This is a genomic window from Kutzneria sp. 744, assembly GCF_000568255.1.
Lineage (GTDB): Bacteria > Actinomycetota > Actinomycetes > Mycobacteriales > Pseudonocardiaceae > Kutzneria.
In genome coordinates this window covers 7,822,810-7,879,802 of record NZ_KK037166.1, presented here as the reverse complement: position 1 = coordinate 7,879,802, position 56,993 = coordinate 7,822,810, and the positions used below count along the sequence as shown (strand labels likewise).

At 70.4% G+C, this 56,993-nt stretch carries 51 protein-coding genes and 1 pseudogene; 25 read left to right on the top strand and 27 right to left on the bottom strand.

What is annotated here, in order from left to right:
* Window positions 1-41: 41 nt before the first annotated feature.
* Window positions 42-899 carry an aminoglycoside phosphotransferase family protein gene (locus KUTG_RS36270; protein ID WP_043723289.1) on the bottom strand — a complete coding sequence of 286 codons (858 nt, stop codon included), beginning with the start codon at window positions 897-899 and terminating at the stop codon, window positions 42-44.
* Between the two features lie 35 nt (window positions 900-934).
* Here KUTG_RS36270 and KUTG_RS36265 point away from each other — a divergent pair, with 35 nt between their 5' ends.
* Window positions 935-1,870 carry a nitrilase-related carbon-nitrogen hydrolase gene (locus KUTG_RS36265; protein ID WP_052395802.1) on the top strand — a complete coding sequence of 312 codons (936 nt, stop codon included), beginning with the start codon at window positions 935-937 and terminating at the stop codon, window positions 1,868-1,870.
* A gap of 58 nt (window positions 1,871-1,928) precedes the next feature.
* Here the strand turns inward: KUTG_RS36265 and KUTG_RS36260 are convergent.
* Window positions 1,929-3,167: pseudogene (locus tag KUTG_RS36260) on the bottom strand (class I SAM-dependent methyltransferase).
* 31 nt (window positions 3,168-3,198) lie between these two features.
* Complete coding sequence (locus KUTG_RS36255; protein WP_043723286.1) at window positions 3,199-4,584, bottom strand: FAD-binding oxidoreductase; 1,386 nt, start codon at window positions 4,582-4,584, stop codon at window positions 3,199-3,201.
* Window positions 4,585-4,711: 127 nt separating this feature from the next.
* Between KUTG_RS36255 and KUTG_RS36250 the strand changes: the two genes are divergently transcribed.
* The 5 genes from KUTG_RS36250 to KUTG_RS36230 all read left to right on the top strand — a co-directional run bounded on the left by KUTG_RS36250 (window position 4,712) and on the right by KUTG_RS36230 (window position 10,196).
* Window positions 4,712-5,194: a pyridoxamine 5'-phosphate oxidase family protein gene (locus tag KUTG_RS36250; protein WP_043723284.1), complete on the top strand. Its 483-nt coding sequence runs from the start codon at window positions 4,712-4,714 to the stop codon at window positions 5,192-5,194.
* A complete protein-coding gene (locus KUTG_RS36245) occupies window positions 5,191-5,640 on the top strand; it encodes a DUF3558 family protein (RefSeq protein WP_198047420.1) in 450 nt (149 codons plus the stop codon). Before KUTG_RS36250 ends, KUTG_RS36245 begins: the two co-directional genes overlap by 4 nt.
* A 247-nt stretch (window positions 5,641-5,887) precedes the next feature.
* Window positions 5,888-6,451 carry a hypothetical protein gene (locus tag KUTG_RS36240; RefSeq protein ID WP_157494998.1) on the top strand — a complete coding sequence of 188 codons (564 nt, stop codon included), beginning with the start codon at window positions 5,888-5,890 and terminating at the stop codon, window positions 6,449-6,451.
* A 681-nt stretch (window positions 6,452-7,132) separates the two neighbouring features.
* Window positions 7,133-7,720: a thiopeptide-type bacteriocin biosynthesis protein gene (locus KUTG_RS36235; RefSeq protein WP_052395801.1), complete on the top strand. Its 588-nt coding sequence runs from the start codon at window positions 7,133-7,135 to the stop codon at window positions 7,718-7,720.
* Window positions 7,721-7,724: 4 nt separating this feature from the next.
* A complete protein-coding gene (locus tag KUTG_RS36230) occupies window positions 7,725-10,196 on the top strand; it encodes a hypothetical protein (protein ID WP_043731842.1) in 2,472 nt (823 codons plus the stop codon).
* Window positions 10,197-10,527: 331 nt separating this feature from the next.
* Here the strand turns inward: KUTG_RS36230 and KUTG_RS36225 are convergent, their stop codons facing one another.
* A complete protein-coding gene (locus KUTG_RS36225; protein ID WP_052395799.1) occupies window positions 10,528-11,811 on the bottom strand; it encodes a GGDEF domain-containing protein in 1,284 nt (427 codons plus the stop codon).
* Between the two features lie 227 nt (window positions 11,812-12,038).
* On the opposite strand from KUTG_RS36225, the gene KUTG_RS36220 reads away from it, so the two are divergent.
* Window positions 12,039-12,491, top strand: a complete 453-nt coding sequence (locus KUTG_RS36220) for a winged helix-turn-helix transcriptional regulator (RefSeq protein ID WP_043723277.1) — start codon at window positions 12,039-12,041, stop codon at window positions 12,489-12,491.
* Complete coding sequence (locus tag KUTG_RS36215; protein WP_232241159.1) at window positions 12,484-13,398, top strand: LLM class flavin-dependent oxidoreductase; 915 nt, start codon at window positions 12,484-12,486, stop codon at window positions 13,396-13,398. The genes KUTG_RS36220 and KUTG_RS36215 overlap by 8 nt, the downstream gene beginning before the upstream one ends.
* 202 nt (window positions 13,399-13,600) lie before the next feature.
* Here the strand turns inward: KUTG_RS36215 and KUTG_RS36210 are convergent, their stop codons facing one another.
* Both KUTG_RS36210 and KUTG_RS36205 read right to left on the bottom strand, forming a co-directional pair.
* Complete coding sequence (locus tag KUTG_RS36210) at window positions 13,601-14,716, bottom strand: CaiB/BaiF CoA transferase family protein (protein ID WP_043723273.1); 1,116 nt, start codon at window positions 14,714-14,716, stop codon at window positions 13,601-13,603.
* Complete coding sequence (locus tag KUTG_RS36205; protein ID WP_043731839.1) at window positions 14,713-15,837, bottom strand: acyl-CoA dehydrogenase family protein; 1,125 nt, start codon at window positions 15,835-15,837, stop codon at window positions 14,713-14,715. The genes KUTG_RS36210 and KUTG_RS36205 overlap by 4 nt, the downstream gene beginning before the upstream one ends.
* A 105-nt stretch (window positions 15,838-15,942) precedes the next feature.
* Here KUTG_RS36205 and KUTG_RS36200 point away from each other — a divergent pair, with 105 nt between their 5' ends.
* A complete protein-coding gene (locus tag KUTG_RS36200; protein WP_369794666.1) occupies window positions 15,943-16,566 on the top strand; it encodes a TetR/AcrR family transcriptional regulator in 624 nt (207 codons plus the stop codon).
* Here KUTG_RS36200 and KUTG_RS36195 read toward each other — a convergent pair.
* The 3 genes from KUTG_RS36195 to KUTG_RS36185 all read right to left on the bottom strand — a co-directional run bounded on the left by KUTG_RS36195 (window position 16,563) and on the right by KUTG_RS36185 (window position 20,134).
* Window positions 16,563-17,801, bottom strand: coding sequence for a lipase/acyltransferase domain-containing protein (locus KUTG_RS36195; protein WP_043723269.1), 1,239 nt, complete (start codon window positions 17,799-17,801; stop codon window positions 16,563-16,565). The two genes, KUTG_RS36200 and KUTG_RS36195, sit on opposite strands and share 4 nt — an antisense overlap.
* Before the next feature lie 72 nt (window positions 17,802-17,873).
* On the bottom strand, window positions 17,874-18,581 hold the full coding sequence (locus tag KUTG_RS36190) for a hypothetical protein (protein WP_043723267.1): 708 nt from the start codon (window positions 18,579-18,581) through the stop codon (window positions 17,874-17,876).
* Window positions 18,582-18,709: 128 nt separating this feature from the next.
* On the bottom strand, window positions 18,710-20,134 hold the full coding sequence (locus tag KUTG_RS36185) for an aminotransferase-like domain-containing protein (RefSeq protein ID WP_043723266.1): 1,425 nt from the start codon (window positions 20,132-20,134) through the stop codon (window positions 18,710-18,712).
* A 128-nt stretch (window positions 20,135-20,262) separates the two neighbouring features.
* Here KUTG_RS36185 and KUTG_RS36180 point away from each other — a divergent pair, with 128 nt between their 5' ends.
* From KUTG_RS36180 to KUTG_RS54290, 3 genes are all read left to right on the top strand, one after another.
* The gene (locus tag KUTG_RS36180) at window positions 20,263-20,844 is read left to right on the top strand and encodes a bifunctional DNA primase/polymerase (protein WP_043723261.1); all 582 of its coding nucleotides are present in this window, start codon (window positions 20,263-20,265) and stop codon (window positions 20,842-20,844) included.
* 304 nt (window positions 20,845-21,148) lie between these two features.
* A complete protein-coding gene (locus tag KUTG_RS36175; RefSeq protein WP_063753611.1) occupies window positions 21,149-22,405 on the top strand; it encodes a nitric oxide synthase oxygenase in 1,257 nt (418 codons plus the stop codon).
* Between the two features lie 191 nt (window positions 22,406-22,596).
* Entirely contained in the window at window positions 22,597-22,992 is a 396-nt protein-coding gene (locus KUTG_RS54290; protein WP_052395798.1) for an ANTAR domain-containing protein, read from the top strand.
* A 46-nt stretch (window positions 22,993-23,038) separates the two neighbouring features.
* Here KUTG_RS54290 and KUTG_RS36165 read toward each other — a convergent pair whose 3' ends face one another.
* Both KUTG_RS36165 and KUTG_RS36160 read right to left on the bottom strand, forming a co-directional pair.
* Window positions 23,039-23,854 (bottom strand): S1 family peptidase, encoded by an 816-nt coding sequence (locus KUTG_RS36165; protein WP_052395797.1) that lies wholly within the window; start codon window positions 23,852-23,854, stop codon window positions 23,039-23,041.
* 54 nt (window positions 23,855-23,908) lie between these two features.
* Window positions 23,909-24,730 (bottom strand): serine hydrolase domain-containing protein, encoded by an 822-nt coding sequence (locus KUTG_RS36160; RefSeq protein ID WP_043723259.1) that lies wholly within the window; start codon window positions 24,728-24,730, stop codon window positions 23,909-23,911.
* Between the two features lie 33 nt (window positions 24,731-24,763).
* Here KUTG_RS36160 and KUTG_RS36155 point away from each other — a divergent pair, with 33 nt between their 5' ends.
* Entirely contained in the window at window positions 24,764-25,231 is a 468-nt protein-coding gene (locus KUTG_RS36155; RefSeq protein WP_052395796.1) for an SMI1/KNR4 family protein, read from the top strand.
* Here the strand turns inward: KUTG_RS36155 and KUTG_RS36150 are convergent.
* Together KUTG_RS36150 and KUTG_RS36145 are read right to left on the bottom strand one after the other, a co-directional pair.
* Window positions 25,228-25,887 (bottom strand): response regulator, encoded by a 660-nt coding sequence (locus tag KUTG_RS36150; RefSeq protein WP_043723258.1) that lies wholly within the window; start codon window positions 25,885-25,887, stop codon window positions 25,228-25,230. The genes KUTG_RS36155 and KUTG_RS36150 overlap by 4 nt on opposite strands.
* Window positions 25,888-25,909: 22 nt before the next feature.
* The gene (locus KUTG_RS36145) at window positions 25,910-27,487 is read right to left on the bottom strand and encodes a sensor histidine kinase (RefSeq protein WP_232241158.1); all 1,578 of its coding nucleotides are present in this window, start codon (window positions 27,485-27,487) and stop codon (window positions 25,910-25,912) included.
* A 143-nt stretch (window positions 27,488-27,630) separates the two neighbouring features.
* On the opposite strand from KUTG_RS36145, the gene KUTG_RS36140 reads away from it, so the two are divergent.
* Genes KUTG_RS36140 through KUTG_RS36130 form a run of 3 tightly spaced genes read left to right on the top strand, consistent with a single transcriptional unit; the run spans window position 27,631 to window position 30,321 of the window.
* Entirely contained in the window at window positions 27,631-28,437 is an 807-nt protein-coding gene (locus tag KUTG_RS36140) for an ABC transporter ATP-binding protein (RefSeq protein WP_043723255.1), read from the top strand.
* Window positions 28,421-29,281 carry an ABC transporter permease gene (locus KUTG_RS36135; protein WP_369794665.1) on the top strand — a complete coding sequence of 287 codons (861 nt, stop codon included), beginning with the start codon at window positions 28,421-28,423 and terminating at the stop codon, window positions 29,279-29,281. The genes KUTG_RS36140 and KUTG_RS36135 overlap by 17 nt, the downstream gene beginning before the upstream one ends.
* Window positions 29,278-30,321 carry an ABC transporter substrate-binding protein gene (locus tag KUTG_RS36130; RefSeq protein WP_369794556.1) on the top strand — a complete coding sequence of 348 codons (1,044 nt, stop codon included), beginning with the start codon at window positions 29,278-29,280 and terminating at the stop codon, window positions 30,319-30,321. The genes KUTG_RS36135 and KUTG_RS36130 overlap by 4 nt, the downstream gene beginning before the upstream one ends.
* A 194-nt stretch (window positions 30,322-30,515) precedes the next feature.
* On the opposite strand, the gene KUTG_RS36125 is transcribed toward KUTG_RS36130, so the two are convergent.
* On the bottom strand, window positions 30,516-30,761 hold the full coding sequence (locus tag KUTG_RS36125) for a hypothetical protein (protein ID WP_157494996.1): 246 nt from the start codon (window positions 30,759-30,761) through the stop codon (window positions 30,516-30,518).
* A gap of 94 nt (window positions 30,762-30,855) precedes the next feature.
* On the opposite strand from KUTG_RS36125, the gene KUTG_RS36120 reads away from it, so the two are divergent.
* Both KUTG_RS36120 and KUTG_RS36115 read left to right on the top strand, forming a co-directional pair.
* Entirely contained in the window at window positions 30,856-31,941 is a 1,086-nt protein-coding gene (locus KUTG_RS36120; protein WP_052395795.1) for a GNAT family N-acetyltransferase, read from the top strand.
* Window positions 31,942-31,991: 50 nt separating this feature from the next.
* Window positions 31,992-33,020: a LacI family DNA-binding transcriptional regulator gene (locus KUTG_RS36115; protein ID WP_369794555.1), complete on the top strand. Its 1,029-nt coding sequence runs from the start codon at window positions 31,992-31,994 to the stop codon at window positions 33,018-33,020.
* An 85-nt stretch (window positions 33,021-33,105) separates the two neighbouring features.
* Here the strand turns inward: KUTG_RS36115 and KUTG_RS36110 are convergent, their stop codons facing one another.
* The 5 genes from KUTG_RS36110 to KUTG_RS36090 all read right to left on the bottom strand — a co-directional run bounded on the left by KUTG_RS36110 (window position 33,106) and on the right by KUTG_RS36090 (window position 36,983).
* Entirely contained in the window at window positions 33,106-34,311 is a 1,206-nt protein-coding gene (locus KUTG_RS36110; protein WP_043723248.1) for a cytochrome P450, read from the bottom strand.
* 72 nt (window positions 34,312-34,383) lie between these two features.
* A complete protein-coding gene (locus tag KUTG_RS36105; RefSeq protein WP_043723247.1) occupies window positions 34,384-35,148 on the bottom strand; it encodes a MerR family transcriptional regulator in 765 nt (254 codons plus the stop codon).
* Window positions 35,149-35,386: 238 nt separating this feature from the next.
* Window positions 35,387-36,235 carry a helix-turn-helix domain-containing protein gene (locus tag KUTG_RS36100; RefSeq protein ID WP_043731826.1) on the bottom strand — a complete coding sequence of 283 codons (849 nt, stop codon included), beginning with the start codon at window positions 36,233-36,235 and terminating at the stop codon, window positions 35,387-35,389.
* 11 nt (window positions 36,236-36,246) lie between these two features.
* Window positions 36,247-36,777 (bottom strand): DUF6879 family protein, encoded by a 531-nt coding sequence (locus KUTG_RS36095; RefSeq protein WP_052395793.1) that lies wholly within the window; start codon window positions 36,775-36,777, stop codon window positions 36,247-36,249.
* Window positions 36,777-36,983, bottom strand: a complete 207-nt coding sequence (locus KUTG_RS36090; protein ID WP_043723244.1) for a hypothetical protein — start codon at window positions 36,981-36,983, stop codon at window positions 36,777-36,779. The genes KUTG_RS36095 and KUTG_RS36090 overlap by 1 nt, the downstream gene beginning before the upstream one ends.
* A gap of 582 nt (window positions 36,984-37,565) precedes the next feature.
* On the opposite strand from KUTG_RS36090, the gene KUTG_RS36085 reads away from it, so the two are divergent.
* The 3 genes from KUTG_RS36085 to KUTG_RS36075 all read left to right on the top strand — a co-directional run bounded on the left by KUTG_RS36085 (window position 37,566) and on the right by KUTG_RS36075 (window position 38,732).
* Window positions 37,566-37,889, top strand: coding sequence for a hypothetical protein (locus KUTG_RS36085; protein WP_043723242.1), 324 nt, complete (start codon window positions 37,566-37,568; stop codon window positions 37,887-37,889).
* Window positions 37,890-38,038: 149 nt separating this feature from the next.
* Window positions 38,039-38,287: a hypothetical protein gene (locus KUTG_RS36080; protein ID WP_043723240.1), complete on the top strand. Its 249-nt coding sequence runs from the start codon at window positions 38,039-38,041 to the stop codon at window positions 38,285-38,287.
* Window positions 38,288-38,312: 25 nt separating this feature from the next.
* Window positions 38,313-38,732: a hypothetical protein gene (locus KUTG_RS36075; RefSeq protein ID WP_043723239.1), complete on the top strand. Its 420-nt coding sequence runs from the start codon at window positions 38,313-38,315 to the stop codon at window positions 38,730-38,732.
* A 300-nt stretch (window positions 38,733-39,032) separates the two neighbouring features.
* Here KUTG_RS36075 and KUTG_RS36070 read toward each other — a convergent pair whose 3' ends face one another.
* Complete coding sequence (locus tag KUTG_RS36070; RefSeq protein WP_052395792.1) at window positions 39,033-39,959, bottom strand: family 1 glycosylhydrolase; 927 nt, start codon at window positions 39,957-39,959, stop codon at window positions 39,033-39,035.
* A 244-nt stretch (window positions 39,960-40,203) separates the two neighbouring features.
* Between KUTG_RS36070 and KUTG_RS36065 the strand changes: the two genes are divergently transcribed.
* The 4 genes from KUTG_RS36065 to KUTG_RS36050 all read left to right on the top strand — a co-directional run bounded on the left by KUTG_RS36065 (window position 40,204) and on the right by KUTG_RS36050 (window position 45,704).
* On the top strand, window positions 40,204-42,594 hold the full coding sequence (locus KUTG_RS36065; RefSeq protein WP_043723237.1) for an HAD-IC family P-type ATPase: 2,391 nt from the start codon (window positions 40,204-40,206) through the stop codon (window positions 42,592-42,594).
* Window positions 42,595-42,603: 9 nt separating this feature from the next.
* Window positions 42,604-43,338 carry an MgtC/SapB family protein gene (locus KUTG_RS36060; protein WP_043723234.1) on the top strand — a complete coding sequence of 245 codons (735 nt, stop codon included), beginning with the start codon at window positions 42,604-42,606 and terminating at the stop codon, window positions 43,336-43,338.
* A 64-nt stretch (window positions 43,339-43,402) separates the two neighbouring features.
* The gene (locus KUTG_RS36055) at window positions 43,403-44,557 is read left to right on the top strand and encodes an SPFH domain-containing protein (protein WP_232241157.1); all 1,155 of its coding nucleotides are present in this window, start codon (window positions 43,403-43,405) and stop codon (window positions 44,555-44,557) included.
* 4 nt (window positions 44,558-44,561) lie between these two features.
* Complete coding sequence (locus tag KUTG_RS36050) at window positions 44,562-45,704, top strand: TFIIB-type zinc ribbon-containing protein (RefSeq protein WP_043723229.1); 1,143 nt, start codon at window positions 44,562-44,564, stop codon at window positions 45,702-45,704.
* 62 nt (window positions 45,705-45,766) lie between these two features.
* On the opposite strand, the gene KUTG_RS54285 is transcribed toward KUTG_RS36050, so the two are convergent.
* From KUTG_RS54285 to KUTG_RS36025, 7 genes are all read right to left on the bottom strand, one after another.
* A complete protein-coding gene (locus KUTG_RS54285; RefSeq protein WP_052395790.1) occupies window positions 45,767-48,175 on the bottom strand; it encodes an ATP-binding protein in 2,409 nt (802 codons plus the stop codon).
* A gap of 29 nt (window positions 48,176-48,204) precedes the next feature.
* Complete coding sequence (locus tag KUTG_RS36045; protein ID WP_052395789.1) at window positions 48,205-48,942, bottom strand: AfsR/SARP family transcriptional regulator; 738 nt, start codon at window positions 48,940-48,942, stop codon at window positions 48,205-48,207.
* Window positions 48,943-49,051: 109 nt separating this feature from the next.
* On the bottom strand, window positions 49,052-51,418 hold the full coding sequence (locus tag KUTG_RS36040) for an ABC transporter permease (RefSeq protein WP_232241156.1): 2,367 nt from the start codon (window positions 51,416-51,418) through the stop codon (window positions 49,052-49,054).
* A 162-nt stretch (window positions 51,419-51,580) separates the two neighbouring features.
* Window positions 51,581-52,333 (bottom strand): ABC transporter ATP-binding protein, encoded by a 753-nt coding sequence (locus KUTG_RS36035; protein WP_052395787.1) that lies wholly within the window; start codon window positions 52,331-52,333, stop codon window positions 51,581-51,583.
* A 210-nt stretch (window positions 52,334-52,543) separates the two neighbouring features.
* A complete protein-coding gene (locus tag KUTG_RS36030) occupies window positions 52,544-55,468 on the bottom strand; it encodes a helix-turn-helix transcriptional regulator (RefSeq protein ID WP_043723226.1) in 2,925 nt (974 codons plus the stop codon).
* An 11-nt stretch (window positions 55,469-55,479) separates the two neighbouring features.
* Entirely contained in the window at window positions 55,480-55,656 is a 177-nt protein-coding gene (locus tag KUTG_RS59330) for a hypothetical protein (RefSeq protein WP_157494992.1), read from the bottom strand.
* A gap of 253 nt (window positions 55,657-55,909) precedes the next feature.
* On the bottom strand, window positions 55,910-56,993 hold a 1,084-nt coding region (locus KUTG_RS36025), incomplete at its 5' end, for a tetratricopeptide repeat protein (RefSeq protein WP_043723224.1).

Genomic DNA, 56,993 nt, shown 5'->3' with positions numbered 1-56,993 from the left:
CGCGAGAACTGCTCACCAGTAGTAGGGTGCGCGCCGCGTGCTCAGTCGAGCAGTGTTGCGATGAGACGGTGACCGGCCTCGACCAGCCAGGATGGTCCGTGCCGCCGATCCCACAGCACCGATCGGACAGTGCGGACCAGCGCCCAGCGCCGCGCCCGCTCCCGATCGATCCCGGCGGCCTCGCAGAAGATGTCCAACGCGCGCAGGTGGCCGGATGTGAGCAGTAGGCGCGGGCTGTGGATCACCGTGAAGGCGTCGTAGGCGGGATCGCCGACCAGGCCCTTGGGATCGATGGCCAGCCACGGTTCACGCTCGGCGGCCAGCACGTTGGTATCGTGCAGATCCCCGTGCACAACGGTTTCGGGGTGGTCGAGTTCACGCAGGGCGGCGACGGCGGCGTCCACGACGCGTGGCGGCAGCGACCCGGCCGCGAGTATCTCCGCCTCCCAGCCGGCGACCTCGTCCCGGATCCGCGGCAGCCCGGGCGGCGCGGGGACGGCCAATCGCCGGGACAATTCGCCCAGAATGCCGACGGCCCGGTCGTCGTCGGCCACCTCGGCCAGGGTGCCGGGCCCGGCCCGCTCCAGCAGCATCGCGAACCGCGCGTCGTCACGCTCGTGCAGGCGGACGGCGCCACGGCCGCGCCAGGCGGCGAACGCGGCGGGCTGGTCGACGTTGCCGGGATGCGGAAAGGACACCTTGATCACGGCGGCCAGGTCGCCGCGGCGCACCGGCAGCACGATCCCGACGGCGCCGTGCTTGATCGATCCGGCCGGCACGCATGACCAGCGTTGCAGCAGCTCGTCGACGATGGCCGGCAGCGAACGCAGCCACGACCGGCCGGCCTCGCCCTCACGCAGCGCCGTGGCCTGGGCGAAAGCGTCCGGCACATCGATCATGGCCTCGACTGTAGATCGACGGGTAGCGTCGCGTCATGGCCAAGCTGACCGCCGCCGTCGTGCAGTCCGCCGCACCGCTGTTCGACACGCCGGCGGCGTTATCCCGCGCCGAGGGGCTCATCCGGGAGGCCCGCGCCGACGTCGTGGTGCTGCCGGAGGCGTTCCTCGGCGGCTACCCGAAGGGCCTCGACTTCGACATCACGGTCGGCCGCCGCACCGACGCCGGCCGCGAGCTGTTCCGCCGCTACCACGCCGCGGCGATCGAGATCCCCGGTCCCGAGGTCGACGCCCTGGCCGCTCTCACCCGCGACCTGCGCTGCCACGCCGTGGTCGGGGCGGTCGAGCGCCGGGGCGCGACGCTGTACTGCGTGGCCCTGTTCTTCGGGCCGACCGGCTACCTCGGCCTGCACCGCAAGCTGCTGCCGACGGCCGCCGAGCGCTACCTGTGGGGCCAGGGCGACGGCTCCACCCTCCCGGTGATCGACACCGGCGCCGCGCGCCTGGGGTCGGCGATCTGCTGGGAGAACTACATGCCGCTGTTCCGCACCACCATGTACGCCAAGGGCGTCGACCTGTGGTGCGCGCCCACCGTGGACGATCGCGACCAGTGGCAGGCCAGCATGCGGCACATCGCGCTGGAGGGGCGGTGCTTCGTGTTGAGCGCCAACCAGTTCCTGCGCCGGGACGGGGTGCCGGCCGAGCTGCACACCGAGGCCATGGGGCCGGTGCTGATCAACGGCGGCTCCGTGATCGTGTCCCCGCTGGGCGAGGTGCTGGCCGGCCCGCTGCGGGACTGCGAGGGCATCCTCACCGCCGAGCTCGACCTCGACGACCTGCCCCGCGCCCGCTTCGACTTCGACGCCGTCGGCCACTACGCCCGCCCGGACGTCTTCAGCCTCCACGTCGACCAGTCGGAGCGGCAGGCGGTGACGGGCCTGGACATGCAGGGAAGGACGCCTTACCCGCGTTGAACGAGGGTAAGGCGTCCTTCCCTGCATAACGGCGGCCTCAGTCCTCAGGCCTCAGGCCTCAGGACTGGGGCGGTTCCCAGTTGGGGCGGAGGGGCATGTGCGAGGCGGTGCCGTCCAGCTTCACGCCGAGGATCTGGTGCAGCTGGATGTTGTTGATGTCGAAGCCCCACTGGCAGGCGGCCAGGTAGAGGCGCCAGATGCGGGCCTTGGGCAGCCCGACCTCCTCGACGGCCTCGTCCCAGTGCTCGGTGAGGTTGTCGCACCAGCCGCCGAGGGTCTTGGCGTAGTGCTCGCGGATGTTCTCGGAGTGCCGCACCTCGAAGCCGGCGTCGTTCATCCGCGACATCAGGTAGCCGGGGCCTTCGAGCTCGCCGTCCGGGAAGATGTAGCGGGTGATGAAACCGCCGGCCTTGAACGGGAAGTCGTCGCTGGGCCGGGTGATGCAGTGGTTGAGCAGGCGGCCGCCCGGGCGGAGCTTCTCGTACAGGCTGGTGAAGTACGAGGGCAGGTTGGCCGCGCCGATGTGCTCGGTCAGGCCGATGGAGCTGATCGCGTCGAAGCCGCTCTCGGGCACGTCGCGGTAGTCCATGAACCGGACCTCGGCCAGGTCCTGCAGGCCCCGCTCGACGATGGCCTTCTGCGCCCACTCGGCCTGCGACCGGGACAGGGTGACGCCCAGGGCCTTGACACCGTAGTGCTCGGCGGCGTGCATGACCATGCCGCCCCAGCCGCAGCCGACGTCGAGCAGCCGCATGCCCTCGGTCAGGCCGAGCTTGCGGGCGACCAGGTCGTGCTTGGTGAACTGGGCGGTCTCCAGCGAGGCGTCGTCGGTCGGGTAGACGGCGCAGGTGTAGGCCATGGACGGCCCGAGCACCCACTCGTAGAACCGGTTGGACACGTCGTAGTGGTGGGAGATGGCCTGCGCGTCGCGGCTCTTGGAGTGCCGCCAGCCCTTGGGCCGCGCCTCGTGCGGCGGCGGGCTGACCGGCCACCAGAACCGGTGCTTGGCCAGCAGCGCGACCAGTTCCACGGTGGTCTTGGGGTCCAGCTTGCCCAGCTCGATGTCGCCGAGCATGTGGAACGTCTTGTACAGGTCGCCGACCACCTCGAGGTGCCCGGTGACGTACCCCTCGCCAGCCTAAGCGGTGCGATAGCGCGACAGGTAGGACAGCGCGAACGGGGACCTGATCTCGATGCGGACCTCGGCGTCGGCCGGGCCCGACCGGCTGCCGTCGTAGCCGACGAACTCGATCTTGTCCGCCTTGAGCGTCCGGCTGAACAGCTCCGCTAGCCGCATCAGCGACCCCTCTCTTCCACGCCCCCGGGTGCTAGCGCCCTCGGACACACTTGTCGTACAGGTCGGGCAGGCGGCTGGCGGGATCGTAGTCCCGCTTGAGCTGCCGATACGCGTCCCCGTTGTAGAACCGCCAGAACTCCTCCGGCGGGTAGTACGAGTCGGAGTAGAGCGACTTGTGGCCGCCGAGCTCGGCGACCACCCGCTCGATGCGCCGGTTGTAGACGCCCTCCTCCTCGCCGAACCCGAGCCGCACGCCCGACCAGAACCCCACGTTGACGTACAACGTCTTCGGGTCGAGCGGGTACAGCGGCCAGGGACGGCCGTCGGTGACCTGGAGCGGGCACAGCCACACCGGGCTGATGCCGATCTCGGAGTCGAAGAACTCCAGGAACTCGGGCAGCCGGTCGACCGGCACCTCGATGTCCTGGATCACCGGCTCGCTGGGATAGCCGTGCAGCAGCGTCTCCACGCGGCGGCTCAGGCCGTAGTGCCGGTCCATGGCGACGATCCGGCGGTAGACGTCGGAGCGCAGGTACTTGCGCGGCACCAGCCGGCGGATCCACGGGTCCTGCACGCCCAGCGCCTTGGAGCACCAGAACCAGTCGGTGTCCCAGCGCCACAGGTAGTCCCGCACGGTCAGGTAGTCGACCTGCTTGAACGGGATGGACTTGTAGTAGATCTGCTGGCCGGTGTAGTCGCTCGTGTGCGGGGCGGAGTCGACGAAGTCGCCCAGCGTCAGGAACATGGCGCCGCGGCTGAACACCGTGCCGTCGATGAACTCGACGGCCTCGCCGTCGTACGAGCGCTCGGCGCAGATGCGGGCGATCGCGGCGGCGCAGTCGTGGGCGTTGTCGAAGCGCACGTGACGCAGCCGCACGTACGGCTTGACCGGCTGGAGGTCGATCTCCAGGCGCAGCGAGTAGCCGAGCGTGCCGTAGGAGTTGGGGAAGCCGGAGAACAGCTCCGCGTGCTCGTTGTCGGCGCGGGCGACGACGACCCGGCCGTCGCCGGTGAGGATCTCCATCTCGCGCACGGACTCGTGCGGCAGGCCGTTGCGGAAGGAGGAGGACTCGATGCCGAGGCCGGAGACGGCGCCACCGAGCGTGATCGTCTTCAGCTGCGGCACGACGTGCGGCATCAGGCCGTGCCGGAGCGTGGCGTCGGCCAGGTTCTCGTACGTCGTCATGCCGCCGACCTGGGCGGTGCGCGTGGCCGGATCGACGCTGAGCACCCGGTTGAACGGGCTCACGTCCAGGCCGGGGTGCGCGTTGGCGTCGCGGAACCGGAACAGGTTCGAGGTCGGCTTGCGCAGCCGCACCGGCGTTCCGGGCGGCAGCGCGTCGTACTGCGCCCGCAGCGCCGCCACGTCCGCGTCGTGTCGGTCGGAAATCGCCGTCCCACCTGCTTGGTTGCCCACGGCAACCGACTCTATTGGCCCAGGTGCCCCGCGTCACGTCGGAATAACCCGATCCATTGTCATCCTCGACACACGCTGCCCCCGCGGACGGCCACCGGGCGGGAAATGAGCTGCGATACTGGCCGGCATGCTTGCGCTCAGTGAGATCGCACCCGCATTCGTGGAGATGGCTCACCGGATCGTGTGGTGCACGGTGTCGACCGTGGACGTCGCCAACCGGCCCCGCTCCCGCGTGCTGCACCCGTTCTGGGAGTGGGACGGCGCCCGCCTGACCGGCTGGATCGCCACCATGCAGGCGGGACCGAAGAAGGCTCAACTCGAGCACAGCGCGTTCACGGCGTGCAACTACTGGGCGCAGAACCACGACACCTGTCTGGCGGAATGCCGGGCCACCTGGGAGCAGGACCCGGCGGTCAAGGAGCGGGTCTGGCACCTGTTCGCCGACGCCCCCGAGCCGCTGGGCTACGACCCCGGCGGCATCGGCGTGCCGGGCTGGGACGGGCCCTCCTCACCTGCGTTCTCCGTGCTCCGGCTGGATCCGTGGCGGGTCCGCGTGCTGACCGGCGAGCAGCTGGCCACCGGCAAGAAGGCGGCGGCGTGGCGCGCGTGAGCCGAGTCCTGCTGTTCGGGCTAGCGACCCTTGCCCTGGCCGGCTGCTCGTCGGCCCAGGCGGCCGACCTGAACCTGAAGCCCTATGTGGACAAGCCGTGCTCGATGTTCGGCGCGGACCAGCTGTCGAGCCTGGGCGTCGGCCGGACGTTCCCCCGTCCCACGCCGCCGAACGTGGGCGTCTGCCAGCTGTATCCGAAGGATTCGAACGGCTCGAACATCCTGTTCCATGTGGAGCTCGACGCGCCGGCGCCCAAGGGCGGCGACCAGAAGACGGTCGACGGCTATCCGGGCTACGAGGTCGGCGGCCAGGGCAGCTGCACCGTTTGGGTGGTTGTCGGGGACAAGCAGCGAATCATGGCCAACACGAAGGGAGACGGCGCCTGCGCTTCGGCGGAGACCGTCGCCACGTCGGCGATCGACGCGATCAAGCAGCAGAACTCCTGACCACTGGAGTGTTGCACCGTTCGGGTGGTCTCCTCGCAACGATCAGCGGATAGCGCCCGCTGATCAAGGCCGTTCGGCGGAAATGGTTGCGCTGTGGGCGATCGACTCGATCAAACGGCAGAACCCGTGACCGCGTGTGGGGGATGATGGGACTGCTGTGGAGCCTCGACCGGAAGACCTCAACGCCTGGGTGAACGCGGGGTTCGCCCGGGGGGAAGCCGCTGTCTGGCGCCGTTGGGGGTTCACGGTGTCCACCGCGCGGGCCTGGATCTCGGCCGGCGTGACGACGGGGCTGACGGCGGCGCAGTGGGCGATCGCGGGCGTCACGCCGAGCACGGTGGCGGGCTGGCGGGACGCGGGCATCAGCCCGGCGGACGCGGTGCGCTGGCACGAGTTCGGTGTCGGCCTGCGGGCGGCGGCGGAGTTCCGGGCGCGCGGGATCACGCCGGAGCAGGCGTGGTCGCAGCGCACGCACGGCACCGACGACCCGGCGGACATCGAGGTGGTGCACCGCTGGCGCGAGGCGGGCGTGGCGGGGCCGGTGCTCAGCTCGTACCTGCTGCGGCAGTGGCTGGACGACGCGGCCCTGGAGTGGGCCCGGCAGGGCGTGGACGCGGCGGACGCGATGGGCTGGCGCGAGCTGGGCCTGACCGCGGCCGAGGGCGGCGAGCTGGCCCGGTCGGGCCGCCGCCCGGTGGCGGAGCTGCGCGAGTGGTGGCGGGTCGGCATCCCGTTCGAGGAGGTCGCCGACTGGCTGGGCGCGGGGCTGGGGCCGGACGAGGCGGCCGGCCACCGGGCCATAACTCCTTAAAGCGAAACGAAGGCCTTCCACCAGACTACTACCCTCCTGAATGGATGACTAGAAAAGAATTAACCTGTGCTGACCACTAGGAAGCAGTATGATGCCCTATATGAATCCGCTAGTGTAAGATAATGCATCAGCTAGTTTCCAACGATCAATATTCGCGGATGTCCTTCTGGAGGGCGCGGCGTCCATTGGTGAGTGGGTCACCGTTTGCGAGATTCTTAGCAACGTTACGCCTTTTGTCTCCGCCCGAATGCTGTCCGGGCTTAGTTCGAATGGATAGTACGGAACGGTAAATACGTATCCTATGAGGGCGATAAACGGCGGCGGGACTTGAGGTAGCGCGCCGCCGTAAAGGCACAAGTTCTGTGGGTCTCGATTCCGCCGAAAACACTTAAGGAACGTGCAACATGCGATAATAAAACTTGACAACCGATTCTACTGGCGCCGAGTAGAAGGATTACAGCACGTCTGTGTGTCAATTACAATGATCAAGGCGTACATAACTGCAGCTGCCGGAAGTGTTACCGCCTCATCGTTTTGATACAGTAGGAACTAGAGTCGCGCGAAGTAATTAATGATAGTCTTCCTACCGGTTATAGGAGCTGCGACCCTCGGATATTCACTTCTGCGACACATTGTATAAAGGAGGGTGCGGTTCCGGCCGCGCCGGGCCGGGCCGTCCCGGTGCGGGCCGAGGTGCGCCGGCTGGCCGCGCGCTGGCGGCGGCGCGGGCTGGTGGTCGAGGCGGTGCCCGGCGTGTACGAGCCGGAGGCGCACCTGTTCGGCGGGCCCGACTCGATGCGGCACGCCTATCAGCTGTTCACCGTGGACTCGGTGTTCTGGCTGCGCCACCACAGCGACATCGGCGACAACACGCCCTCCTGGGTGGTGTCGCTGCGCATGCTGCGCGCCGTGTTCGACGGCCTGCAGATCACCGGCTGGGAGGACCGCGACGTGTGGGCACGGGTGCGGGACATCGTCGGCGGCGAGCCGGGACCGGGCGCGGACGAGCCGGCCGGCTGGTGGACGGGCGAGGACGAGCTGCTGTCACGGCTGCCCGAGCCGACCCGCGAGCTGCTGGAGCAGCACGCCCAGCGGGTCGTGCCGGTGCTGGAGCGGTGGCGGGCCGAGTACTTCGACACCGACCAGGCCCGGGTCGGGCCGCGCGAGGCGGTGGCGTACCACGTGGTGCAGCACTGGAACCGAGCCAAGCTCGGGTCGGCGCGGCAGGCGCGGATCCTGGACTCCCTGGTCGGTCACCGTGGCGGATGAGGCCTTGACCGTCGGGGCGGGCGGCCTGCTGCGCGTCGCCGGCCTGCCGGCCCGGCTGTGGACCGCGGTCGGCAACCCGGAGCTGTTCACCCAGCTACGGGAACGACAGTGTGAGCAGTCCTCGTATGCACGGTTTGCCGACACCCTGGCCGAGCGGCTGGGCGCGGAGCTGGTGCCGCATCCGTACCTCGAAGCCGAGGAGCGGGCCGAGCTACTGGCCCTGCGACGGCTGCTGCACCGCGGTGAGCCGGTGCCGGAGGAGGACTGCTACCGGGTGGCCGGCGCCGTCGTGGGCCTGTCGCCGGAGCTGGCCGACGACCTCACCCACGCCGGCGACTGGTCGACCGCCATGGTGGCCCGGCAGGCGGAGGCCGAGCAGGCCCTGGCGGCGGAACGTGAGCGTCTGTCCGATCTGCCGTGGCGGCTGGTGAACTCGTCGGAGTTCGCGATGCGCGCGGTCACCGAGGCCGCCCCGGGCATGGTGGACGACATCCGACGCCGCCTGTCGTTCGGCGAGACGTGGGACAGCAAGCGTTTGCGGCACCGGTCCGACTACCTGCTGCGGGTGCTGGCCCGCGGTGCGGCGAAGCCCACGCCCCGCGACTGGCTCGGGCACGTGGCGCTGCTGGGCGTCGGACAGCGGGCCGGCGCATGGACGAGCCTCGGTGCGTCCGCGGCCAACCGCGTCGCCGCAACGCGGGGCGACCGAGCGCTGCCGGACCTCGTCGGCGCGACCGTGAGTCTCACGGGACTCAACTGGATCGACGGCGATCACCTGTGCTGCTGGGTGGTGGACGCCGTCGACGGCGGCACCATGCGGCGGGTGAAGATCCGCCGCACGCCCGCGCTGGACGCGATCCGGCGCACGCTGTCGGCTGGTTCGTCCGAGGCCGACGAGCTCGTGATGCGGCTGTCGGCCGACGCCCCGGACGTGATGCGCGGTTACCTGCGGCACCTGGCCGGGCTCGGTGTGCTGGTCGTGTCCGCGCCGCCGTCGAGCGAGCTGACGGGCTGGGGGCCGACCGCCGCCGCGCCGCCGAAGCCCGGCTTCGTCGACGTGTACCGCCGGGCGGGCGGCACCATGCCGACCGAGGCCGCCTCGCGGTTGCAAAGCCTGCTGGCCCAGGCCGGCCGGGTCGGCGCGATGCTGGCCGACGCCGCCCCTCCCACGCCGGAGCACCCGATCCTCCGGCTCGTCGGCCCGCAGCCGCGGCCGGTGACCGAGGTATTGGCCGAGTTCCTCGGCCGGCACGAGGACTCCCGCGATCCGGCGCTGCACGCCTGGGACAGCGGCCTGCCCCGACAGCGGCCCGGCTGGCCGGCGGCACCGTCCGATGTGGACACTCCGTACGGGCGGCTGTTGGGTCTGCTCGACACCGACGCGGACCAGGTCACCGTGACGCCCCAGCAGTTGGACGAGATCGGCGCGCCGCCGGCCGTCACCCCGGCGTGGCCGGTCGACTGCCTGGTGCGGCCGATCGGCGTCGGCGGCGGTCACGGGGCGGTGCTGGAAGGCGCCGCGCCGGCCGGCGTGGTGGACGCCCGGTTCGTCGAAGCGCTTCGACATCTGCACGGCGAACTTCCCCACGTGACGGCGTATCGCACGTTTCTGGACGAGCTCGGCCGGCGTTGTGGGGCCGAGACGGTGGAGATCCTGGTGCCACCGCAGGACTCCCAGGCCGCGGGCGCGGTGCGGCGGCCCCGATATTGTCCGATGTGGACCGGCGACGCCGATTCGTCGGCCTACCAGCCGGCCGGCGGGCGTTATCTGGCGCTGGACCGGATCACCGTGCGCCGCGTCGGCGACCGGATCGTGGCCGAGGACGCCGACGGGCCGGACGGCCTTGCGCTGTGGCCGATGTACCACTCGGCCCGAGCACCGCTCGCGCCCTGGGGCTTACTCGTGACCCTGCTGACCGCCGCGTCGCCCGTGCGGCGCCTGGCCGGGCCGGTGGCGCTGGGCAACCCGCTGGCCGCGTTGCCCGGTCGCAATCGATTGCCACGCTTGGTTCTCGCCGGCGGACTGGTGCTGTCCGGGGCCCAGTGGCGCATCGCCCGCGACCAACTGCCCGCGGCCGACCTTCCCCCCGGCGAACGGATCCGAGCCGTCGCCGCGCTGCGCATCGGCACCGGCATCCCCCGCTGGGTGTTCGCCCGCTCGCAGGGTGGACACCAGCCCCGGCCGGTGGACCTCGACAGCCTGTCCGCGGTGCGGGCACTGGACAAACTCCTTGCCGACGACCCGGAATCCGGCCTGGTGTTCGAGGAGATGCTGCCCGACCCGCACCATCTCCCGCTGCGCGACGCCGACGGCGCGCCGGTCGCCGGCCAGCTGCTGGCCCGGCTGCCGGTGGACGCGACGCCGGGACGCCTGGCGGCACGGGCGATGCTGGCGTGGAACGGGGTCGTGGCGGCCGAGCAGGAACGGGCACTCCCCCGTCAGCGTGACAACACGGGCGACAAGGTGGCGGTGTGAGGGGCGCGACGGACGTTCACTTTCAACAGCCATCCGAGCGAAACGTGACTCATGCGCCGACGGAATCGCCTGGTCAGAACGTGGGCGTGGGCAACAAGTCGTTACACTTTCGGCGGTTGGGGTTTCAGCCGGCGGCGAAGTAACGTAGAGTCGTAATCGGTGCGGTTCTAGTAACAACGATCTTGCTCTAACCTTGTCACCGGAACGCGGCGCCGACAACCACAGACACCCCGCTACTCCTCCCCCCGGTAGCGGGTTTAGCGAGACCCCCGTCCACCTCCCCCCTCTGGGACGGGGGTCTCGCCCTTTCTCCGTAACGATCTTCCGTTCGTCAGGCCGGCCGCGCGCCCAGGTGCCCCGCCGCCAGACATGTCCGATTCCGCCCACTTCGTTTGGCCGCGTACAACGCGGTGTCGGCGGTGCGGAGAAGATCGTCCAGGTTCAGCGCGTGATCGGGAAACAGGGCCGCGCCCACCGACGCCGTGACTCCGACAACCGCCGGATCGCCGGCGTCGCCCGTGATCGCCACGGTGAGTCGTTCCAGCGTTCGACGAATTCGATCACCGGTGTGCAGCAACGAGGTCTGGCTGTGCACGCCCGGAACCAGGATGCTGAACTCCTCGCCGCCGAAGCGGGCCACGAAGTCGAAGTCGGGCACCTCCGCCCGCAACGCGTCGGCCACCGCGCGCAGCACGTCGTCGCCGGCGAGATGGCCGTAGCGGTCGTTCAGGTTCTTGAAGTGGTCCAGGTCGATGATCAGCAGGCCGACGCCCTCGTTGCGACGCCCGGCCACCGCCAGCTCCTTGCGGGCGATCTGACGCCAGTGCACGGTGTTGGCCAGCCCCGTCTTGGCGTCCTGTCGGGCGTCGTTCTCGAACTGGCGCACCAGGATCGCCCGGTGCAGCACCACCGCCACCGGCACGCCGAAGAGGATCACCAGCGGCGCGTGGGTCAACGCGATGGAAACGAGGACGCCCAGGCACACCGTGGCCACGTCGATGGCGTTCAGCTCCAGATCCCCGACCAGGTCGACGATCCGGGGACGCGTTGTCGTCAAGGCGATCGCGCCGCCCACCAACAACACCTGCGCCACCCAGTACACGATCGTCGCCGCCGCCAGCACCATCAGCTGCGCCAACGAACCCGGCACATCGGTCAGCCGCGGCGGCCGATGCCCGGCCACCAGCAGCACCCCGCTGGCCGCGCAGGCCGACAGCGTGATTGCCGCCGCGGAGAACCAGTTCCGGTGCGCGGGGCGGTCGAACGCCAGCCAACGTTGACCTCGCGTCAACACCACCATGCCCAGCACCAGAAGCGGCGGCAAGCAACACACCGCGGCCACCAGCCAGATGGACGTCAGGTCGACCTGGGGGCCGCCGACCGTGACCCGCCGGACCCGTTCGATGCGCCGGGACGCCTGGAGATGCACCACCGAACACGCCGCCAGCACCGCGAAGGACAGCAGGTCGTCGGCGCCGACCGGGGCCGCCGTCGCGATGGCCGCACCCGCCGCCACCGCCGCCGTCTCCACCGTCAGCACGTACGCCACCGCCGGTGCCGGCAGCTGCCACAACGGCCAAGACCGGGTCCGCCGCCACCAGCCGCCGTCACCCATCCCGCACCGCCCCCGTGTCGTGGTCCGGCCCGCAGCCCCGACGCTAGCCCCGCCCCGCTGGCGCAGAACCAGATCTCGGATTTGGTGACCGGAAGCCCGGCGAACCAGGGGATCTTCAGGCACGGCCTGACGCAGGGAAGGACGCCTTACCCTCGTTGAACGCGGGTAAGGCGTCCTTCCCTGCATGCACCGGGTTGGAAAACTGGACTCACCGGGTAGGGTGGGGCATGGCCAGAACGTGTTCGATCGCCGACGCACTGGAGGTGATCGGCGAGCGGTGGACGCTGCTGGCGCTGCGGGAGGTGCTGCTGGGCTGCCGGCGGTTCGACCAGATCGTGCAGCAGACCGGGGCGAGCCGGGACATCCTGGCCACGCGGCTGCGCAAGCTGGTGGACGCGGGCCTGCTGGAGCGGCGGCAGTACGAGCAGCACCCGCCGCGCTACGAGTACCACCCGACGGAGGCGGCGAAGAGCCTGCACACGGTGCTGCTGACGTTGATGGAGTGGGGCGACCGGCACATCAATCCGGGGCCGCCGCCCACCGTCTGGGAACACAGCTGCGGCGAGGTCCTGCACGCCCAAGTCGTGTGCGAGCACTGCCACCAGCCGGTAGAACTGGGGGAAAGCCGGGCGGTGCGGCTCGGCGGACAACCAGTCGAGAGGACGGTGTCCGATGAGTAGGCCAATGCGCTTCTCCGTCGCCATCCCGCAGTTCGCCGTCGACCCCCGCGAGGTGCGCCGGTTCCTGGCCCGAGCCGAGGAGCTCGGCTTCGACGGGGCGTGGACGCAGGAGCAGATCATCGGCAGCAAACCCGTGATCAGCCCGCTGGAGCTGCTGGCCTACGCCGCCGCGTGCACCGAACGCATCCGGCTGGGCTGCGCCGTGTTCGTCACGCCGCTGCGCAACCCCGTGCACCTGGCCAAGAGCATCACCTCGCTGGACCAGCTCAGCGGCGGCCGCATCGACGTCGGCGTCGGCACCGGCGGCAAGTTCCGGCCGTTCGCCGCGTTCGACTCCAGCCCCGAGCACCTGGTCACCCGCTTCACCGAGGGCCTCGACCTGATGAAGCGGCTCTGGACCGAGCCCTCGGTCACCTTCGACGGCCGGTTCTGGCAGCTCAAGGACGCCCCCATGGAGCCCAAGCCGGTGCAGCGCCCGCACCCGCCGGTGTGGTTCGGGGCCAACCACCCCAACGCCGTCCGCCGCGCCGTCAAGCTCGGCAACGGCTTCATCGGCGCGGGATCCTCCACCACCGCCGCGTTCACCTCGTTGGTGCCCGTCGCCCGGGCCGCCATGGAGGAGTTCGACCGCCCCGACTTCATGATCGCCAAGCGCGTGTACCTGGCCGTCGACGACGACGCCGAGCGCGCCCGCACCCGTGTCGGCGAGGCCCTCGGCGCCCTCTACGCCGGCTTCCCCCTCGGCGACCTGACCTCGGTGGCCGTCTACGGCACCCCCGACGACGTGGCCCGTGGTCTCCAGGAGGTCAAGGACGCCGGCGCCGAGATGATCCTGCTCAACCCGCTGTTCGACGAGCACGAGCAGATGGAGCGCCTCGTCAAGGACGTCCTCCCCCAGCTCACCTGAGCAGAGCGTAACCGAGCCCAGCCACCGGCCCCCCGCTTTTTGCCACATGCGCTTCCTACTTGCGCCCAGGCGCCACATAGGAAGCGCATGTGGCGAAACCGCGGCGCAGCGGAGCCCCGCCCGCCCCGTCCAGTGCCACATGCGCTTCCTATGTGGCACTAGAACGCAAATGGGAAGCGCATGTGGCAAAACAGGCGGGGGGTCAGCGGAGTGCCTTGATAGCCTCCTCGGAGAAACCGAGCTCCGCCAACACTTCCGCCGTGTGCTCGCCGGAGAACGCCGGCGGGCCGGGGGTTCCCGAGGGGGTGCGGTCGAAGCGGGGGGCCGGGGCGGGCTGCACGATGCCGTCCAGCTCGACGAAGTTCTCCCGTGCCTTGTTGTGCGGGTGCTGCGGAGCCTCGTCGGGGGCCAGGATCGGGGCCAGGCAGGCGTCGCTGCCGACGGACAGCGCGGCCCATTCGTCACGGGTGCGACGGCGCACGGCGGCGGCGATCTGTGAGCGGAGCTCGGGCCAGTTCGCGGGATCGTGGCGGTTGGACGGCAACTCAGCGGGATCGAGGTCCAGCAGGGTCACCAGTTCGGCGTAGAACTTCTCCTCCAGGGCGCCGATCGCCACGAACTTGTCGTCGGCGGTGACGTAGGTGTCGTAGTAGGGCGCGCCGCCGTCGAGGAGATTGTGGCCGCGTGGCTGGGAAAGAGCCCCGTTGCCCTTGAGCCCGTAGAGGAAGGTCGCCACGAGCGCGGCGCCGTCGACCATGGCGGCGTCGATCACCTGACCGAGGCCGGAGCGCTCGCGTTCGTACAGTGCGGCAAGGATTCCCGTGGCCATGAGCAGCCCGCCGCCGGCGAAGTCGCCGATGAGGTTCGACGGCGGAACGGGCCGACCCCCGTTCTGCCCGACGGGTTCGAGCGCGCCGGCGATGGCGATGTAGTCGATGTCGTGCCCGGCGGCGTCGGCCAGCGGCCCGGACTGGCCCCATCCGGTCATCCGCGCGTAGATCAAACGGGGGTTGCGGGCCTGGCAGTCACTGGGCCCGATGCCCAGTCTTTCCGTTACACCGGGCCGAAATCCCTCCACCAGGACGTCGCCGCGCTCGACCAGGCGGAGCAGCGCCTCGACCGCCGCGGGCTTCTTGAGGTCGAGTGAGACGGAGCGACGGCCCCGGGTCAGGGGGTCATGGGGCATGGCCGGCGGCGCGCCGGGGCGGTCGATGCGGATGACCTCGGCGCCCATGTCGGCCAACACCATGCAGCCGAACGGACCCGGCGCCAGCCCGGCGAGTTCGATCACCCGAAGGCCGGCGAGAGGCCCGGTCACAGGGACCGCCCGATGATTTCCTTCATGATCTCGTTGGTGCCACCGTAGATCTTCTGCACGCGGGCGTCGGCCCAGATGCGGGCGATGGGGTACTCCTTCATGTAGCCGTAGCCGCCGAACAGCTGCAGGCACCGGTCGGCGACGCGGCACAGCCGTTCGCTGCCCCACATCTTGGCCATGGCGGCGGTCGGCACGTCCAGGGCGCCGACGAGGTGCTGGTCCACGCACTGGTCGATGAAGGCCCGGGCCACCGCGACCTCGGTGGCGCACTCGGCCAGCTCGAACTTGGTGTTCTGGAACTTGATCAGCTCACGGCCGAAGGCCTGCCGCTGCTTGACGTAGTCCAGGGTCAGGTCCAGCGCCACCTCCATGCCGGCGACCGCGGCGACGGCGATGAGCAGGCGTTCCTGGGGAAGCTGCTGCATGAGCTGGACGAAGCCCTGCCCCTCCTGCTCCCCCAGCAGGTTCCCGGCCGGCACCCGGACGTCGTCGAAGAAGAGCTCGGAGGTGTCCTGCCCCTCCAGCCCCAGCTTGTCCAGCACGCGTCCCCGGCGGAAGCCCTCGACCTCGGCCGTCTCGACGACGACGAGGGAGATGCCGTGGGCGCCCTGGTCGGCGTCGGTCTTGGCGACGACGATGATCAGGTCGGCCTGGGAGCCGTTGGTGATGAACGTCTTGGCCCCGTTGATCACGTACTCGTCGCCCTGGCGCACGGCCCGGGTCCGCACGGCCTGGAGGTCGGAGCCGGCGCCGGGCTCGCTCATGGCCACGGCCCCGACCAGGTCACCGCTGGCCAGCCGGGGCAGCCAGCGGTGTTTCTGCTCCTCGGAGCCGTAGTTCAGCACGTAGTGGGCCACGATGCCGCTGTGCACGCTGTTGCCCCACGAGCTGTCCAGCGCGCGGGCCTGCTCCTCCAGCAGCACGGCCTCGTGCGCGAAGGTGCCGCCCCCGCCGCCGTACTCCTCGGGAATGCTGATGCACATCAGCCCCAGCTCGCCCAGCCGCCGCCACAGGTCCCGGTCGACGGCGTGTTGCGCGGCGAAGCGCTCCTGGTGCGGGGTCAGCTCCTTGGCGAACACGTCCCTGGCCAGCCGGCGCAGCTGGTCGAGGTCCTCGGTCATCCAGGACGAGCGGTGCTTGGCCACGGGCCGACCTCCCCGAAGAAACAATCAGGTCTGCCGGTAAACTTACCGGCAGCCTGGATTGTTTGTGAAGACCTCGCTAGCATCGGGCCTGTGACCAGGCCGAGACTGACTCAGCAGGAGCGCACCGAACGCACCCGTGAGCTACTGCTGGACGCCACCGTCGACTGCCTGGTCGAGCTCGGCTACGCCCGGACCTCCACCAACGAGATCTGCCGCCGGGCCGGCGTGTCGCGGGGCGCGCAGCAACACCACTTCGCCACCAAGGCCGAGCTGATGGCCAACGCCATCGAGCACCTGGTGACCAAGCTGCTGGCCAGCATGAGCGAGCACCCGCCGTCGTCGCTGCCCGGCCCGGACCGGGTGGCCATGGGCATCGACATGCTCTGGCAGGGCTACTCGGGCTCGCTGTCCACGGCCGTGATGGAGCTGTGGGTGGCCGCCCGCACGGACCCGGAGCTGCGGGCCGCAATGCACCCGATCGACAAGGGTCTGGCCCGCAGGACATCGGAGCTCTTCCGCGAGATGCTGGGCGACCAGGTGGCCCCGGACCAGCCCGAACAGCCGCAGAAGGACATGCCGCTGTGGCTGACCGTGAACCTGATCCGGGGCCTGGCCCTGGACGCCATGCTCGGCGGCGATCCGGTCCGCCGCGATCAACTGCTCCAGGAATGGAAGACGATCGCGGTGAAGACCTACGGCGCCTAGCAGTGGCGCCGCGGGGCCTTCAGCGTGTCGATCAACCGGTCGAGCACGGCCGTGGTGCTCGGCAATGAGAAGTGGTCGACGCCCGGATTGTCGTTGAGCACGTAGCTGTGGCACTTCATCGCCGCCCACACCCGGTTGGCGTTGTTGGTGATGTCCTCCTGATTGCTGTCGCCGCCGGCCAGGATGAACTGGCCCGGGTCGATCAGCTGCCCCACCTTCAGGTCGGGCAGCGTGGCGCCGACAACGGTCGGCAGGCCGGAGCCCTTTTCCGCGGTCACGTCCACATTCGGGAAATACCGGGGCGTGCTGAACGGGACGGATCCGATGTAGTGCTCGGCGATCTGCGCCTCCACGGACAGGCCGGCGTCGGACAGCAGCCGGGGCCAGTCCCGTGGCGTGTAGCTACGACCGGTGGAATTGTCCTTGATGACGGTTTCCCGGTCGCCGAAGATCTTCGGATCCGACGCGCTCAGGTAGGTCGACGGTGCGGTGAGATACATCCGAGCGCTGCTCGCGGCGTTCTCGACCGTCTTGGGATAGCCGAAGTCCGTCACGTTCAGTCCGGTGAACAGCACGGAGTAGAGCAGGCCCTGACCGGGGAAGTTGCCGGCCAGCGGGGTGAAGCCGTGGACGTAGGTGTCCCGCCAGGCCTGGCCGGTGTGGGTGAGCAGGTACTGGATGTAGATCGGCCCGTTGGAGTGCCCGACCAGCTGCACCGGCCGGTTGCCGTTCTCGTGGTAGGTCTGCTCGACCAGCCGCTTGGCCCGGGCGAAGAAGCCGCCCTGGTCGGGCGTGAGCCGAGCGTCGTAGCCGGCCACCCGGATGTCCTTGTCCCGCCGGTAGCCGGCCGACTCCAGCTTCTTGTACAGCGGCTCGTAGAACGGGGCGCTGTCGGTGCGGCCGTAGTCGACGACCTCGACCGTGACGCCGGCCTGCTCGGAGAACCGCAGCGGCATCGGTTTGGCGGGATTTGTGTCGTACCGCAGGGTTTCCAGCTCGTCCTGACACACCTGGCCGAACGCGCTGGGCTGGTCGTTGCGGAACCAGTCCTGGAAGCGGCCCGACCGCGGGCACTTCGGGTCGGTGCGCTGGTTGTGCACCGTCACCTGGAGTTTGGTGAGGTGGAACGCCGGAAACAGCACCACGGGCGTCCGGCCGGGCGACGATGCCCCGGCCGTGCCCGGCAGCACAGCGAGCGCGACAATGGCGGCCACCACCGCGCGGAGAAGGTTCATACCGGCCAACATAGCGAGCGATACTCAGCAGGGCAGGTCGGCATCCACGGTGCGCCGCAAGGCACAGGTCCGTCAGTGGGTGACGGCGAAGGACAGTCGGGTTCCGCCGGCCAGGTGGTTGCCTTCCGGCACCACGACGTCCGCCTCCAGTCCGCCCTTGCCGGCGGTCATGCTCGGGTCGTAGCTGAACCGGTAGCGCACGGTCACCGACTTGCCCTTGGGCAGCGGCTGCTGGGCGGAGTAGCCGCCGAGATAGTCCATACCGCCGCCGATCGCCGGGTGGGGCAGGGTGACCCAACTGCCGCTGGCCGCGTCGAACCGCTGCACGGTGCCCTTGGCCATGCCCTGCGGGCCCGGGGCGCAGCTGCAGTGCGCCAGCGCGAGCACGAAGCCGATGCTCGGATAGTTGACCGGCGAGTTGTTGCACACGGTCATGGCCACCTCGACCGGGGCTCCGGTGACCTTGACCGTGCCCGACGGCACGCCGCTCAGGGTCACCTGCATCTGGTCCGGGATCGGCACCTGCTCGAAGTCCGGCGCGGTGGGCATCAGCTCGGTCACCGGGTTCACCTTGCAGCCGTTGTCCGTCACGGGCGTGGCGGCGGCCTTGGAACTCGTCGTGGTCGGCGGGCTGGTGGCCGTGGCCCGGGAGGCGGTGGTGATCAACACGGTGGTGGGCGGCGTGCTGGGCGCCGAGACCGGCGTCGACGGCGAGCACGCCACCAGGGCGAGCAGGCCGAGGCCGGCCACGGGCAGAGCCACCAGTGCGCGCTTGGACATGACGGACTCCCCCGAATTCCCGGTGTGTCGCGGACACCACTATGACGCCGGCACGGGCCGATCGTTGCCCGAATCCGCGCTCAACAATTTCCGAGATTTCCTTGGGCGGCAAGGGAATTCGCTGAGCGTCAGCGCAGGCGGCGCCGGGTCCGCCACACGCCGGCCAGCCGCTGCACGCCTTCCAGCACGGTGTCCGGGCCGGCGGCGAAGGACACCCGCACCCGGTCGAGCTGGCCGTCCGTCGCGGAGAACACCGACCCCGGCGTAATGAGCACGCCACCGCGACGGGCGGCCTCGGCCACGGCGAGGGCATTGCCCTCGGGCAGCCGCACCCACAGCGACGCGCCGCCGTCCGGCTCCACCCATTCCCAGTCGGGCAGATGGGTGGACAGCAGCTCCGCGGTCCACTCGTAGCCGGCGCGCAGCTGGCTGGCCCGGGTCCGCCGCGCGCGGGGCACGTATTCCAGCAGCCGCAACGCCGCCAACTGGCTGGGCACCGAGCTTCCCATGTCGGCCGAGGAACGGTAGGTCACCAGCTGCTTGACGAAGTCCACTGTGGACCGTATCCAGCCGACCCTGAGGCCGCCCCAGAACAGCTTGGACAGCGAGCCGATGGACAGCACGGCGGCGTCCGGGGCCAGCGTGGCCATCGACGGCGGCGGCGGACCGGTGAACAGCGTGTCCACGGAGGACAGATCCTCGATCAGCGCGGTGCCGGTCTCGGCCACCGCGCCGGCGATCACCTTGGCCAGCGCGGGACGCAGGTTCACCCCGACCGGATTGTGCACGGTCGGCGCCAGGTACAGCAGCCGCGGCCGGCGACTGCGCAGCAGCCGGACCAGAACGTCGGCATCCACACCGTCGTCGCGCAACGGGATGGTGCGCAGGCGCGCGCCCCGGTCCCGGAACGCGTCCAGCGCGCCCCAGTTGGTCGGATCCTCCACCAGCACCTCGTCGCCGGGCGCGAGCATCGCGGTGGCGATCAGTTGCAGCGCCTGCTGCGAACCGCTCGTCACGAGCACCTGGTCCGGCGCGGAGACCAGGCCGTCCTCGGTGCAGTGCCGGGCAATCGCCGCGCGCAGCGCCGGCAGGCCGGCGGGATGGTAGCCGTGGCCACGAACCCAGCGGCGCAGATCGTCCGGACTGACCGAGCCCACCACCTCGGCCACCCAGTCCTGCCCGGGCAGCGCCGCGCTCGACAGGTCCGCGATGGAGCGGTCGGCCGTGCCGCTCAACGGATTGAGCCGGGTGGCCGAGCCGGGCAGGCGCGGCTGGGACACGCCGCGCACACGGGTTCCGCTGCCCTGCCGCGAATCCAGTAAACCGAGGGAACGCAGCGTTGTGTACGCGGTGACCAATGTGCCGCGACTGACCGCGAGTGTGCTTGCCAGTGCCCGTTCGGACGGCAGCAGGGTGCCCGGCGGCAGTTCGCCGGAGGAGATCAACGCGGTCAGCGCGGCGGCGAGCTGCCGGTGCAGCGACTCGCGCGCGTCGGTGCACCAGCCGTCCAACAGCCGGGCCAGCGCGGCCTCGTCGATTCTGGGGTTGTCCACGAACGTCGTCCACTTTCACCGAATTGGACTCACCCAGGCGGCCGGAATCAGGCGAGTCTTGACCATGACGGTATCGCCCAGCCCCAGGAGATGATCATGGAGTGCACCGGTCCCGCCGAGACCGGGTCGTGAGCGGGTCCCGGCTGCGTCCGGCCGATCCCGGGCAGCAGCGGACTCTCAGGCAGGCCGCGCTGTGCTACGCGGCGCACGGATGGCCGGTTGTGCCGGCCGCTTTCTTCGACGGCACACGGTACGCCTGCGTGCAGGCGGACTGCGTGCAGGACGGTCCGCATCCCGTGTGGCGCCTGTGGCAGGGGCGCGCCAGCACCGATGCCGACGTCGTGGCCAGCTGGTACCGGCTTTTCTCGTTCGCCGTCGCGCTGCCGACCGGCGTGATCTTCGATGTCGTGGAGATTCCCGAGCCGGCCGCGGTTCGCGTGCAGGACGCACTCGTCGAGCACCGCACACCCACCCCGATCGCGGTGTGGCGGGAGCGCGGCGTGCGCCTGTTCTGGGTGACCCCCGGACTACAGCCCGACAATCGACTCGGCGCGCTGAACGCCCGCATCCGCGGCGAGGGCGCCTGGGTTCCCGCCCCGCCGACCCCGACCAGACGCGGCCCCATGCACTGGTCGCTCCCGCCCGAGCAGTCCGAGTGGGCCATCCTGTCCCACGCCGACCTGACAGCGGCCCTCGACGCTCTGAATTAACCCTCTCCCCACCCAACGCCACATGTGCGCCACATGTCGTCTTCGATGCCACATGTGCGCCACATGTGGTCCCAGATGCCGAATGTGGCGCACATGTGGCGAAACGGAGTGGGTGGCCAGCGGAACCGTGTGTGATCAGGGGGTTTTGTCAATTGCACGATGGGGGAATTTAGTTGCTCGGGGGAGGGACCGAGAGGCTGTACGCGGTGTTACTGAACCCCCGATCGAATGATGTTCCGGCATCGAATCGGTAACCGTTCTGGCGGTGCTTCGCGACCGTGACCGGGCCGTAGGTTCACTCGCCATGACCGCCCCCACTGGATGCCCGGTCGCCGACGGACACGCCTCCGAACCGGGTGACATCAGGGCCGAGGCCGAGGAGTTCCTCCGGCTGTTCCACGGCGAGCACCCCAAGACCGGTCCCGTCGCGCCACGGCTGCAGCAGGTGCTGGCCGAGATCGACGAGACCGGCACGTACCGGCACACCGAGGGCGAGCTGGCGTTCGGCGCCCGGGTGGCGTGGCGCAACAACGCGCGTTGCATCGGGCGGCTGTACTGGCAGAGCCTGCGGGTCCGGGACATGCGCAAGGTCCGGGACGCGGCGACGGTGGCGGCGCAGTGCGCGGAGCACCTGCGCTCGGCCACCAACGGCGGCCGGATCCGGCCGACCGTCACGGTCTTCGCGCCGGACACGCCGACGCAGCCGGCCCCGCGGATCTGGAACGAGCAGCTCATCCGGTACGCCGGCTACTGGGACGCCGAGACCGGCGCGGTGATCGGCGACCCGCGGTACCTGGAGTTCACCGAGGAGGTGACCCGGCTCGGCTGGCAGCAGCCGGCCCAGCGCACCCGCTTCGACGTGCTGCCGCTGGTGGTGGAGACGCCCGAGGACGGCATCACGCTGCACGAGCTGCCGCGGGCCGCTGTGCACGAGGTGGAGCTCAGCCATCCCGAGCACAACTGGTTCGCGGGGCTGGGGCTGCGCTGGCACTCGGTGCCGGCGATCAGCAACATGCGCCTGGCCATCGGCGGCGTCTCGTACCCGGCCGCGCCGTTCAACGGCTGGTACATGGGCACCGAGATCGGGGCCCGCAACCTGGCCGACCAGGACCGGTACGACCTGATCGGGGAGGTGGCCGAGCGGCTCGGCCTGGACACCTCCAACGACCAGACGCTGTGGCGGGACCGGGCGCTGGTGGAGCTGAACCGGGCGGTGCTGCACTCGTTCACCCGGGCCGAGGTGACGATCACCGACCACCACACCGAGTCCGCCCGCTTCCTGACCCACCTGAGCAAGGAGGAGGACGCCGGCCGCAAGTGCCCGGCCGACTGGAGCTGGATCGTGCCGCCGATGTCCGGCGCGCTGACGCCGGTGTTCCACCGCTACTACGACACCGAGCAGCTGCGCCCCGAGTACGTGCTCGACGAGGACGCGCGGCTACGCGGCACGACCGCCGCGCCGCGGGCGTTCCCGGAGCCGGTGGCCGCCGTGCCGCCGAAGCTGCCGCGGATCCGGCGGCTGAGCTGGTTCACCCGCCGCACCCCCGTCCCCGTGCCCTGAGTTGTGTTCGGGCCGCCGATGTCACTACCGTGATCGTCATCGCGGTTGAGAAACCAGCCGCAAGCTCCACGCGAGGCGCGGAAACGCGCCCGGGCTTGCGCTCGCTGGCGGCCGTTTCCCGGCCTCGCGCTGTGCTGACGACGGCGAGAGGTGCGGGACCCAGACATGGCGAGATCGACAGTGGGGCGGGCGTGACCGTCGCACCGCCATCGGATTCGGACCGGCTGCGCGCGCGGGTCGCCGAGCTGGAGAGCGAGATCGACGGCCTGCGGCGCGCGCTGCGCACCAGGACCGTGATCGCCCAGGCGACCGGGCTGCTCGCGGCCGTCGGGGAGCACGCGCCGCAGCAGGGTTTCCAGCTGCTGGTCGAGCTTTCCCAGCAGTACAACGTCAAGTTGCACACGCTGGCCCGGCAGGTGGTGGACCTGGCCACGGAGCTGGGCCCCCGCCGCGCCGCCACGCTCGTCGGCGCCGGGCAGGGTCCGGAGCTGGTGGACGCGACGGGCTCGCTGGTGGAGGGCGCACAAGGCGCTGCTGGCGGCCGAGGGCACGCCCCGAGTGGGAGCGGCGACGGGACGACGTGGTGACGGCCAGCAGGCTGTTGTGCGAGCGCCTGCTGGCCGCCGAACACGACTAGGGCTTGGGCAGGGCGCAGCCGGCCTTGTTGAGGTTGATGGTGTTGCCGGTGTCGACGCAGGTGTTGATCAGGTACGTCTCCTCGGCGTAGCCGACACCCTTGTGCACGGTGACGTTGCCGGCGGCGTCAACCTCGCACGGGTTGTCCAGGGTGCAGCGCTCGCCGCTCTCGTTGATCGTGTTGTTCACGGCCACGACCGCGCCGGTGGAGGCGTCGACCACGGGCGAGCCCGAGGTGCCGCCGATGACCTCGCAGCCGGGCGTGCTGTAGCGCACGGAGTCCTTCCACACCCAGTTGTCCTCGTGCAGCTGGGTGACGAAGCCGTCGACCCGGCAGGAGTAGATCTTCTTCCAGTAGCCGGAGACGACCCGGATCGACGCGCCGGCGGTGGGGTGCGCGGCCGACAGGGTGAGCGGCTTGATCCCGTACTGGGACTGGATCTGGGCGTACGTGCTGGTGAGCTGGTAGATCGTGACGTCGGTGTCGGTCATGGTGGCGTAGGCCAGCTTGCTGGCCCGCAGGGTCGCCACCGTGCTCTGGCCGTTGGCCGAGAGCAGGCTGAACGTCCGCGAGGAGGCCCGGTTGACCAGCACCTCGCCCGGGTCGAGGAAGCCGCCCTCGTAGCAGTGGCCGTTGGACAGCACCAGCGCCTTGTCGTTCACGCTGGCCGACGGCGGCTTCACCACCGAGCCGGAGCAGTTGCTGAGCTTCACCGTGCCGGTGAAGTCGACGGCCGCGGCAACAGGCGCGGCCTGCGCGGTCGGGGCCAGTGCGGCCGCCAGGAGCGCGACGGCGGCGAGGTACTTGAGCATGGAAGTTCCTCTCTCGCAGGGAACTCCACTTCAGCGTGTGCTGAGCATGGCTCGCTACCGTCGATCGGAGGTTTCCGCCAGGATCGCGTCGTTGAACGGCGGCCAGACCTCGGTGGCCCACTGGTCGAAGGGCCGGTCGGTGAGCGCGACGGCCGCCAGCCGCGCCTCCGGGTCGACCCAGAGGAAGGTGCCGGCCGCGCCGAAGTGGCCGTAGGTGCGGGGCGAGTTGTGGCCGCCGGTCCAGTGCGGGCACTTGGCCGAGCGGATCTCGAAGCCGAGCCCCCAGTCGTTGGGCCGCTGATTGCCGAAGCCGGGCAGCACGCCGTCGAGGCCGGGGAAGACGACGCTGGTCGCCTCGGCCAGCGTCTCCGCCGCGACGAGCGTCGGCGCTTGCAGCTCGGTGGCGAAGTGGATCAGGTCGGCGCAGCTGGCCTCCGCGCCCGAGCCGGCCGGGCCGACCAGCCTGGCGGTGCTCATCTTCAGCGGCTCGAAGACGGCTTCGGCCAGGTACTGCGGGAACGCGATGCCGGTGGCGTCCTGGATGGCGGCAGCCAGCACCTCGAAGCCGGCGCTGGAGTAGACCCGGCGGGTGCCCGGGGCGGCGACGGTCTGGTGGTCGTCGAAGGCCAGGCCGGAGGCGTGGGCGAGCAGGTGCCGGATCGTCGCGCCCTCGGGGCCGGCCGGCTGGTCCAGCTCGACGGCCCCCTCCTCGACGGCGATCAGCGCCGCGTAGGCCACCAGCGGCTTGGTCACCGAGGCCAGCGGGAAGACGTGGTCGAGCGGGCCGTAGGAGCCAAGGACCGTGCCGTCGGCGTCGACCACGGCCACCGCCGCGTGCTCGGCCGACCAGGTGTCGATCATCGACAGCGAATTCATGGCGGCCAGCGTAGTTGACTAGGGTGGCCGGCCATGGACCTCGCTCACCCGTCGACCACCGCCGAGTGGTCGGAATTCCTGGGCGGCGCCGGACACCCGCCGGCCGCCGAGGAGGACGTGCTCGCCGCCGAGCAACGGCTCGGAGTGCGACTGCCGCCCGGTTACCGGAACTTCCTGTTGGCCAGCAACGGCTTGAGCGCGGACGTCTTCGCCGTCGACCTGCTGCCGGCCAAACAGATCGGCTGGCTGCGGGAGACCGAGCCCGAGCTGCTGGCCGCCTGGTCCACGCCGGACATGGACTTCTTCGCCGACCACGCGGCAGTCCTGGCGCAGTGCCTGCTCATCTCCCTCGACGACGGCGGCGCCGGGCACTACCTGTTCCTGCATCCCGGGGACGGCGAGTGGACCGCGTACGAATGGTGGCCGGGCGACGGCGAGGACCCCAGCCCGCACGAGAACTTCGCCGCCATGGCCGTGGAGTTGTGGGAGGGCGAGCGTTAGCCCTTCCACCCGTATTGATGCTCGGGGCGTCCGGTGAGGCCGTAGCGCAGGCTCATCGTGGCGGTGCCTTCCTGGGCCAAGGCGGCCAAGTAGCGCTGGGCGGTCGCGCGGGCGATGCCCAGCGTGGTGGCGATCTCGGCCGCGGAACACGGCCCGTCGGCGGCCCGCAAAGCGTCCGACACGAGCTTGGCGGTCACCGGTGACTGGCCTTTGGGGGCGTGCGGGTGGTCGCCGTCGTGCAGGGTCCTGATCGCGCGGTCGATCTCCTCCTGGGTCAGGGCCCGGCCGGCCGGCGACAGCTGGTTGTGGAAGCGGGCGTAGGCCAGCAGCCGCTCCCCCAACTGCTCGGCAGTGAACGGCTTGACCAGGTAGTTCAGCGCCCCGGCGGTGATCGCGGCCCGCACCGCGGCGGCGTCGGAGGCGGCCGTGAGCATGATCGTGTCGACGGAGATCTCGACCAGCAGCTCCAGCCCCGACCGGTCGGGCAGATAGGTGTCCAGCAGCACGAGATCCGGCCCCAGCTCGGCGATCATGGCCGACGCCTCGGCGGCGGTGCGGGCGGAGCCGACCACCACGAAGCCGGGCACCCGGTCGGTGAACGCCGAATGCACCTGGGCGACGCGGAAATCGTCCTCCACGACCAGAACGCGGATCACCCGGACACCTCCACAACACCGTTCACGCCAGCACCTCCGGCAAGTTGGCGGCGAACACCGCGCCATGGTCGGGGCCGCCGGGATCGGCCAGCCGCACGTCGCCGCCCAGCGCCCGCGCCGCCTGCCGGGTCAGCGCCAGCCCGAGGCCGTGACCCGGAGTGTCCTTAGTGGACACGCCTTCGAGGAACGCTGTGTCCCGCAGGCGTTCCGGGACGCCGTCGCCGCTGTCGACCACCGACACGTGCAGGGTCGACCCGTCGGCGACGAGGTCCAGCTCCACCCGCGCCGGGCGGCGAGCGCCCAGACGCGCGGCCTCCACGGCATTGTCGACGAGGTTGCCCAGCACGGTCGTGACCTCGACCGGGGCGATCACCTTCGTCGGCACCCAGCTGGCCTCGCCGACCTCCAAGGTCACACCCTTCTCGGCCGCCGCAACGCTTTTCGCCGACACGAAGGCCTGAAGATAGGGATCCGGCACCGCCGCGGGACCCAGCGGGATCACCGGCGTGGTCGACAACGCCTGGAGGTAGTCGACGGCCTCGTTGTGGTGACCGGTCTGGAGCAGCCCGGACAGGGTGTGCAGCCGGTTGGCGAACTCGTGTTGCTGCGCCCGCAACGCATCGGTCAGCCGGTGCACGGAATCCAGTTCCCGGGTCAGGGTTTCCAGGTCGGTCCGGTCCCGCAGCGTCAACACCGTGCCGAGGTTGATGTCATCCCGCCGCACCGGGCGTGAGGTCGCCACGAGCACCCGATCTCCGGCCACGGCAATGAGATTGTCCACCGGTGTGCCGTCGGAGACCGCCTCGACGATGCGGGCCGGCAGCTCCAAAGTGGACAGCGGTGTGCCCGGAGACGGTGCACTGCCGAGAAGTCGGGCCGCCTCGTCGTTGCAGACGGACACGCGGCCGGCCGGATCCACCGCCAGCACGCCTTCGCCGATCCCGTGCAGCACGGCCTCCCGCTGCTGCACCAACTCCGACAACTCGGACGGCTCCAGGCCCAAGGTTCGCCGCTTCAGCAGGCGGTTCAAGAGCGCCGACCCCGCCACGCCCACGGCCAGGGCGCCGACCAGCCCGAGCGCGCACCACGCCAGCGCGAGCAGCAGGGAGTCCCAGATGGTGCTGGCGTCGAAGCCGACGCTGACCTCGCCGACGATGGCCCCGGTGTGGTCGCGCAGCGGCACCTTGCCCCGGGCCGAGTAGCCGAGCGTGCCGGTGTCCATGTTGGCCACCTCCTTGCCGGCCACGACCTCGGTGAAGTCGGTGCTGACCAGCTCGCCCACCTCGTCCGGGTTGGGGTGCGCGTAGCGGATCCCTTTACGGTCGGTGACCACCACGAACAGCGCCCCGGTGCGGATGCGCACCGCCTCGGCGCGGATCTCCACCAGGCCGCTGGAGTCGGCCGCGGCGACGGCGTCGCCGACGTCGGGGTTGGCCGCGACCGATTGGGCCACGGCCAGCGCCCGTGCTTTGTACTGGCCGGTCAGGTTGTCGTACAGCAGCCACCCGACCAGGGCGAACCCCACTCCGACGACCAGCACGACCACGCCGATCTGAAGCAGCAGCACCTGCCGGGCGAACCGCATCCGGGGCGGCGCCATGGCCGGACCCTACGCCGCGAACCCCCGTGAGCAGAACGTGCGAAACACGGTTAACGCGCGATGGGCGGACAAGCGCGACAAGGCTTCGCACGGTGGCCGCGGCCACCTACGGTCCTGCGCCAGCAGACATAAGGAGCTGGCCAATGACGACCGGACCCGTCATCGAGCTGCGGGCGGCGACCAAACGCTTCCGCGGCGCGACCGGCGGCGTGCACACCGCCGTCCGAGAACTGACCCTGTCCGTGCAGCCCGGCGAGTTCGTGGCGGTGGTCGGTCCCACCGGCTGCGGCAAGTCCACGACCCTGTCGCTGGTCTCCGGGCTCGAACCGCCGTCCAGCGGCATCGCCCTCGTGCGCGGCGAGCCGGTGCTGGGCATCCCCGAGGGCATCGGCTACATGTTCCAGAACGACGCCGTGCAGCCGTGGCGCTCGGTGCTGGACAACGTGGCCGCCGGACCGCGCTACCGCGGCGCGTCCAAGGCCAAGGCCCGGGAGAAGGCCCGGGTCTGGGTGGAGAAGGTCGGGCTGGCCAAGTTCGCCGGCTACTACCCGCACCAGCTGTCCGGCGGCATGCGCAAGCGCGTGGCCCTGGCCGCGACCCTGGTCAACGAGCCGTCGATCCTGCTCATGGACGAGCCGTTCAGCGCCCTGGACGTGCAGACCCGGGCCCTGATGCAGGACGAGCTGCTCCGCCTGTGGTCGGGCACCAACGCCGCCGTCGTCTTCGTCACGCACGACCTGGACGAGGCGATCGCGTTGGCGGACAAGGTGATCGTCATGACGGCCAGCCCGGCCACCGTGAAGTCCACGTTCGACGTGCACCTGCCGCGGCCGCGGCTGGTGGAGGAGATCCGGATGACGCCGGAGTTCCAGTCCGTGTACCGGGAGATCTGGGAATCGTTGCGGGAAGAGGTGGACAAGGCCCGTGAGCGCAGTGTCGTTGCCAGCTGAGACGGAGGCGATCCCGGCGCGGGAGCTGACCGGCGCGGCCCGGGCGGCTCGCAACCGGCGGCTCAAGGTGTGGTCGATCCGGGTCGTGCTGGTGGCCGTGTGGCTGGGCAGCTGGGAGCTGGCCGCCACCTACTGGATCGACCCGTTCTTCTACTCCAAGCCCAGCGAGGTGTGGGCCAAGCTGGTCGACTGGTTCACCGTCGGCACCAGCCAGGGCTCGATCTGGACGAACATCGCCGCCACCATGCAGGAGGCCGTGATCGGCTTCCTGATCGGCGCGCTGGCCGGCATCGTGCTCGGTGTGCTGCTGGGCCGCAGCCCGCTGCTGTCGGACATCTGCGCGCCGTTCATCAAGGCCCTCAACGCCGTGCCCCGCATCGTGCTGGCCGCGCTGTTCGTGATCTGGTTCGGCCTCGGTATGCAGTCCAAGATCGCGACGGCGTTCATCCTGGTGTTCTTCGCCGTGTTCTTCAACGCCTTCCAGGGCGCCCGCGAGGTGGACCGCAACCTCATCAACAACGCCCGGGTGCTGGGCGCCAGCCGGTTCCAGGTGCTCATGACCATCGTGCTGCCCAGCGCCACCTCCTGGATCCTGGCCTCCCTGCACTCCGCCTTCGGCTTCGCCCTCATCGGCGCCGTCGTCGGCGAGGTCGTCGGCGCCGAGACCGGCCTCGGCCTGCTGATCTCCCGCTCCCAGGGCAACTTCGACACCCCCGGCATCTACGCCGGCATGATCGTCATCACCGTGCTGGCCCTGCTGGCCGAGGCGATCCTCACCGCACTCGAGAAGCGGCTGCTCAAGTGGCGGCCGACCGCGGCCCACGAGCAAGGAGCCCAACTGTGAACCTGCGTACCCCTGTCACGCTGGTGCTGGCCGCGGCGACCGTGCTCGGCCTGGCGGCGTGCCGTGACTCCCGCACGGACTCGGCCACGGCCGGCGGCACGGACCATGTCCGGATCATGGTCGGCGGCATCGACAAGGTCATCTACCTGCCGGCCAAGCTGGCCGACCAGCTGGGCTACTTCAAGGAGCAGGGCATCACCGTCGACCTGGCCACCCAGCAGGCCGGAGTGAACGCGGAGAACTCGCTGATCTCCGGCGACGTGCAGGCGGTGGTGGGCTTCTACGACCACACGATCGACCTGCAGACCAAGGGCAAGTGCCTGGAGAGCGTGGTGCAGCTGGCCAACATCCCGGGCGAGGTGGAAATGGTCTCGCCGACCAAGGCCGCGGAGATCAGGTCGGCGGCCGACTTCAAGGGGCGCAGGCTGGGCGTGACCGATCTGGGCTCGTCCACCGACTTCCTCACCCAGTACCTGGGCCAGCAACACGGACTCAAGGCCGGCACCGACTACACGGAGGTGAAGGCCGGGGCCGGCAGCACTTTTGTCGCCTCGCTGGAAAACGGCCAAATTGACGCCGGCATGACAACGGACCCCACGGTGGCCCAGCTGGTGTCCACCGGCAAGGGCAAGGTGCTGCTGGACATGCGCACCGAGGAGGGCACGAAGGCGGCGCTGGGCGGGCTGTATCCGGCCAGCTCGCTGTACATGAGCTGCGACTACGTCAAGGCGCACAAGCCGGTGGTGCAGAAGCTGGCCAACGCCCTGGTCAAGACCCTGAAGTTCATCTCCTCGCACTCCGGGGCCGAGATCGCCGCCAAGATGCCGGCCGACTACGCGGGCAGCGACAAGGCCCTGTACGAGAAGGCCGTCGGCGACACCAAGTCCATGTTCAACAGCGATGGCAAGATGCCCTCGGCCGGGGCGGAGAACGTGCTCACCGTGCTCAGCCAGTTCTCCCCGAACGTCAAGGGCAAGAAGGACAGCGTCCGTCTCACTGAGACCTACACCACCGAATTCGTGGACCAGGCTTCGGCCTGAGCCCCTTCAGCCCAGGACTTGACCGGCCGACTAGCTTATGGAGAGTCGTGACGTACCAAGCGGTAACTCCGCTCGGCGCACTGTCGGCTCAATCCTGGGGTGCAAGGAGGATCGGTGGTACGCGCGTTGGTGGCTTCATCGGCCTGCGCGGTCGGCGCCTCGGCCATCGTCGGTGTGTTACTCGGCGCCTACCTTCACGAGCTGGACGCGAACGCGGCGACGCCGCCGTCGACGGTGTCGTCCGTGCCGGCCACGGTGAGCACGAAAGTGTCCACCCTGGTCGTCACGGTGACGGCGTCGACGACCGCGTCGTCCACCACGACGACGTCGGCCGGCGAGACCGAGTCGCATCCGAAGACCACCCCCCACACCGGCCCGCCGCCCACGACCCGGACGACCCAGCCGCCGCCCACGACCACCACCGCGCCGGGGCTGCCCATCCCGACCACCACGAGCTGTCACTGGCTCTGGTGCTGATCTCGCACTCACGCGACGGAAACCGATCGGAAACAGCCGGCAGGCAGGCTGGGCCGCATGGCCACTTCGACTTGGCGGCTGCGGGTGCGGCTGACCGACAGCCCGGGTGTGCTGGCCCGGCTGACGGTCCGGCTGGCCGCGCAGGACTGCAACGTGCTGGCGCTGACCGTCCTGCCCGTGCCCGACGGCGTGGTCGACGAGCTGGTCGTCACCGCGCCGGACGCGTTGCGCCCGGCCGATCTCGTCGACCTGCTGCGTGCCGAGGGCGGCCGACAGGTGTCGATCACCGCCGCGTCCGTGCACGACCTGGTCGATGAGCGGGCCGCCACCCTGCGCGCGGTCGGCCGGGTGCTGGCCGAGCCGATGGAGTTGGCGGCGTCGCTCCGTTCGCTACTGGGCGCGGATTCCGTCCAACCGGTGACGCCCGGCCCGGAAATGACCGGCTGGGGTGTGTCCGCGATCGACGATCACCAGTTCGTGGTCGCCCTTCCGGGTGGCGGAGCCCTGCTCGTGCGCCGAGCGTGGGCAGCTTTCACCGACACCGAGTTGGCGCGGGCCTTCTCGTTGCTGGAGACGCTGGAGGCGGCCGGGCGATTTGTCGCCGAACCACGGGCCGTCGTCACGTCCGACGGAGCCGGCCTCGTGTTGCGGATCGGGCGGCCGTCCGATGCCGACGACCTCGCCGCCCTGCACCGGCGGTGCTCGATGCGGACGCTGTTCGCCCGCTACCACGCCGGCATGAGGACCGTGCCCAGGCGCTGGCTGCACCGACTGCTCAGCCCGCCGCGTGGCGCCACCCTGCTGGCGATGGCCGGCTCGGACGTCGTCGCCGTCGGACAGCTGATCGGGATGGCCGATCCACGGCGGGCCGAGGTGTCGCTGCTCGTCGAGGACGGCTGGCAGCGGCGGGGAGTGGGCGCCGCACTGCTGTCGCAGCTGGCTTTCATGGCGCGAGGCGAGGGGTACGAGGAGCTCGTCAGCTGGTGCCTGCCGACGGAGGCCGCGCTGCCCCGAACGGCCGCGCGGGCCGGTCTGGACGTGCGACAGTCTGTGGAGGACGGTTTGCTCAGAGTCGCGATGCCGGTCAGCAAAACCGGTTCAGTTCGGCGTGTGAGCGCTTCCACGGAGCAACTGCGGCGTTAAGCTTCTTGACGAAAGCCGCCGCCTGTCGTGGCGGCCCGTGAGGAGCAGACGTGGTCGTGCAGCGTCCGAACGCCCGTCCCACTCTCGAGGACGTGGCGGCCAGGGCCGGTGTGTCCAGGGCGACCGCGTCCCGGGTGCTCAACGGCTCGCCCAAGGTGAGCCCGGCTGCGCTGGAGTCGGTCAACTCGGCCGTGCTGGAGCTGGGCTACCAGCCCAACCAGGCGGCCCGCACGCTCGTCACGCGGCGCACCGGGGCGGTGGCCGTGTTGATCTCCGAGCCCCAGCCCAAGATCTTCAACGACCCCCACTTCGCCGGGCTGGTCAAGTACTCGGCGGTGGCGCTGGGGGCCCGCGACTCGCAGATGGTGCTGGTGCTCGTGCACACGCCCGAGGACCAGCTGCGGGCCCAGCGCTTCCTGGCCGGCGGGCACGTGGACGGCGCGCTGCTGTTCACCCCGCACCAGGACGACCCGCTGCCGATCCTGGTCCGCAAGCTGGCGCTGCCCGTGGTGTTCGGCGGCCGGCCGTGGGGCTCCCTGCGCGGCCTGCACACCGTGGACAACGACAACGAGAACGGCGCCGCGATGGCCACCCGGTACCTCGGCGAGCGGGGCTGCCGCCAGGTCGTCAGCATCACCGGCCCCAACGACGAGCTCGCCGCCACCGACCGCCTGGCCGGCTTCCGCGCCGCCACCGGGGCCGACGACCGCCGGCTGGCCGAGATCACCGAGGGCGGTTCCTTCAGCCGTGAGGGCGGCGAGCGGGCTATGACCGCCCTGCTGGCGCGGGTGCCCGATCTCGACGGTGTGTTCGCGGCCAACGACCTCATGGCCGCCGGTGCCATGGCCGCCCTGCGGGCGGCGGGAAAGCGCGTTCCACAGGATGTCGCCGTGGTCGGCTTCGACGACGACGAGTCCGTCGCCCCGCACACCGAGCCGCCGCTGACCTCCGTGCGCCAGGACATAGGCCGTCAGGTGCAGGCCATGGTGGACCGGCTGTTCTCCCTCATCCGCGGCGAGGAACCCCGGCAGCGGCACCAGCTCCTGCCCGTGGAGCTGGTGCACCGCAACTCCGCCTGACCACGCCTCAGCAGTGGTCGACCATCCTCTCGACGAGCACGGGAATACGCTGGCCGGCCGGCGCGGGAACATCCACAGTGGAGGGCTACCAGCCGACCGGCAGGCCGTGCACGCCGTAGATCTGCATGTTGGTCCGCAGCTTCACCTCGTCGGCGGGGACGGCCAGCTTGAGGCCCGGGAAGCGTTGCAGCAGGCCCTTGAAGCCGGCGCGCATCTCGATGCGGGCGAGCTGCTGGCCGAGGCACTGGTGAATGCCGTGGCCGAAGGGCAGGTGGCCGCGGCCCTGGCGGCGGAGGTCGAGGGCGTCGGGGTTGTCGAAGTGCCGGGGGTCGCGGTTGGCGGCCAGCAGTGAGACGACGACGGTCGAGCCCTGCGGGATGGTCTCGCCGCCGAGTTCGAGGTCCTCACTGGCGTAGCGGTAGAAGATGTCGCCGACGGACAGGTAGCGCAGGAGCTCCTCCACCGCGTCGGGCATCAGCTCCGGGTCTTCACGCAACGCCGCCAGCTGGTCGGGGTGCTCCAGGAGCGCGAAAGTGCCCAGTGCCAACATGTTCGCGGTGGTCTCGTGGCCGGCGAGCAGCAGCAGGAAGCCGATGCCGACCAGTTCCTCGATGGACAGGTCCTCGTCGCGGGCCAGGTCGGACAGGATGTCCTCGCCCGGCTCGGCCCGCTTGCCGACGACCAGCTGGGCCAGGTAGCCGGTCATCGCGCCGTAGGCCGCCATCTTCTCCTCCAGCGTCTGGTCCCGGACCAGGAACTGGGCCGAGCTGCCCTGGAAGGTCTCCCGGTCGGCGTAGGGCACGCCCAGCAGCTCGCAGATCACGAGCGACGGCACCGGCAGCGCGAACTCCTTGACCAGGTCGACCGGCGGCGTCAGGCGGGCCATCTCGTCCAGCTGCCGTTGCACGATCTCGGCGATGCGCTCCTCCAGCATCTTCATCCGCTTCACGGTGAAGGCGCCGATCAGCTTGCGCCGCAGGCGGGTGTGGTCCGGCGGGTCCATCGCGATGAACAGCCCCGGCGGGGTCGGCGAGGGCTCGGTCGGCATCGGCATGCCCGAGTTCTCGTACGGCTCGTGCAGCACGCCGATGTCGCCGCGGGAGCTGAACCTGGTGTCCGCCATGAGTTGTCGGACCTCCTCGTAGCCCGTGACGAGCCAGCCCTGGTGCCCGTCGGGAAAGGCCATCGGGCTCACGGGCCGGGTCTCGCGCAGGCGGGTGATGTCGCTGGGCGGGTTGAAGGGGCCGGCGTCACGCGCGGTCGGCAGGCCCTGCGGAATCGTCTGGCTCATCGGATTTTCCTTACGTGGTGGGGTTTTTCGGGCAGCGTCCAGCCCGGGAACCACTGGTGTCCCTGGGGTTGCTCAGATCTCCAGGCCGGCGGCCCGCATCTTGCGTTCGATCAGCTCGGTCAGCCGGGTCCAGGCCGGCCGCTGCGCCTTGCGGTGGCTGGTGAGCACCCGGTGCCGGGCGGCGCCGTCGGGCCGGTCCTGGAGCCCGGGCAGGCTGGGCAGCAGGGTCCGATCCGTCTTGAGCAGCTCGACCAGCTCGTCGGCGATCGCCTCAAGCCGGGGATCCTCCGGGTCCCAGTCGCCGGTGCGCATGCTGAGCTGGGTCAGCCGGAGGTACTGCGGGTTGCCCAGGCCGCGTTCGACCTGGGCGATGTAGTCGTCGAAGCTCTCCGGGACCAGGGCCCGGACCAGTAGGAAGGCCTCGCGGGCGGTGTCGACCTCCTCGGCCGTGAAGCCCAGGCTGGCCGCCGTGTCCAGCAGCTCGCACGCCCGCTCCGGCAGCAGCAGCCGGTCCCCGCTGGCCAGCTTGCGCAGCGTGTCCCGGCGTTCGACCAGGTCGTCGATCCGCACGGTGAGCTGCTTCTCCACGTCGACCAGCGCCTCGGCGAAGCGGTCCGGGTCCGCCGCCAGCAGCGCCCCGATCTCCGCCAGCGCCACCCCGGCCGCCGCCAGCGTCCGCACCTGCACCAGCCGCAACAGCTCCTCCGAGCCGTAGCGCCGGTAGCCCGAGCTGTCCCGTCGCGGCTCCTCGACCAGCCCGTGCTTGTGGTAGTGCCGCACCGTCTTGATCGTCACGCCGGCAAACGCCGCCGCCTGCCCGATGGTCAGCCCCCGCATGCCCCCATCCTGAACCCTGCCCCAGGGTCAAGGTCAATCCATGCCCCCCGCAAGATGCTCCCGCTCAGCGTCACACCGAAATGCCGAATCCGTTTCACACATTCGGTGTGACGCCAGGGAAGCGCGCTGACCAGCGCAGGAATGGCCTGGCCTGGGACAAATCTGGGACGGTGGTCGACGTCGAGCTCATATAGGCAGTGGCGAGGGCCCCGGTGCATATGCCCGGGGCCCCTCGGAACTACCGCGCTTGCTCAGCCCACCTGCGGCCCACGGCCAAGAGCAGGGCCCGAGCATCGTCACCTGTGATCGCCACCGACCACAACCGGTCGGCGAGCCGCTCATAGATGGCGACCTGCTCAGGATCCGTCTCCCGGTCTTCGCCCGTGACCTTCTCTGCGAGGGCAACGTCATCGACGATCCAGAAGCCGTGCGGAAGCAGGTGTGGCAGCGGCCGGTACGCCGGCAGCAAGCCGATACGGATACCGGGAAGGCTGGTCGCTGACACCAGCCGATCGACCTGAGCGACCATCTGCGCCGGCGTGCACACGGGGTGCAAGAGCGCAGCCTCGGCGATCAGGATGTCGATCCTCTTCGAGGAGTCGTACAGCATCTGCTGCCGTTGCATCCGCACGGCGACCGTCTCGTCGATGTCGCCGGCAGGGACTTCAAGTAGGTCAGCCTGGGTGGCGAAGATGGCACGTGCGTAGGGGTCAGTCTGGAGCGGGCCAGGCACGGCCATGAGGTCGACAATTCGGATTGTGGTCGCGGTCTGCTCGTCGACGAGATCTTGCCGCTGGCGCTCTCGGTGGCCGGAGCGGAGTTGCCGCCGCCAGGCCAGCTGCTTCAACCGTAGGTCGCGCAGCTGCTGGCGGAGCTGGGCCGCCGCCGCATCGGGCACCGCGAGCGCGCCGAGGATGTCGATCAGGTCCGAGTCGGTGGCAGTCTGCTTGCCACGCTCGATCTTGCTCACCTTCGATGGATGCCAGCCGAGGCGGCTGGCGAGGTCCTTACCGTCGAGGCCGCCCCGCTCGCGCAGACGGCGCAGGTTGTCGCCGAACTCAAGCCGGGCGGCCTCGAAACTGCTCACGTACCCCTCGATCACGCTCTGGTGTCGTACTCCCCGAATTCCACGGCATGATCCCATGCCGTTGCTCGGATTGCGCAGAAGGTATCCAGCTCGGCGGCCGCGTCGAGCAACCGAGCACCGATGACCCGGCCCTGGTCGAAGTCGAGCAGGACGACCTGGCGATCGTCGAGGATGTAGAAGTCGGCGGCGCCGAGCTCAAGTTCCGCGGCGACCGCCGCAGGTAGCAGTCGGATGTCTTCGCCGGCGGCGAGGGCCGGCTCGGTGATCACGTCGAGCTGCCACCGCAGGTAGTCGGTGAGCGGATCCGTCAACACCCGCACGCGCTCGAATCGCTTGCCGGCTGCGACTTGCTTGGCGATCCACTCAGGCCAGTCCGCGAACCAGTCGAGCGTGGGCAGCGGGTCACCGTCTGCCAGCCACTGCGCCAGCAACTCGCCTTCGTCCGGCTCGTCGTACCAGCCCCGCAGCTCCAGCCGCCATGCCGACCGCTCGAAACGAGCGAGCAGGGCCTGGAAGCCCAAACGGTCAAGCTGCTGCGCCATCAGCCCAGGTCGCGGATCCGCGCGACCAACGCGGCTGGGATTTCAATGGCCGTCTCATGGTCCGGCAGGCCTCGCTCGGAGAGCGCGGCCAGAGCTTCGGCGTCGTCGATTCGCCAGCCTTGCACCACGTACGTACCGCGGTCCGTGGTGAAGAACGACGGACAACCGCTCTTGCCGGACTCGGTGGCCAGGTGTGTCAGCTTCACGTGTGTGGCTCCTTCGTCGATACGGCGGTGCCGCTGCGGGTCCTGGCCATTCAACTAGGCGACGCGCATGCGCACGTGTCCTCCAATCGAGTGGACATGCAGGGTTGATTGCTTGAATTGCTTGTCTGATTGCTCGACATGGCGCAGGGTTACGTCTCCGCCGCTGGACGCCGAGGGAGACATCGTGGACGACCCGCTGCCCGCTGTGATCACGTGCTGCTGCCTGGTCGGCCTCGCCTCGCTGCTTCCCCTCATGTCCGTTCTGCGGCGGCTTTACTGGTCCGACTGGGTGCAGGAATTCGTAATGCGCTGGACGGGCGAATCACGCCTCGTTATGACGGCCTGGGGGCCGTCGATTGCCCCCCGCAGGCCCCGGGTGCGTTGCACCAGGGGAGCCCTGGCCGGCGGCCACCGCACCGGTATCTCAGCACCGGCGGCGCCCTCCCTCCCCGGAGATGGCGCCACGCGGGCCGATGCCGCCCTGCCTGGTGCCGCGGTGGGGCAGGGCGGCCCCCCACTCGCGGCGGTGGCGCAGGGACCCCGACACCGCGCCGTCGCCGTGTACCAACCGGGAGGTGCGTCGTGCTGATCCTGTGCGACCGGGAGACCGGCGAGCCTTACGTCATCGAGGTCGCGTCGCCCGGGACGTCGATCGCCGTTGTGGACGTCAGCGACTTCCACGTGACGGTGGAGTTTGCCCCCAAGCATGGAGGGGTCGCCGTGCGACTGGTTATGGACTACGAGGCGGCCGGCCGCATGGCCGCCGTCACCACCGAGGCCATCCGCCCGCGGCCCGATCTCGACGCGCTGCGGTCGCTGCCGCTGTCGCACGACGCCCGCTGCGACTGTGGCAGTTGCCCACTGCGCCCGGTGCCCGCCGGCGACGAAGACAGTCCCGACAAATGATCTTCCGCCGGGTCGTCAATGCCTCTCACCCCGTGACCCTTTCACCCTGGGGCTGAGGCCAGGTGCAGCGCTCAGACGCGGTGGGGACCGCGCCTGCTGCACCTGCGGCCTGGCGGATCTCCCTGCCCTGAACTGAGGTTGGACCGCACGTGAGCATCGAGGACCTCCGGGCCCGGCTGATCGGCATCGTCGATCGCCTGCCTATGGAACAGCTGCTGCTGGTCGGGAACGTGTTCAACGAATGCATCCTGGACCTCGCGATGGCTGGCGACGGCAGCGCCGACCTCGAGGAGATCCGGCACTTCGTCGCGAACACGGTCGGCGAGGCCATGACGAAGGCCGAGGACACGATGCGCGAGGCACAGTCCCGCCTCAGCCTCTACGCGGCGCTGCTGTGAGCGCACATCACCGAGAGGATCGACAGTGAGACTCCCCGTCATCGTCTACGCCTACGGCGACACCCCCACCGTGCTGCACGTGGACTGCACGCTGGACCAGGCGGCGTTCAACGATCCCGAGCTGGTCAGGAGCAACCTCGCTGAGACGCTCTCCACGCCCGGCATACTGAAGGCCGGACTGGTGGTCGTCGAGGTTCCCGACGACGCCGTTCTCCCGTTCCTCACGGGTGGCCCGAGGGTCGACGTGCGCCTCCGACCTTCTGTTTCGGTCGGCCAGTGGAAAGCCGATCAGCGTATGGAACTTCAACTACCACCTGGCGAAGGCCTCCCAGCGTGCTTGCGTGCCGCGTGCGAGCGGCTACCCGGTCCGGCGCGGCGCCGCGACACGCATCGGCCGAGGGGGCATGAGCATCTTCAACTTCTCCCGGATGTTCGGCTGGAGTGACATCCAAATCGCCTGGTCCTACGTCCAGCCCGACGTCCGCGAGAAGCTCCTTGTGGCGATGGGCGTTACGCGCGAGCAGTGGGTGGTCCCAGGTGGCCCCGAAGCTGGGACACCACCTGGGACAGACCTGAACTCGCCCACACTCGCAGAGACTGCAATACATGATCTTCCGCAGGCCGGGTGAGCAGGCACGATGTTCATCGAGACTCGCACACGCTCGCAGAGGCTCACAAACGGAAAACCCCAGGTCGGCTCCCCTTCACAACATTCGGTGTGACTGTGGGCGGGACTCGCGGGGGTTCAGACGGCGACGGCCGCCGGGTGGGTGTTCTCGGTGACCATCAGCGGGAGCTCGGGGTAGTCGATGCTCAGGCGGAGCATGAGCTCGGCGAAGGCCTCGCCGAGGGGCTCGCCGAACGGCGGGGCCAGCAGCCGCGCGCCACGCAGGCCGGGGTGGCCGCCGCCGGTGACGGCGAGGGGGTCCTCGGTGGGGATGACGCGGGCGGGCCCGTAGTAGGCGACGCCGTACCAGTCGACCGGCTCGGCGATGACGTCCAGGTCGCCGGGCAGCACCACGTCGTCCCACGTCCCGAGCCAGGCGGTGTCGGCGAGGACGTCGACGGGGTAGCCACGGCCGAACAACGGATCCAGGAAGAAGCGGTTGCGCAGGCCGTCGACCCGGCGGAAGGCGGCGGTGTGCACGTGATCGTCGCGGTCGACGACGACGGTGGTGAGGTTGAGGACGATCGACACCTCGTGCTCGGGGGCGCGCTCGCGGACGACGGAGACGGCGAGGCCGTGGGCGAGCAGGAGGTGGTGCGCGGCGCGCAAAGCGTCGACGGCGTCGTGCGCGTGGCCGAGGAACGCGGCGCGCGACGGCTCGTCGAGAGTGGTCCACAGCCGCACACGGTCGCCCAGCGCTGCGTGCACGGCCGTGGTGTAGTCGGCGAACCGGAGGGCCGTCTCACGGTTCGTCCAGCCGCCGGCCTCGTCCAGCGACTGCGGCAGATCCCACTGGTACAGCGTGGCGATCGGGGTGACGCCCTTGTCGAGCAGGCTGTCGACAAGGCGGTCGTAGTACGCCAGGCACGCGCGAGGCGCGGGGCCACGTCCTTCGGGCTGCACACCCGCCCAGGCCACCGGGAAGCGGTAGGCCGGCCGGCCGAAGCCGGCGAAGGTGTCCCAGCAGCCGTCGGCGGTGGCGGCGACCGTCCGGCTTCTGCCCATCGTCCGTCCTCCTCGACAGCCAACTGGGTGAGAGCGCTCTCACCATGACCGTGACTGCGCTCACTGTCAAGGCGTTGACAAGAAAGCGCTGGTAGTCGCAACCGAGCCGGTACCATGACCGACGGTGACGAGAGGAGGTGGTCGTGGTGAGTACCGACGGAAGTAGTCGCAGTTCCACGGCCGCCCGGCGCATGGTCTGACCAGTGCCGCGTGGCCCTCGCCCACGCGCTCCGGGAGTTCCGTCATGTCCAGGATGACGCACGCGGTCGCCGCGACGCTCACCGAACTGTCCGCCATGGACGCCGACACGCTGGTCCGCCACCTCGGCGTCAGTCCGGCCGGCCTCACCACCCTCGAACGCAACGCCCGCCTGGCCCGGCACGGCCGCAACCGCGTGGCCGGCGCCGACGGTCCCCATTGGACGGTGCGGCTGCTGCGCTGCCTGCGCGGCCCGTTCGTCGGCCTGCTGCTGGGCCTCGACCTGGTGCTGGCGTTGACCGCCAACACCGCCGGGGCCATCACCGTCGGCGTGATGGTGCTGGTCAGCGTGCTGCTGCGGTTCGCCCAGGAATACCGCTCCGACCTGGCCGCCAAGCGTTTGCGCGCCCTCGTCGCCACCACGGCCACCGTCGCGAAGCGGGGCAGCCGCTCGCCGCGGCGGTTCGCCGACCCGCTGGGCTCGGTCACCACCGAGCTGCCGGTGGAGCTGCTGGTGCCGGGCGACATCGTGCACCTCAAGGCCGGCGACCTGGTGCCGGCCGACTGCCGGCTGCTTGTCGCCACCGACCTCGTCGTCGAGCAGGCGACGCTGTCCGGCGAGTCGTTGCCGGTGCGCAAGACCGTGACGACCGGCCGGATCGCCGGCAACGTGCTGGACTCGCCGGTTTTCTGCTTCCTCGGCTCCACTGTGGTCGGTGGCTCGGCCACGGCGGTGGTCGTCGGCACCGGCCCGGCCACCTACCTCGGCTCGCTGGCGCAGCGGCCTTCCCGCGCCGACCGCGACCCCGACGCCGGGATGCGCTCGGTCGGCTGGACGCTGATCCGGTTCACGCTGGTGTTGGCCCCGATCGTGCTGGTGGTCAGCGGCCTCACGCACGGCGACTGGTCCGAGGCGGCGCTGTTCGCGGTGTCGGTGGCGGTCGGCCTGACGCCGGAGATGCTGCCGGTGATCGTCGCCGCCAACCTGGCCCGGGGCGCCGTCGAGCTGTCCCGCCAGCAGGTCATCGTGAAGCGGCTGCGGGCCGTGCACGAGTTCGGGCAGATGGACGTGCTGTGCGTGGACAAGACGGGCACGCTGACCGACGACCGCATCGTGCTGGCCGATCGCACCGACGAGCGCACGTTGGAGCTGGCCTACCTCAACTCGGCGCTGCAGACCGGCCTGCGCAACCCGTTCGACCAGGCCGTCATCGCCGCCGTGGAGCACCCGCTGATCCTCGAAGCCGGCTGGCGGCTGGTCGACGAGCTGCCGTTCGACCACGACCGCCGCCGTATGTCGGTGATCGTCCGCGACACCGAGGGCCGGCACCTGCTGGTCACCAAGGGCGCCGTCGAGCACGACGCCGCCGCCGGTGGAACCCGCGTGCTCGGCTTGTGGTGCAAGGAGATCGAGGCCCGCGAGATCTACCAGCTGTCCGACGAGGACGGCGCCGAGCTCGTCGGCCACCTCTTCTTCCAGGACCCGCCGAAGGAGTCCGCGGGCCAGGCCGTCCGGCAGCTCCAGGCGCTGGGCGTCGAGATCGTCGTCGTCACGGGCGACAACGAGGCGGTGGCCCGCAAGGTGTGCCGGGACATCGGCATCCCCGAGGCCACCGTGCACGCCCGCGCCACGCCCGCCCGCAAGGCCGAGATCGTCCGCGAGTTGCAGAAAGCCGGCCACACCGTGGGTTTCCTCGGCGACGGCGTGAACGACGCCGCCGCCCTGCGCGAGGCCGACCTGGCGATCTCCGTCGGCGCCGCGCTGCCGGTCGCCCGCGACACCGCCGAGGTCATCCTGCTGCGCAAGGACCTCACCGTGCTCACCCGGGGCGTGCTGGCCGGCCGGCGGACCTTCGCCAACACCATGAAGTACGTGAAGCTGACCGCCAGCTCCAACTTCGGCAACGTGCTCAGCGTGCTGGCGGCCGCCGTCTTCCTGCCGTTCCTGCCCATGCTGCCCGTGCAACTGCTCGTCCAGAACCTGGCCTATGACATTGCTCAACTGGCGATCCCGTGGGATGGCGTGGATCGTGAGCAGGTGAGCTCCCCTCGCAAGTGGGCCGGCGGCGACCTCGCCCGGTTCATGCTCCTGGTCGGCCCGCTCAGCTCCCTGTTCGACATCGTCCTGTTCGCCGTCATGCGCGACTACGGCCCGGCGGCCTTCCACAGCGGCTGGTTCATCGAGGGATTGCTGTCCCAGCTGCTGATCGTGCACGTCATACGCACGCAGCGACGCTCCATGGCCAGCCGCCCGGTGATCGTCGCGACCGTGATCACCGCCGCGGTCGGCCTGGCCCTGCCGTTCACGGGACTGTTCGGACTGGTTCAGCTGCCGGCCGTCTACTTCGGGTGGCTGGCCGCCGTGATCCTGGGCTACTGCGCGCTCGTGCAGGCCGTGAAGACCCGCTACGTCCGCAAGTTCGCCACCTGGCTCTGAGGAATTCTCATGAACACCCTGGAGATGTCGCTGCGCCTTCTCGCGGGCGTCGGCCTGGGCTCGGCGATCGGCTTCGAGCGCCAGTACCGGGCCCGCATGGCCGGCCTGCGGACCAATGCCCTGGTGGCCGCCGGCGCCACGCTGTTCGTGCTGCTGTCCGGGTACGGCTTCGACTCCGTGCCCGGGCACGCCAGCGCCGACCCGACCCGGGTCGCCGCGCAGATCGTGTCCGGCATCGGCTTCCTCGGCGCCGGCGTGATTATGCGTGACGGCCTGAACGTGCGCGGCCTCAACACCGCCGCCACCCTGTGGTGCTCGGCCGCCGTCGGCGCGCTGGCCGGGGCCGGGCTGTACGAGCCGGCGATCGCCGGCACGGTCGTGGTGCTGGTGGCCAACGTGGTGCTGCGCTGGGTCGGCCGGGTGGTCGACCGCACCCCGGCCTCCGGCGAGGAGACGACCACCTCATACACCTTCATGGCCGTCACCAAGGATGACGCAGAGGCGCACATCAGGGCGCTCCTGGTGCAGTCGATGACCGGCACTTCGTTCCAACTTCAGTCCGTGTCCAGTCGTAACAGCTCCGTGGACGGCTACGTCGAAGTGCGCGCCGACCTGCTCACCGACAGCCGTGACGACAAGCAGATGGAGTCCGCGGTGTCGCGGCTGAGCATGGAGCCGCAGGTGACCAGCGTCCGATGGACGGCGCGGGCCACCCGGAACGGTGCTTCCCGGGACGACGACTGATCGGCATTGGTAGGGTCACGCGTCGGCGGGGGCCGGCTTCGAGACGGGGGTACCCATGGGCCTGATGGACAAGATTCGTGGCGAGTTCATCGACATCATCGAGTGGACCGACGACAGTCGGGACACGATCGTCTGGCGGTTCCCCCGCCACGACAACGAGATCAAGATGAACGCCAAGCTGACCGTGCGCGAGTCGCAGGCGGCGGTCTTCGTCAACGAGGGGCAGATCGCCGACGCGTTCCCGCCCGGCATGTACACGCTGCAGACGCAGAACATGCCGATCCTGTCGACGCTGAAGGGCTGGAAGTACGGCTTCAGCTCGCCGTTCAAGGCGGAGGTCTACTTCGTCAGCACGCGGCAGTTCACCGACTTCAAGTGGGGCACGCAGAACCCGATCATCCTGCGCGACCCCGAGTTCGGCATGGTCCGGCTGCGGGCCTTCGGCGGGTTCTCGGTGCGGGTGGTCGACCCGCCGGCCCTGCTGCGCGAGCTGGCCGGCACCGACCCGCAGTTCCGCACCGAAGAGGTCGGCGAGTACATCAAGAGCATCATCGTCAGCCGGCTGGGCACCGCCCTGGCCACGGCCGGCGTGCCGATGCTCGACCTGGCCACTCAGCAGGGCACCATCGGCGACCGGCTGGCTCCGGCGCTGAGCCAGGAGCTGGCCTCGGTCGGCCTGTCCATCCCCAAGTTCGTCATCGAGAACATCTCGCTGCCGCCCGAGGTCGAGGCCGCGCTGGACAAGCGCACCCAGATGGGCATCGTCGGCGACCTGAACCAGTACACCCAGTTCCAGACGGCCAACGCGATCGGCGACGCCGCCAACAACCCCGGCGGCGCGGGCGAGGGCCTCGGCGTCGGCCTCGGCATGGCGCTGGGGCAGCGCGTCGGGCAGCAGTACCAGCAGCCTTATCCGCAGCAGCAGCCCGGCTACGCCACCCCGCCCCAGGGTTACCAGCAGCAGGGCTACCAGCAGGCTCCCCCGCCGGCCGGCCCGCCGCCGCTGCCGCAGCAGACCCAGTGGTACGTCGGCGCCAACGGCCAGCAGCTCGGCCCGTTCGACCAGAACGGCCTGCACCAGCAGGTGGCTTCCGGCACGCTGACGCCGCAGTCCCTGGTGTGGCACCAGGGCATGGCGCAGTGGACGCCGGCCGCGCAGGTGCCGGAGCTGGGGACGCTGTTCGGCGCCACCCCGCCGCCGCTGCCCCCGCAGGGCTGAGCCGATGACCGGACCTTTCACGCCGGGCGGGACCGTGTCCCCCAACGCCTTCCCGTGTGGCGGCTGTGGCGCGCGCGTCGAGTTCGCGCCCGGCACGACCGCCATGCGCTGCCCGTACTGCGGGTACGAGCAGCAGATCAGCCACGGCGACCGGCAGATCCAGGAGCACGCGTTAGCCGAGCTCGGGAGCCTGCCGCGCAAGCCCGTCGCGCAACTGGCCGCGTACGTCTACGTGTGCCAGCGCTGCGCCGCGCAGACCCAGAGCAACGACACCGCGACCCTGTGCCAGTTCTGCGGCAGTCCGCTGGTGCTCGATCCCCAGGCCAGCGGGCAGATCATGCCCGAGGCCGTGCTGCCGTTCATGCTGGACCGCAACGGGGTTCGCGAGTCGCTGCGCAAGTGGATCAAGTCCCGCTGGTTCGCGCCCAACGCGCTGAAGAAGGTCAGCGAGGCCGAGTCGACCAAGGGCACCTACGTGCCGCACTGGACCTACGACTCGCAGACCTACTCCAGCTACTCCGGGGCGCGTGGCGAGCACTACTACGTCACCGAGACCTTCACCAACAGCGAGGGCCGGACCGAGACCCGGCAGGTGCAGAAGACCCGCTGGTACCCGGTTTCCGGTCAGGTCAGCCGGTTCTTCGACGACGTGCTGGTGCCCGGCAACACCACCAACGTGCCGCCGGCCAAGGTCGACGCGCTCGCCCCGTGGCCGCTGCCCGAGGCCGCCCCGTTCGCCCCGCAGTACATGGCCGGCTTCACCTCGCTTCGTTACGACGTCGAGCCCGAGACCGGCCTCGACGAAGCCAAGCGGCGGATGTCCTCGGTCATCCACGACGACTGCCGGCGCGACATCGGCGGTGACGAGCAGCGGGTCGACGGCGTCAACACCAACTACACCGCCCTGACCTTCAAGCTCATGCTGCTGCCCATCTGGATCGCCTGCTACCTCTACGGCGGCAAGACCTGGCAGATCCTGGTCAACGGCCGCACCGGCGAGGTGCACGGGGAACGCCCGTACAGCAGGCTGAAGATCTTCCTGTTCGCCCTGGCCTGCCTGGCGGTGCTGGTCGTGGTCCTCTACCTCTGGCTGCACGGCCACAGCACCACAACCTCGACCCACCCCACCACAACCCACCATCGATAGCTGCTGATGCTGTGAAAGGACCATTCCTCACGTTCAGCGAGAGGAATGGTCCTTTCCACACGTCAGAGCAGGGCGGCGAGGCGGGGGGGTTCGGGGGCGTGGCTTCGGGCGTAGAGGTCCCGGGCCTCGCGCCAGTGCGGCAGCGCCGCCTCCGACCCGACCGTGGCCATCAGGGCGATGCCCAGCACGCACAACGTCTTGGCCACGCCCAGCTTCTCCCCGCATTCCCGTTGCACGGACAGGGCTTCGGCCGCCAACTCCACGGCCCGCCCCGGCTGCGGGCCGAACAGGGCGACGTCGGCCAGCACGGACAGGGCCTGCCCCTCCAACGCCCGGTAGCCGACGTCGCGAGCAAGGCTCAGGGCGTGCTGGGCGTAGTCGGTGGCGTGCGCGAGGCTGCCGGTGGGAATCAGGTTGGCGGCCATGGTGATCAGGCCGTAGCACTCGTCGTAGCGGGCGCCGATCGCCCGGGCCAGGGTCACCGCCCGCTCGCACGGCTCGGTGTCGCCGGTGACCACTCCCAGCACGATCAGCACGTACGCCTCGGTGCGCACGGAGGCGATGTCGCCGGCGATCTCCACCGCCGTGCGGGCGGCGGCCAACGCCTCCTCGGACCGTCCGGCGGCGTGCTGAACCAGCGCGACGTACGCCTGCGACTGGGCTTCGTCGATGCGCGCGCCGAGTTCACGGCTGCACGCCAGCCCGGCGGTGCAGCTGTCCAGTGCCTCGTCGAGATCGCCCCGCTGGTACAGCGCCCCGCCGAGGAAGGTCAGCATGGTGCCCTCCGCCCGGGGATTGATCTCCCGCTGCACGGTCAGGGCCCGGCGGCAGAAGTCGATGGACCGGTCGACCTCGCCCCGTTGCTGGCACAGCACACCGAGGTTGATCAGCGTCATGCCCTCGATGTACCGGCTGCCCATCCGCAGCCCGGCCCGCAGCGCCTGCTCGTAGTGCGTGGCGGCCTGCGCCAGCTCGCCGGTGGATTCGCTGACCAGCCCTAGGTTGTTGAGCACGGCCGCCTGCCCGTGGACCCAGTCGGTCGAACGGAACAACGTCAGCGCGGACGTCCAGAGCTCGGTCGCCTCGGCGTACTGGTTCACGGCGTAGTTGGCGGTGCCGAGGCTGAACAGGGCCGCCGCCCGGGCCCGGCCGTCCTCGGTGGACAGTGCGAGGGCCAGGCGAGCCACCGCGAACCAGTCGGCGATTTCCCCGCGCTGGTAAAGGTAAGCCCGGATGGCGTCGGCCAGATGCAAGGCGTGTTCCGTCAGCCCGGCCCGGGCCGCGTGGTGAATGGCCGCCACGAGGCTGGGCCGCTCCGCGTCCAGCCAGGCCAGTGCCGACGACAGGTTGACGAACAGGTCCTTGGACGTCGGTGCGGGCACGAGCTGGAGCATGTGCGGGTACAGCACACCGACCGCCGCGCGGGTGTGCCGCAGGTAGTCGTCGAGCAGCCACCGCAACACATTCGCTCGCTTTTCGGGGCTGTCCTCGTCGTATGAGCGCTCACGGGCGTAGTGCCGCAACAGATCGTGGCAGGTGTAGCGGCCGGGCACGGGTTGGTCGACGAGGTGCGCGGCGGCCAGCTGATCCAGCAATCTTGCCGTCTTGCAAGGGGTTTGCTCGATCAGCGCCGCCGCGGACTCGGCGCTGACGTCCGGTCCGGGCACCAATCCCAGGCGGCGGAACAGCTCCTGCGCCTCCGGCTTCAGTCCCGAGTACGACAGGTCGAACGCGGCATGCACGGCGTTCTGCTCGTCGCCGTCGATTCGCAGCGACGCCAACAGGTCGCCCTGGGTCAGCGCGGCGACGTGATCGGCGATCGGCCGCCACGGATGATTGGCCAGCTGCGCCGCGGTGATCCGCAGCGCCAGCGGCAGATGCGCGCAGGTGCTGGCGAGCACCGCCGCCGCCTCCAGGTCGGTGTCGATCCGCTCCGCGCCGATCATCCGGCGCAGCAGGGAAAGCGCTTCCTCCGGGGACATCACCTCCAGTGCCAGCCGCTGCGCCCCTTCCAGGGCGACCAGTCCGTCGAGGCGATCGCGGCTGGTGATCAGCACCCGGCAGCCGGCGCCGGCCGGCAGCAGCGGCCGCACCTGCTCCGCGCTGACCGCATTGTCCAGCAGCACCAACACTTTCCGGTCGGCCAGCAGCGTGCGGTACATGCCCGTCGCCTCGGCCAGGTCGACCGGAACCTGATCCGGCGGCACGCCGACGGCCCGCAGGAACTGGGACAGCGCGTGCAGCGGCTGCACCGGCGGCCCGACCGAGTAGCCGTTGAGGTTGACGTAGAGCTGGCCGTCCGGGAACTGCGCCCGGACCCGGTGCCCCCACTGGACCGCCAGCGCGGTCTTGCCGACGCCGGCCGTGCCGACGACGACCTTCACCGGGCCGCCGGCGTCCAGGGTGGCGAACTGGGCCTCGCGGCCGGTGAAGTCGCCGATGGCCGGCGGCAGCAGCGCCGGCGCGGTCATCGCCACCGACGGCTGGTTCGACCTGGTCGTCAGCGCCTGGTCGTTGCGCAGGATCGACAGCTCCAGCCGGGCCAGCTCCTCGCCCGGGTCGATGCCCAGCTCCCGGCCAGCAGCGTCCGAGTCCGCCGCGACACCGCCAGCGCCCGGCTGCTCTGGCCGCCGCGGTGCAGCGCCAGCATCAGCTGCCCGACCAGGCGTTCGCGGGTCGGATGGTGGTCCACGAGCGTGGTCAGCTCGCCCAGCGCATCCTGGTGCCGGGCCAGCCGCAGCAGCACGTCGAACCGGTCCTCCAGCGCCACCAGCCGGGCCTCGGTGACGCCGCCGACCAGCTGGTCGATCACCTCCGGGTCGGCCGTGTCGACCAGCGCCGGCCCCCGCCACAGCGCCAACGCCTCGTCCAGCAGGCCCAGGCGGGTCGGATCGTCGGCCGCCGCACGGGCCTGCGCGACCAGGGCCTGGAACCGGTGCACGTCGATCAGCATCGGATCGGCCCGCAGCTGGTAGCCGGAGCCGCGGGTCACCACCGCCAGGTCGGCCTTGGCCTCCGAGAGCAGGGAACGGATGCTCGACACCGACACCCGCACCGCGTGCGAGGCCGTGCGGGGCGGCCGCACCGGCCACACCAGCTCGACCAGCCGGTCCACCGACACCAGCCGGTTGACCTCCATCGCCAGCACCGCGAGCACGAGCCGGCGCTGACGCGGCCCGAGGTCGACCACCGTCGCCCCGATCCGCGCCTGCACCGGCCCGAGCAACCGAAGTTCCATACGTCCCCCAGGACATTCGCCACCTGGGTGTTCAGGAGCACGCCAGCCGGTCGTGGATACACGAATGGCGCTCGTCCCCCAGGGACGAGCGCCACCCGGCCAGCGAGAATCAGGCTTCTGCCATGCCCGCCACGATCGACGTGCGGGCCGCCCGGCGGGCCGGCATCAGGGCCGCCACCACCGCGGCGAGGATCGCCGCCAGCAGCAGCACGCCCAGCTGACCGCCGGGGATCGCCAGGCCGAGCTGGAGATCCGGGCTGGAGATGGCCTGGATCAGCACCCAGGCGAACGCGCCGCCCAGGACCACGCCCATCAGCGCGCCCATCACGCCCATCAGCACCGACTCGATCACCAGCATGAACCGCAGCTGGCCCTTGGTCAGGCCCAGCGCCCGCAGCAGCGCCGACTCCCGCGTCCGCTCCAGCACCGACAGGCCCAGCGTGTTGGCGATGCCGAACAGGGCGATCACCACCGCCAGCCCGATCAGCGCCCACATCAGCGCCAGCAGGCTGTCGATCTGCGCGTTGAGCTGCTCCTTGGTCGCCGCCGCGCTGTTCACCTCGGCCACCGCGACGTTGGCCGTGGCCTTGTCCATGGCGTTCTGGCCGTCGCCGACCGAGACGCCCGGCTTCATCTTGACCAGGACCTGGGTGTAGCCGATGACCTTGGGCGCGATGGCCGCGAACGTGTCCAGCGTGACCAGGCCGTCGCCCAGCTCGTTGGCGTCGTAGATGGCCACGAGCTTGAGCATCTTGTTGGCGTCGGGCGTGCTGACCAGCAGCTGGTCGCCCAGCTTGGCCGTGCCCACGGCCGACTTGTTCAGCGCGATCGTGCCCGGGCCGACCTGGCTCAGGTCGCCGCTGACCAGCTTCGGGTTGACCATGGTGCCGATCGCCGACTTGTCGATGCCCTGAATGCCCTGGTCGCCGGACTGCGCGACCGTCATGACGGTCTGGGTGGTCGCGGCGACCTGCGCGATCTGCGGCACCGACTTGAGCTGGCCGGGCAGCGTGGCCGGCAGCGGGTGGTCGTAGACCGAGGAGGCGACCGTGAAGTCGGCCGGGAACCGCTTGTCCACCTCGGCGCCGGCGGCCTGCTTGCCGCTGGTGGCGACCACCGTGACCATCGTGACGATGGTGACGCCGATGACCAGCGCCGCCGTGGTGGCCGCGGTGCGGCGCGGGTTGCGGCCGGCGTTGGCCGTGGCCAGCTTGGCCGGCACGCCGAACAGCAGCGAGGGAACCGCCCCGAGCACCTTGTTGATCGGGCCGACGATGAGCGGGCCGAGCACGATCACGCCCAGCAGCATCACCATCGTGCCGCCGCCGACCGGGAACAGCGCCGAGTCCGGGTCCTTCAGGTTCATGCCCAGGCCGATCAGGCCGGCGCCGGCGAGCAGCAGCAGCACCGCGCTGACCGTCCTGAGCACGCCGGTGCGGCGGACCTCGTCGTGGCTGTCCGGCTGGCTGCGCAGCGCCGCCAGCGGGGCCACCTTGGTCGCGCGCAGGGCCGGCAGGCCCGCCGACGCCACCGTGACGACAACGCCGATCGCGAAGGCCGCGATCACCACCGTGCCGGACATCGGCAGGCTCACCGCGGCCGTCGAGCCGTCGAACCAGGCGACCGCCTTCTGCAGCACCGCGGCCAGCCCGATGCCCACGCCCAGGCCGAGCACCGAGGCGATCAGGCCCATCACGAACGCCTCCAGCAGCACGCTGCCGAACACCTGGTGGCGTTCCGCGCCGATGCAGCGCAGCAGCGCCAGCTCACGGGTGCGCTGGGCGACCAGGATCGTGAACGTGTTGTAGATGACCATCGCCGCGACCACGAGCGAGATCAGCGCGAAGATCAGCATGAAGTTGGTCAGGCCGCCCGTGCCGCGGCCGGCGTGCTGCAGCGTCTCCTGGGTGATGGCGTCGCCGGTCTGCACCTTGTAGTCGGCGCCCAGCTGGGCCGAGATCCGGTCTACCAGCTGCTGCTGGCTCACGCCCGGAGCCGCCGCCGCCACGACCTGGTAGACACCGGACTGCTTGTCCAGCTTGGAGATCCCGCTCGGGGTCAGCAGCACCTGCTGGTCCGACAGCGACAGAGCGTTGCTGCCCTGGCTGTAGGTGCCCACCACCGTCAGCGGCACCGGCTGGTCGGTCTGGCCCAGCACCGACACCTTCTGGCCGACGCCGATGCCGGTCGACTTGGCCGTGCGGACGTCCAGGGCGATCTCGTTGTCCGCCTTGGGGTACGCGCCCTCGACGAGGTCGAACTCCTGCAGCTGCGGCGTCGTCTCGATGGTCGAGGCGAACGCCTGCACCGCCTTGCCGTTGGACTTGATCAGCGGCAGCGTGCCGCCGCCCCGGCCGTCCGCCCCCGCGACGCCCGGAATCCTGCGGATCGTGTCCACCGCGTCCTGGGTCAGCTTCGGCGGGTTGTTGGAGCGGATCGCCGCGCTGTCCTGGTTGACCGTGACCGACGCGTCCACTCCCCCGCGTCTGGCGGGCCAGGTTGTCGTGCACCTGTGCGTTGAGGGCGTTGCCCAGGATCAGCGTGCCGCTGACGAAGGCGACGCCGAGGATGATCGCTATCGACGACAGCACCATCCGCGCCGTGCGGGCGCGCAGACCCGCGAGCGTGGCCCGGAACATCACGCTCCCAGGTGCTTGAGGGCCGACAGGACCGAGTCGGCGGTCGGCTGGTTGATCTCACCCGCGAGCCGGCCGTCGGCCAGCAGCACCACGCGGTCCGCGTACGAGGCGGCCACCGGGTCGTGCGTCACCATGATCACCGTCTGGCCCAGCTTGCGGACCGACATGCGCAGGAAGTCCAGCACCTCCGCGCCCGAGCGGGAGTCCAGGTTGCCCGTCGGCTCGTCCGCGAACACCACCTCCGGCCGCGCCACCAGGGCCCGCGCGCACGCCACCCGCTGCTGCTGGCCGCCCGACAGCTCGCTCGGCTTGTGCCCCAGCCGCTGCCGCAGGCCGATCGTGTCGACAATCGTGTCGTACCAGGCCTTGTCCGGCTTCCGGCCGGCCAACTCCAGGCCCAGCAGGATGTTCTGCTCCGCCGTCAGCGTCGGCAGCAGGTTGAACGACTGGAACACGAAGCCCACCCGGTCCCGGCGCAGCCTCGTCAGGTCCCGGTCCGACAGCGTCGTGATGTCCGTCTGTCCGATGTAGACCTGGCCGTTGTTCACCGAGTCCAGTCCGGCCAGGCAGTGCATCAGCGTCGACTTGCCCGAGCCCGACGGCCCCATGATCGCCGTGAACCTCCCGGCCGCGAACGCCACGCTCACGCCGTCCAGGGCCCGCACCGCCGTGTCGCCCCGGCCGTACACCTTGACCAGCTCCCGTGCCTGGACCGCGGTCCGGAGTCCGACGTCGGACGCCACAGCAGACATGTGCCTTGCTCCTTCACCTGGAAGTCGATGAGGCAGAACCTATGGCCCCCTCCCGTCGCCCAACATCCACTCGCGGGCGGGAAACGCCGTCGTCCTCAGGGCTGACCCCCGTCATCCCGAAGGAGTACAACCCGGGCGCCGGTGGCGCGTCCCGGTCTTTCGGCCCCTCGTGAACGAAGAGGAAACGCCTCTGCCCCGCGGTCTGGCTTGTCAGGATTCGAGGAGGCCGCGGTCGTAGGCGGTGGCGACGGCTTCGGCGCGGCGGCTGGCGCCGAGTTTGGCCATGATGCGGGAGAGGTGGACGCTGACGGTCTTCTCGCTGATGTAGAGCTCCTCGCCGACCTCGCGGTTGGTGCGGCCCAGGGCGACGAGGGAGAGAACGGAGCGCTCGCGAGGGGTGAGGAGGTCGACGGTGTCGCGGGGGACGGCGTCGCCGAGCTGGATGCGGGAGCGGCGGGCGAGGTCGGAGAGGGCGGCGGACAGCGGGATGGCGCCGAGGCGGTCGGCGGACTCGGCGGCGAGGCGGAGCTGCTGGGCGGCCTCGTCACGGGCGTCGTCGGCGAGGAGAGCGGCGGCGAGGCGCCACCGGGCGAGGGCGCGCTCGTAGCTGTGGCCGTAGCCGAAGGCGTCGACGACACGGCGCCAGGCCTGGGGATCGCCGGTGCCGTCGTCGAGACGGGTGATCTCGGCGGCGAGCCGGAGCTGCCAGGCAAGGCCCTCGGGACCGAGCTTTCCGCTGCGGGGGCGGGACTTGGCGGCGAGGGAGCCGAGGTCGGCGAAGCGGGCCGCGGAGTCGAGCACGGAGGTCTCCGGATCACGACGGCGGCGGTCGCGGCGGGCGAGGTCGGCGGCGGCGGAGACACCAAGGGCGGCAAGGTGGATCACGCCGGTGAGGCCCGGCTCGATGGACTCCAGGGTGTCGATGCCGTCCTCGGCGGCGGCGAGGGCCAGGTCGGGGCGGCCCCGCCAGCCGTGCAGCTCGACGGCGGCGGCGGTGCAGAACAGGGGCAGCTGGAAGTCGCGGCGCCACTCGGGGCGGAGCCGCTGGAGCAGGAGCTCGGCCTGGTCGAGGCGGCCGGCGCCGACCTCGGTGGGCAGGCCGGAGGCGGCGACGATGGCGGTGCCGAGGTTGGCGACGGGGTCCCCGGGCAGCCGGGCGGCCTCGGCGCTGCCGGCCCAGTCGCCGGCGACGTAGCGAGCGACGGCCAGCAGCGCACGAAGCTGGAAACCCGAAGGGCTCCAGGACAATCCATTCTTCTCGGAGCGGCGCAGGCCCTCGGAGAAGACCTTGACGGCCTCGCCGATGAGCCCTTGCTCGTAGCGGTTGACGCCCAGGTTGAACCAGGCCCGCAGCTCGACGTTCAGGGCGCCGGCCTCGATGGCCCGGTCCCGGGCGATGATCAGACGGGAGCAGGCGTCGTCGACGAGGCCGTCCTTCTCGTCCATGACGGCGACGGTGATCAGAACGTCGGCCTCGGCGCTGCGGGAACCGGTCTGCACGGCGGAGTTGAGGGCGTCCTCGGCGGCGGCGCGGGCGCCGGGCCGGCAGACGGCGCGCATCATGCGGGCCCGAACGGCCATGACCCAGGCCCGGTTGACGGACTCGGGCTGATCGTGCACGAGCTCCCACGCCTCGTCGATGACGCCGGCGGCCTCCTGCTCGCGACCGTCCAAATTGGCCACTGCCAGGGCCAGGCGCCGCAGGGATTCGATCTTGGCGTCATCGGTGGAGATGCGCACGGCCTGACGGGCGAACGCGATGCCCCGCTCCAGCTCGCCGGCGCTGATGGCGAACATGCTGGCCATCTTGGTCAGCTTCACCTCGGTGACGCCGGCATGGGACTCGGGATCGGCGACGGCGGGCCAGATCTTCAGGGCCTGCTCGGTGTAGTGCAACGCCTCGGAGGGCGCGCCCGCGTCGTCGGCCTCGCTGGCGGCCTGCACGGAAGCGGCCAATGCCTGCGGAAGGTCGTGGCTCTCCATGCTGTGGTACGCCAGTTTCGCCGCGTTGCCACGCATTCCCGGCTCGGTCTTGATCAGCTGGGCGTACGCGGCGTGCAGCCGAACCCGTTCCCCCGGAAGGAGATCGGTGTAGATGGCCTCGCGCAGCAGAGCGTGCCGGAACGCGTAGTGCTCGTTCACATCGACCAACACGTTGTGCTGCACGGCTTCCCGCAGCGCATCCTCCAGCTCCGGCGGGGCCATGCCGGCGACCTCGTGCAGCCGCGCGTACTGAACCCGCCGGCCGCCGGCGGAAGCGGCCCGCAGCACCTGCTGCGCCGCCGGGCTGAGGCGTTCGATCCGGGCCAGCAGCACATCGGCCAACGCCGTGGGCACGCCGGGATCGTCGCAGCCGCAGTCGACGCTGCTGGCCAACAACTCCTCGGCGAAGAAGGCGTTGCCCTCGGAGCGTTCCGCGATGCGCTGCACCTGCACGTCGGTGAGGTCGTCGTCGGCCAGCGCCCGTACGAAGGCGGTGGCGTCGGAGGCGTTGAACGGCGTCAGGTCAAGGCGTTCCACCGCGGACAGCCGGACCAGCTCCGCCAGCACAGGGCGCAGCGGGTGGCGTCGGTGCAGTTCGTCGGCACGATAGGTGACGGCGACGAGCAGGCGCTGCGAGCTCAACCGGGACAGCAGGAAGGTCAACAGGTTCCGGGAGGACGAGTCGGCCCAGTGCACGTCCTCGACCGTGAGCAACACCGTGCGCTCGGCGGAAAGCTCGGCCAGCAGGCTGTGCACGGCGTCGAAGAGCTGGAGCTGCCCCAGCTCCGCGTCGTCCTCACGGCTGAGCGGCTTGACCGCCAGGTCCGGCAGCAGCCGGGCCAACGCCGGGCGGCTGTGCAGGGCCTCCGGGCGGTCGCCCCGCAGCTGCGCGAGCACGTCGGCGAACGGCAGGTACGGCAGGCCGGCCCCGGATCCGACGCACCGTCCGATGAGGACCAGGGCGCCGGCCTGCTCGGCCGTCGCCGCCAGGTCGGTCAGCAGCCGGGTCTTGCCGACGCCGGCGTCCCCCGACACCAGCACGGCCCCGGCCTGGCCCTGATCGGCCCGCGCGAGGGCGGCACGCAGGCGGGTGATCTCCGCGCTGCGTGCCACCAGCGGAATTCCGGATCCCAGGCGCGGCACGGTGGGCATGGTCGCACACCTCAGGCCGCGTGGCGGGCCGCTTTCGGGTCATGGTCGTCACTCGCGCGGTGCCGCCGGAACAGCTTGGGCAACCGGATCGGCGCGTGCTCGGCGATCGGCCGCGCCAGCTCCCTGGCCCGCGCCTGCCGGTACTCGACCTCGGCCCGGATCGACTCCGGGGCGCTGTACTCCAACATCGCTTCCTCCTCATCGGTTTCCGACAAGGTGGAGAGTTGCCCTGAGGCCGGGCCCCGGGCATCGGACGAACGCCTACCCGATCCCTTACCCGCACCCCGTGACCCCGCCTAAGCCCGAGGTAAGGCCCTTACACCCCGGCGAGTCACGCTCTCAGGCAGTGCGAATGTCGGTTTCGAGCAGACCTGACACCGCAGGCTCAGTTCTGCTCGAAACCGTATTTCGGTGTGCCGGAGAAGCGTGACTCGCGGGGGTTCAGGCGGGGGTTCTCACAGAGACCCGGGCTCTGGCGAGCCTCGCGCGGACGCCGTCGGCTTCGGGGGCGCCGAGGTCGGTCAGGACCGACAGGGAGCGCTGCCAGTGGGGTAGGGCCTGCTGGTCGCCGAGGTTGTCGAGGGCCTGGGCGATGCGGTCGTGGGCGATGCCCTGGTGGTAGACGCTGCTGGCCTCGACGGCGACCTCCAGCGCCCGCTTGGCGGCGGTCAACGCCTCGGCGCCCTCCCCCAGCGCGATCAGCGACTCGGCCAGGGTGCTCAGGCCCGCGGTCTCGCCGACGGTGTCCCCGAGCGCCCGGTAGATCTCCATCGCGGCTCGCAGCTGCTGCACGGCCTCGGTGTGCCGCTGCTCCCCGGCGTACAGGCAGGCCAGGTTGTGCAGGTTGTTGGCCTCGGCGAACTGGGAGCCGGTGCGCTTGCTGATCTCGGCCGCCCGCAGGTACTGCACCTCGGCCTCGGCCGTGCGGCCGGTGGAGGTGAGGATGTTGGCGATCGAGGTGTACGCCCGCGCCTGCCATTCCCCGTGGCCCTGACGCCGGCTCACGGAAAGCGCTTCCCGTTCCGCCTCCAGCGCCTCGTCGAATCGCTCGTGCAGCGTCAGCACCACGCCGAGGTTGTGCAGCGTGACGAACTGCGCCAACGGATCCTTCAACCGGCGCACCACGGGCGTCGCGGCCTCGTGCGTGGTCAGCCACGAGTCACGGTCGGCCAGCAGCCAGAACAGCCGGCTCAGCGTGTACGGCAGCTGCCACGCGTGCACGGACCAGCCGTGCGTGACGGCGTACGCGGCGGCGGCCAGCAGGTTGACCCGCTCCGCCTCCAACCACGCCATGGCCGTCGCCGACGAGTCGATCACGGGAATCTCGGCCGGCACGTGCGAGGGCGAGATCTTGACGTTGCCGCGCGTGATCGGCAGCAGCCCGTCGGCCAGGTCGGCGCAGTACAGGTAGTAGTCGAGCATGCGACCGGCCACGGCCCGCCGCTCGTCCTCGCTCAACTCCTCGCCGGCCAAGGTCACGCAGTACGCGCGCACGAGGTCGTGCGGCATGAACCGCCCGGGCTCG

Coding starts and splice junctions, on each gene's coding strand:
- KUTG_RS36225 (WP_052395799.1), bottom strand. CDS start 11,811: ATGGGTGACGGCGGCTGGTGGCGGCGGACCCGGTCTTGGCCGTTGTGG.
- KUTG_RS36270 (WP_043723289.1), bottom strand. CDS start 899: ATGATCGATGTGCCGGACGCTTTCGCCCAGGCCACGGCGCTGCGTGAG.
- KUTG_RS36110 (WP_043723248.1), bottom strand. CDS start 34,311: ATGAGCCAGACGATTCCGCAGGGCCTGCCGACCGCGCGTGACGCCGGC.
- KUTG_RS36140 (WP_043723255.1), top strand. CDS start 27,631: ATGACGACCGGACCCGTCATCGAGCTGCGGGCGGCGACCAAACGCTTC.
- KUTG_RS36250 (WP_043723284.1), top strand. CDS start 4,712: ATGCTTGCGCTCAGTGAGATCGCACCCGCATTCGTGGAGATGGCTCAC.
- KUTG_RS36220 (WP_043723277.1), top strand. CDS start 12,039: ATGGCCAGAACGTGTTCGATCGCCGACGCACTGGAGGTGATCGGCGAG.
- KUTG_RS36125 (WP_157494996.1), bottom strand. CDS start 30,761: ATGGGCAGCCCCGGCGCGGTGGTGGTCGTGGGCGGCGGCTGGGTCGTC.
- KUTG_RS36055 (WP_232241157.1), top strand. CDS start 43,403: ATGGACAAGATTCGTGGCGAGTTCATCGACATCATCGAGTGGACCGAC.
- KUTG_RS59330 (WP_157494992.1), bottom strand. CDS start 55,656: ATGTTGGAGTACAGCGCCCCGGAGTCGATCCGGGCCGAGGTCGAGTAC.
- KUTG_RS36160 (WP_043723259.1), bottom strand. CDS start 24,730: ATGAATTCGCTGTCGATGATCGACACCTGGTCGGCCGAGCACGCGGCG.
- KUTG_RS36265 (WP_052395802.1), top strand. CDS start 935: ATGGCCAAGCTGACCGCCGCCGTCGTGCAGTCCGCCGCACCGCTGTTC.
- KUTG_RS36105 (WP_043723247.1), bottom strand. CDS start 35,148: ATGCGGGGGCTGACCATCGGGCAGGCGGCGGCGTTTGCCGGCGTGACG.
- KUTG_RS36205 (WP_043731839.1), bottom strand. CDS start 15,837: ATGACCGAGGACCTCGACCAGCTGCGCCGGCTGGCCAGGGACGTGTTC.
- KUTG_RS36070 (WP_052395792.1), bottom strand. CDS start 39,959: ATGGGCAGAAGCCGGACGGTCGCCGCCACCGCCGACGGCTGCTGGGAC.
- KUTG_RS36155 (WP_052395796.1), top strand. CDS start 24,764: ATGGACCTCGCTCACCCGTCGACCACCGCCGAGTGGTCGGAATTCCTG.
- KUTG_RS36215 (WP_232241159.1), top strand. CDS start 12,484: ATGAGTAGGCCAATGCGCTTCTCCGTCGCCATCCCGCAGTTCGCCGTC.
- KUTG_RS36045 (WP_052395789.1), bottom strand. CDS start 48,942: ATGGAACTTCGGTTGCTCGGGCCGGTGCAGGCGCGGATCGGGGCGACG.
- KUTG_RS36030 (WP_043723226.1), bottom strand. CDS start 55,468: ATGCCCACCGTGCCGCGCCTGGGATCCGGAATTCCGCTGGTGGCACGC.
- KUTG_RS36195 (WP_043723269.1), bottom strand. CDS start 17,801: ATGAACCTTCTCCGCGCGGTGGTGGCCGCCATTGTCGCGCTCGCTGTG.
- KUTG_RS36190 (WP_043723267.1), bottom strand. CDS start 18,581: ATGTCCAAGCGCGCACTGGTGGCTCTGCCCGTGGCCGGCCTCGGCCTG.
- KUTG_RS36065 (WP_043723237.1), top strand. CDS start 40,204: ATGTCCAGGATGACGCACGCGGTCGCCGCGACGCTCACCGAACTGTCC.
- KUTG_RS36120 (WP_052395795.1), top strand. CDS start 30,856: ATGGCCACTTCGACTTGGCGGCTGCGGGTGCGGCTGACCGACAGCCCG.
- KUTG_RS36095 (WP_052395793.1), bottom strand. CDS start 36,777: ATGGCGCAGCAGCTTGACCGTTTGGGCTTCCAGGCCCTGCTCGCTCGT.
- KUTG_RS54285 (WP_052395790.1), bottom strand. CDS start 48,175: ATGACCGCGCCGGCGCTGCTGCCGCCGGCCATCGGCGACTTCACCGGC.
- KUTG_RS36035 (WP_052395787.1), bottom strand. CDS start 52,333: ATGTCTGCTGTGGCGTCCGACGTCGGACTCCGGACCGCGGTCCAGGCA.
- KUTG_RS36175 (WP_063753611.1), top strand. CDS start 21,149: ATGACCGCCCCCACTGGATGCCCGGTCGCCGACGGACACGCCTCCGAA.
- KUTG_RS36050 (WP_043723229.1), top strand. CDS start 44,562: ATGACCGGACCTTTCACGCCGGGCGGGACCGTGTCCCCCAACGCCTTC.
- KUTG_RS36165 (WP_052395797.1), bottom strand. CDS start 23,854: ATGCTCAAGTACCTCGCCGCCGTCGCGCTCCTGGCGGCCGCACTGGCC.
- KUTG_RS36145 (WP_232241158.1), bottom strand. CDS start 27,487: ATGGCGCCGCCCCGGATGCGGTTCGCCCGGCAGGTGCTGCTGCTTCAG.
- KUTG_RS36060 (WP_043723234.1), top strand. CDS start 42,604: ATGAACACCCTGGAGATGTCGCTGCGCCTTCTCGCGGGCGTCGGCCTG.